This window comes from Microcoleus sp. B7-D4 (genome assembly GCF_036705125.1).
GTDB lineage: Bacteria > Cyanobacteriota > Cyanobacteriia > Cyanobacteriales > Microcoleaceae > Microcoleus.
In genome coordinates this window covers 1-57,671 of sequence record NZ_JAUBTT010000034.1, presented here as the reverse complement: position 1 = coordinate 57,671, position 57,671 = coordinate 1, and the positions used below count along the sequence as shown (strand labels likewise).

Annotated in this window: 52 protein-coding genes and 1 tRNA gene (1 of these 53 running past the window's edge); 35 read left to right on the top strand and 18 right to left on the bottom strand. The window is 46.3% G+C overall.

Going from position 1 to position 57,671, the window contains the following annotated elements; all coding sequences use genetic code 11:
- On the top strand, nt 1-650 hold the 3' portion of the coding sequence (locus tag QUB12_RS15625; RefSeq protein WP_333307481.1) for a photosystem II S4 domain protein. It extends 130 nt beyond the left edge of the window; 650 of the gene's 780 nt are visible here — the last part of the coding sequence; the start codon falls outside the window, past its left edge; the stop codon is at nt 648-650.
- A gap of 345 nt (nt 651-995) precedes the next feature.
- Here QUB12_RS15625 and QUB12_RS15620 read toward each other — a convergent pair whose 3' ends face one another.
- The 3 genes from QUB12_RS15620 to QUB12_RS15610 all read right to left on the bottom strand — a co-directional run bounded on the left by QUB12_RS15620 (nt 996) and on the right by QUB12_RS15610 (nt 7,530).
- Complete coding sequence (locus QUB12_RS15620) at nt 996-2,450, bottom strand: hypothetical protein (RefSeq protein WP_333307478.1); 1,455 nt, start codon at nt 2,448-2,450, stop codon at nt 996-998.
- A gap of 90 nt (nt 2,451-2,540) precedes the next feature.
- Nucleotides 2,541-6,206, bottom strand: coding sequence for a tetratricopeptide repeat protein (locus QUB12_RS15615; RefSeq protein WP_333141075.1), 3,666 nt, complete (start codon nt 6,204-6,206; stop codon nt 2,541-2,543).
- 535 nt (nt 6,207-6,741) lie between these two features.
- Nucleotides 6,742-7,530, bottom strand: coding sequence for an SDR family oxidoreductase (locus QUB12_RS15610; protein ID WP_333307474.1), 789 nt, complete (start codon nt 7,528-7,530; stop codon nt 6,742-6,744).
- A gap of 97 nt (nt 7,531-7,627) precedes the next feature.
- Here QUB12_RS15610 and QUB12_RS15605 point away from each other — a divergent pair, with 97 nt between their 5' ends.
- A complete protein-coding gene (locus tag QUB12_RS15605; RefSeq protein WP_333307470.1) occupies nt 7,628-8,968 on the top strand; it encodes a hypothetical protein in 1,341 nt (446 codons plus the stop codon).
- A 79-nt stretch (nt 8,969-9,047) separates the two neighbouring features.
- On the opposite strand, the gene QUB12_RS15600 is transcribed toward QUB12_RS15605, so the two are convergent.
- From QUB12_RS15600 to QUB12_RS15590, 3 genes are all read right to left on the bottom strand, one after another.
- A complete protein-coding gene (locus QUB12_RS15600) occupies nt 9,048-9,284 on the bottom strand; it encodes a 2Fe-2S iron-sulfur cluster binding domain-containing protein (protein ID WP_333307467.1) in 237 nt (78 codons plus the stop codon).
- 75 nt (nt 9,285-9,359) lie between these two features.
- A complete protein-coding gene (cobQ, locus tag QUB12_RS15595; protein ID WP_333141065.1) occupies nt 9,360-10,826 on the bottom strand; it encodes a cobyric acid synthase CobQ in 1,467 nt (488 codons plus the stop codon).
- 316 nt (nt 10,827-11,142) lie between these two features.
- A complete protein-coding gene (locus tag QUB12_RS15590; RefSeq protein WP_333307464.1) occupies nt 11,143-12,825 on the bottom strand; it encodes a Ycf66 family protein in 1,683 nt (560 codons plus the stop codon).
- An 18-nt stretch (nt 12,826-12,843) separates the two neighbouring features.
- Between QUB12_RS15590 and QUB12_RS15585 the strand changes: the two genes are divergently transcribed.
- The 3 genes from QUB12_RS15585 (at nt 12,844) to QUB12_RS15575 (ending at nt 14,194) form a co-directional block, all read left to right on the top strand.
- Nucleotides 12,844-13,149 (top strand): hypothetical protein, encoded by a 306-nt coding sequence (locus QUB12_RS15585; RefSeq protein ID WP_333141061.1) that lies wholly within the window; start codon nt 12,844-12,846, stop codon nt 13,147-13,149.
- 47 nt (nt 13,150-13,196) lie between these two features.
- A complete protein-coding gene (locus tag QUB12_RS15580) occupies nt 13,197-13,379 on the top strand; it encodes a hypothetical protein (RefSeq protein ID WP_333103867.1) in 183 nt (60 codons plus the stop codon).
- A gap of 374 nt (nt 13,380-13,753) precedes the next feature.
- On the top strand, nt 13,754-14,194 hold the full coding sequence (locus QUB12_RS15575) for a DUF6918 family protein (RefSeq protein ID WP_333141058.1): 441 nt from the start codon (nt 13,754-13,756) through the stop codon (nt 14,192-14,194).
- A 120-nt stretch (nt 14,195-14,314) separates the two neighbouring features.
- Here the strand turns inward: QUB12_RS15575 and QUB12_RS15570 are convergent, their stop codons facing one another.
- The 3 genes from QUB12_RS15570 to QUB12_RS15560 all read right to left on the bottom strand — a co-directional run bounded on the left by QUB12_RS15570 (nt 14,315) and on the right by QUB12_RS15560 (nt 18,884).
- Complete coding sequence (locus tag QUB12_RS15570; RefSeq protein ID WP_333141056.1) at nt 14,315-15,814, bottom strand: HoxN/HupN/NixA family nickel/cobalt transporter; 1,500 nt, start codon at nt 15,812-15,814, stop codon at nt 14,315-14,317.
- 263 nt (nt 15,815-16,077) lie between these two features.
- Nucleotides 16,078-17,478: a hypothetical protein gene (locus QUB12_RS15565; RefSeq protein WP_333307462.1), complete on the bottom strand. Its 1,401-nt coding sequence runs from the start codon at nt 17,476-17,478 to the stop codon at nt 16,078-16,080.
- Nucleotides 17,479-17,669: 191 nt separating this feature from the next.
- Complete coding sequence (locus QUB12_RS15560) at nt 17,670-18,884, bottom strand: DUF4331 domain-containing protein (RefSeq protein ID WP_333141052.1); 1,215 nt, start codon at nt 18,882-18,884, stop codon at nt 17,670-17,672.
- Nucleotides 18,885-19,858: 974 nt separating this feature from the next.
- Here QUB12_RS15560 and QUB12_RS15555 point away from each other — a divergent pair.
- The 4 genes from QUB12_RS15555 to QUB12_RS15540 all read left to right on the top strand — a co-directional run bounded on the left by QUB12_RS15555 (nt 19,859) and on the right by QUB12_RS15540 (nt 23,084).
- A complete protein-coding gene (locus tag QUB12_RS15555) occupies nt 19,859-20,425 on the top strand; it encodes a sigma-70 family RNA polymerase sigma factor (protein ID WP_333288130.1) in 567 nt (188 codons plus the stop codon).
- A 150-nt stretch (nt 20,426-20,575) separates the two neighbouring features.
- On the top strand, nt 20,576-21,190 hold the full coding sequence (locus tag QUB12_RS15550; protein ID WP_333307458.1) for a cupin domain-containing protein: 615 nt from the start codon (nt 20,576-20,578) through the stop codon (nt 21,188-21,190).
- Between the two features lie 190 nt (nt 21,191-21,380).
- Nucleotides 21,381-21,857, top strand: coding sequence for a DUF732 domain-containing protein (locus tag QUB12_RS15545; RefSeq protein WP_333307456.1), 477 nt, complete (start codon nt 21,381-21,383; stop codon nt 21,855-21,857).
- Between the two features lie 408 nt (nt 21,858-22,265).
- Nucleotides 22,266-23,084, top strand: coding sequence for a hypothetical protein (locus QUB12_RS15540; protein WP_333307453.1), 819 nt, complete (start codon nt 22,266-22,268; stop codon nt 23,082-23,084).
- 92 nt (nt 23,085-23,176) lie between these two features.
- Here the strand turns inward: QUB12_RS15540 and QUB12_RS15535 are convergent, their stop codons facing one another.
- Both QUB12_RS15535 and QUB12_RS15530 read right to left on the bottom strand, forming a co-directional pair.
- Nucleotides 23,177-23,764: an acireductone dioxygenase gene (locus QUB12_RS15535; RefSeq protein ID WP_333141039.1), complete on the bottom strand. Its 588-nt coding sequence runs from the start codon at nt 23,762-23,764 to the stop codon at nt 23,177-23,179.
- A 221-nt stretch (nt 23,765-23,985) separates the two neighbouring features.
- Nucleotides 23,986-25,194, bottom strand: a complete 1,209-nt coding sequence (locus QUB12_RS15530; RefSeq protein WP_333141037.1) for a NupC/NupG family nucleoside CNT transporter — start codon at nt 25,192-25,194, stop codon at nt 23,986-23,988.
- Nucleotides 25,195-25,439: 245 nt separating this feature from the next.
- Between QUB12_RS15530 and der the strand changes: the two genes are divergently transcribed.
- From der to QUB12_RS15490, 8 genes are all read left to right on the top strand, one after another.
- The gene (der, locus tag QUB12_RS15525) at nt 25,440-26,801 is read left to right on the top strand and encodes a ribosome biogenesis GTPase Der (RefSeq protein ID WP_333103879.1); all 1,362 of its coding nucleotides are present in this window, start codon (nt 25,440-25,442) and stop codon (nt 26,799-26,801) included.
- Between the two features lie 366 nt (nt 26,802-27,167).
- A complete protein-coding gene (locus QUB12_RS15520; RefSeq protein WP_333141034.1) occupies nt 27,168-28,163 on the top strand; it encodes an energy-coupling factor transporter transmembrane protein EcfT in 996 nt (331 codons plus the stop codon).
- A 250-nt stretch (nt 28,164-28,413) separates the two neighbouring features.
- Nucleotides 28,414-28,872, top strand: coding sequence for a holo-ACP synthase (acpS, locus tag QUB12_RS15515; protein ID WP_333141032.1), 459 nt, complete (start codon nt 28,414-28,416; stop codon nt 28,870-28,872).
- Between the two features lie 42 nt (nt 28,873-28,914).
- Nucleotides 28,915-29,184, top strand: a complete 270-nt coding sequence (gene pipX, locus QUB12_RS15510) for a transcriptional coactivator PipX (RefSeq protein ID WP_006634205.1) — start codon at nt 28,915-28,917, stop codon at nt 29,182-29,184.
- A gap of 72 nt (nt 29,185-29,256) precedes the next feature.
- A complete protein-coding gene (locus QUB12_RS15505) occupies nt 29,257-29,922 on the top strand; it encodes a YggS family pyridoxal phosphate-dependent enzyme (RefSeq protein WP_333141030.1) in 666 nt (221 codons plus the stop codon).
- 117 nt (nt 29,923-30,039) lie between these two features.
- Entirely contained in the window at nt 30,040-30,657 is a 618-nt protein-coding gene (locus QUB12_RS15500) for a cell division protein SepF (protein WP_333080778.1), read from the top strand.
- A gap of 199 nt (nt 30,658-30,856) precedes the next feature.
- Nucleotides 30,857-31,702 (top strand): pyrroline-5-carboxylate reductase, encoded by an 846-nt coding sequence (gene proC / locus QUB12_RS15495; protein ID WP_333141028.1) that lies wholly within the window; start codon nt 30,857-30,859, stop codon nt 31,700-31,702.
- Between the two features lie 16 nt (nt 31,703-31,718).
- The gene (locus tag QUB12_RS15490; RefSeq protein ID WP_333141026.1) at nt 31,719-32,348 is read left to right on the top strand and encodes a hypothetical protein; all 630 of its coding nucleotides are present in this window, start codon (nt 31,719-31,721) and stop codon (nt 32,346-32,348) included.
- Between the two features lie 372 nt (nt 32,349-32,720).
- Here the strand turns inward: QUB12_RS15490 and plsY are convergent, their stop codons facing one another.
- From plsY to QUB12_RS15470, 4 genes are all read right to left on the bottom strand, one after another.
- Nucleotides 32,721-33,401, bottom strand: a complete 681-nt coding sequence (plsY, locus tag QUB12_RS15485) for a glycerol-3-phosphate 1-O-acyltransferase PlsY (protein ID WP_333141024.1) — start codon at nt 33,399-33,401, stop codon at nt 32,721-32,723.
- 167 nt (nt 33,402-33,568) lie between these two features.
- Nucleotides 33,569-34,900 carry a DUF3086 domain-containing protein gene (locus QUB12_RS15480; RefSeq protein WP_333307450.1) on the bottom strand — a complete coding sequence of 444 codons (1,332 nt, stop codon included), beginning with the start codon at nt 34,898-34,900 and terminating at the stop codon, nt 33,569-33,571.
- Between the two features lie 59 nt (nt 34,901-34,959).
- Nucleotides 34,960-35,352 carry a DUF3119 family protein gene (locus tag QUB12_RS15475; RefSeq protein ID WP_333307447.1) on the bottom strand — a complete coding sequence of 131 codons (393 nt, stop codon included), beginning with the start codon at nt 35,350-35,352 and terminating at the stop codon, nt 34,960-34,962.
- A gap of 63 nt (nt 35,353-35,415) precedes the next feature.
- Nucleotides 35,416-36,210 (bottom strand): MlaE family lipid ABC transporter permease subunit, encoded by a 795-nt coding sequence (locus tag QUB12_RS15470; RefSeq protein WP_333141018.1) that lies wholly within the window; start codon nt 36,208-36,210, stop codon nt 35,416-35,418.
- A 186-nt stretch (nt 36,211-36,396) separates the two neighbouring features.
- Between QUB12_RS15470 and QUB12_RS15465 the strand changes: the two genes are divergently transcribed.
- From QUB12_RS15465 to QUB12_RS15380, 18 genes are all read left to right on the top strand, one after another.
- Nucleotides 36,397-36,684 (top strand): hypothetical protein, encoded by a 288-nt coding sequence (locus tag QUB12_RS15465; RefSeq protein WP_333141016.1) that lies wholly within the window; start codon nt 36,397-36,399, stop codon nt 36,682-36,684.
- Nucleotides 36,685-36,938: 254 nt separating this feature from the next.
- On the top strand, nt 36,939-37,382 hold the full coding sequence (locus QUB12_RS15460; protein WP_333141014.1) for an Hsp20/alpha crystallin family protein: 444 nt from the start codon (nt 36,939-36,941) through the stop codon (nt 37,380-37,382).
- A gap of 325 nt (nt 37,383-37,707) precedes the next feature.
- Nucleotides 37,708-38,070 carry a hypothetical protein gene (locus QUB12_RS15455; protein ID WP_333288112.1) on the top strand — a complete coding sequence of 121 codons (363 nt, stop codon included), beginning with the start codon at nt 37,708-37,710 and terminating at the stop codon, nt 38,068-38,070.
- A gap of 1 nt (nt 38,071) precedes the next feature.
- Nucleotides 38,072-38,455: a hypothetical protein gene (locus tag QUB12_RS15450; RefSeq protein WP_333307444.1), complete on the top strand. Its 384-nt coding sequence runs from the start codon at nt 38,072-38,074 to the stop codon at nt 38,453-38,455.
- Nucleotides 38,456-38,583: 128 nt separating this feature from the next.
- Complete coding sequence (locus QUB12_RS15445; RefSeq protein ID WP_333103896.1) at nt 38,584-38,946, top strand: hypothetical protein; 363 nt, start codon at nt 38,584-38,586, stop codon at nt 38,944-38,946.
- 1 nt (nt 38,947) lies between these two features.
- Nucleotides 38,948-39,331 (top strand): hypothetical protein, encoded by a 384-nt coding sequence (locus QUB12_RS15440; protein ID WP_333141006.1) that lies wholly within the window; start codon nt 38,948-38,950, stop codon nt 39,329-39,331.
- A gap of 128 nt (nt 39,332-39,459) precedes the next feature.
- Nucleotides 39,460-39,822, top strand: a complete 363-nt coding sequence (locus QUB12_RS15435) for a hypothetical protein (RefSeq protein WP_333141004.1) — start codon at nt 39,460-39,462, stop codon at nt 39,820-39,822.
- On the top strand, nt 39,815-40,210 hold the full coding sequence (locus QUB12_RS15430; RefSeq protein WP_333307441.1) for a hypothetical protein: 396 nt from the start codon (nt 39,815-39,817) through the stop codon (nt 40,208-40,210). The genes QUB12_RS15435 and QUB12_RS15430 overlap by 8 nt, the downstream gene beginning before the upstream one ends.
- Nucleotides 40,211-40,557: 347 nt before the next feature.
- Nucleotides 40,558-40,959, top strand: a complete 402-nt coding sequence (locus tag QUB12_RS15425; RefSeq protein WP_006634220.1) for a fasciclin domain-containing protein — start codon at nt 40,558-40,560, stop codon at nt 40,957-40,959.
- A 331-nt stretch (nt 40,960-41,290) separates the two neighbouring features.
- Nucleotides 41,291-46,393 carry a PAS domain S-box protein gene (locus QUB12_RS15420; protein WP_333307438.1) on the top strand — a complete coding sequence of 1,701 codons (5,103 nt, stop codon included), beginning with the start codon at nt 41,291-41,293 and terminating at the stop codon, nt 46,391-46,393.
- A gap of 308 nt (nt 46,394-46,701) precedes the next feature.
- Nucleotides 46,702-46,929, top strand: a complete 228-nt coding sequence (locus QUB12_RS15415; RefSeq protein ID WP_015178453.1) for a hypothetical protein — start codon at nt 46,702-46,704, stop codon at nt 46,927-46,929.
- Nucleotides 46,930-47,246: 317 nt separating this feature from the next.
- Nucleotides 47,247-48,332 (top strand): amino acid ABC transporter substrate-binding protein, encoded by a 1,086-nt coding sequence (locus QUB12_RS15410; protein ID WP_333058036.1) that lies wholly within the window; start codon nt 47,247-47,249, stop codon nt 48,330-48,332.
- 297 nt (nt 48,333-48,629) lie between these two features.
- Nucleotides 48,630-49,844, top strand: coding sequence for an ABC transporter permease subunit (locus QUB12_RS15405; RefSeq protein ID WP_333307435.1), 1,215 nt, complete (start codon nt 48,630-48,632; stop codon nt 49,842-49,844).
- Nucleotides 49,845-50,019: 175 nt separating this feature from the next.
- Complete coding sequence (locus QUB12_RS15400; protein ID WP_333058038.1) at nt 50,020-50,541, top strand: DUF29 family protein; 522 nt, start codon at nt 50,020-50,022, stop codon at nt 50,539-50,541.
- A gap of 133 nt (nt 50,542-50,674) precedes the next feature.
- Nucleotides 50,675-51,871, top strand: coding sequence for an amino acid ABC transporter permease (locus QUB12_RS15395; protein WP_333058039.1), 1,197 nt, complete (start codon nt 50,675-50,677; stop codon nt 51,869-51,871).
- A gap of 161 nt (nt 51,872-52,032) precedes the next feature.
- Nucleotides 52,033-52,785 carry an amino acid ABC transporter ATP-binding protein gene (locus QUB12_RS15390; protein WP_333058040.1) on the top strand — a complete coding sequence of 251 codons (753 nt, stop codon included), beginning with the start codon at nt 52,033-52,035 and terminating at the stop codon, nt 52,783-52,785.
- 116 nt (nt 52,786-52,901) lie between these two features.
- Nucleotides 52,902-54,974, top strand: coding sequence for an excinuclease ABC subunit UvrC (gene uvrC, locus QUB12_RS15385; protein WP_333307432.1), 2,073 nt, complete (start codon nt 52,902-52,904; stop codon nt 54,972-54,974).
- Nucleotides 54,975-55,125: 151 nt separating this feature from the next.
- Nucleotides 55,126-55,196, top strand: a tRNA-Gly gene (locus QUB12_RS15380).
- Between the two features lie 231 nt (nt 55,197-55,427).
- Here QUB12_RS15380 and QUB12_RS15375 read toward each other — a convergent pair.
- The 3 genes from QUB12_RS15375 to QUB12_RS15365 all read right to left on the bottom strand — a co-directional run.
- Nucleotides 55,428-55,697: a flagellar alpha dynein gene (locus tag QUB12_RS15375; protein WP_333307429.1), complete on the bottom strand. Its 270-nt coding sequence runs from the start codon at nt 55,695-55,697 to the stop codon at nt 55,428-55,430.
- A 32-nt stretch (nt 55,698-55,729) separates the two neighbouring features.
- Complete coding sequence (locus QUB12_RS15370) at nt 55,730-56,050, bottom strand: hypothetical protein (protein WP_333305144.1); 321 nt, start codon at nt 56,048-56,050, stop codon at nt 55,730-55,732.
- 139 nt (nt 56,051-56,189) lie between these two features.
- Nucleotides 56,190-57,671 (bottom strand): DUF5906 domain-containing protein (locus QUB12_RS15365; protein WP_333307426.1); only part of this gene is annotated, 1,482 nt, incomplete at its 5' end.

Genomic DNA, 57,671 nt, shown 5'->3' with positions numbered 1-57,671 from the left:
TGGCGGACACTCTGACGGTATTTAAGCGCTTAACTGATGTGGAATTAGTGGCTTGGGGCGGCTACCCGCAAGCTGAAAGACAAAGAATTGCGATCGCGCGATCGGATATCCCGATCGACTCTGCTAGCGTTAGCATTGCTGCGGTAGAAATCGCTGGTAATTTCTTGTTCGATACAGCTTCTCACCGCGACTTTTTGGGGGCGATGTTGGGTACGGGAATTGTCCGCGAGAAAACGGGCGATGTGATTGTTTTGGGTGAACGCGGCGCCCAAGCGATTGTCATGCCCGAGATGGTAGAGTATTTGGAGATGAGTTTGCAGCAAGTGCGATCGGTTCCTGTGCAAACGCGGCGCATTGAGTTGAGCGAACTCAAAATTAGAGAACCCAAAAAGAAAGAAATGACAACTGTTGAAGCATCCATGAGATTGGATGCTGTCGCCTCGGCTGGATTCGCAATGTCTCGCAGCAAAATGGCCGATTTAATTGGCAGCGGTGACGTGCGAGTTAACTGGAAAGACGTTACTCAAGCTAGTTATAATGTCAAGTCGGGAGATTTAATTGCTGTTACGGGCAAGGGAAGATTGGAAATTGGGGAAGTTGCTGTTACTAAGAAGGAACGCTATCGAGTCCAGTTAACTCGATATTTGTAATTTATGGGCGGCATCTTCGGCTTGTGGAACAGGCAAGATGCCTGTTCTTAAGAATGCTGAGGCGAAGATGCCCAACCCCTACTCCCCCCAAAAAATTGACTCTTTGTGGAACAGGCATCTTGCCTGTTCTTAAGAATGCTGCAACATATAAGTTATACCACCCAAAAACCCCGAAAAACCCGGTTTCTTTGGTTTTATGCGTAATATCATGTCCGGTCAATTAACCATGATTCCTGTAGGGGCGGGTTCACCAAGATATTGAATAGAAACGGGAAAATCTGTAAACCCGCCCCGGCCTTTAATCGCGGTCAATCGATCGGACATGATATAAGTCATAAATCCAAATTATCGGGGAAAAGTTTTCCTTACCAAAACGGCGATACCCAGCATTAATAAGCCAAATAGTAAGCCAAACAGCAGACTCAAGATAATTGTCGCAGCAAAGGGATGCAGCGGTAGAGAAAGATCGGGTTGCCATTTAATCGGTGTATCCTTGATTAGAGGATAGGCGGCGGAAAAGATTTGTCCGCCGCCGATCGCAGTTCCGACAAAAAAGATGATATTCTCAAGCTGGCGATCGCGCTTTTTCTCCCCGTCTTCCTGTTCCCTGTCCAATTCTACTTGTTCAATTTCCACCATCCCGCGCACAGTGGATATCGACTGCTGGAACAACTCTTGACTAGCAATCAGGTAGTTTAAATCGATTTCAATTTGCCGCTGATACTTATCCTCAGCTAAATCTAGAAACTTCTGCAAGAAATCCAGATTGTCGCCGGGGATGCACAAACTTTTAATTTTTGTCAAGGCATTACCATAATTTTCAGCATTAGTGTCAATAGTATTTTTGTCTTCTTTCAAATACCGCACTTGCTGAGCACAATCAAACATTTTTGTGCGGACTTCAGCCAGAAATTGCTTTAACTTCTGCAACTTAACTTGTCTATCTTGTTCGCTTTCTATTTGACTGAATTCGGGAAGCTTCTTTTCTAACTCGCTGACTATTTGCTGTGCTTGGCGATACTTTTTCCTAGCTTCGCCATACACAAATACAATTTTAGCGCGAGAACACAGCAGATTCATCAAGTTAGAATTAAACGCCAGCGTTACGAATTTCAAAGTTTGGGGATTCTCTTGCAACCATACTAGAAAGTGACATCGCTGACGCGCATCATCTTGGCGGCTATCATACTCAAAAATCGGACTGCCGAATAACTTTCCTTCGGCGCGAAACTCTACTAATGGTTGCTCTTTATCTTGTACAAAAGCTTTAACCGATTCGTCAGCTAGTTTGCGGTAAGTATCATAAACTGCTGGTTCGGCGTATAATAATAAGGTTTGTCCCAGAGAGGGTTTAATTGCATTTGGCAACAAGCAACCTTGGGGATTTAATCGAGTTAAGTCCGCTACTTTCATTGTGACATTTTTATAGTAAAATGTCAAGTCTGCGGTGTAAGTGTCGTGAATTCGTAGGGCATAGATAGAACCATCAAGTTTCTGGTTATCTGGCTGAGTTATTTGCTGAAAATTAAGAGTTTTTCCATCGGGCTTTAGTAATTTGCCGTTATTCTGATTTTCCTGTTTATCGTCTGGTTCGTACTGTCCGTTTTTGTAGCAAGTTAGCTTGTCTCTGAGGGATTTTAGTTCGTTGATGTTAAATTCTTTGCCGACATTATCTGCTAGATTTTCCCACAAGGATTGAGCATTTCGGGCTACTTGTCCGTAGCCTGCGTCGCTATCATCCCGCAGGTGGAAAGGATAGAGGGTAATGCTGGAATTTTTAATTTGCCATTCTTGGCTCATAATCAAGTTTTTGAGATGTTTTCGAGTATTTCTATCAGATATTTGGGGCGGGCAAGATGCCCAGCCCACAAGATTTTTAGGGTTTGTCTTCTAGGAAGGTGTTTCTGGATTATTTGTTGGCGGTGTAGGCGGTGCAGATGACACAGACAAACCCAATCGAATCTTATTTTCCTTGAGCGTTTCGTAAAACTCCCTCACAATTTCCTCCGGTGCATCGCTATCAGTCCCACCCGCACCCGCGTGATAAATTTCGTTCTCTAAATTCTCTTCAATTTGAGGCCTGCTTTCGCACCAATCCTTGATTGTTTGAGCGATAATATTCACATTATCTGTCACAGAATCATCAAGCGCTGATAAGTGATCGACAAATAGCTTCGGATCGGATATTTTCAATAACTTACTAAAAGCCGCCACAATTTCTTCGGGTGTGGCCTCATCGGGAAGTGACATTACTAATCTCCTTAAATTACTCTTTTGAGTTGATAGCGGTAAAGTTTCGGTTTCGCCAATTAAGGTAAATGCAGCCCAAGCTATGGGACTCGGAAATCGCTCTTTTGTGGTTAGCATAGCACACCGCAAGGCGGCTGCTCGATTGTCGCCCCGTGCTAAATTTTGGTAGAATTCAGTCATTAGTAATTTGGCTGAATTCGCTCCCATATTCCACAGGGAAACGATGATGCTGGGGACTCCGGCGACGATGAAGCAGCGCGACAATCCGATGACTCCATCTCCCGTGATTGTACCGCGCCCGGTGCTGCACGCGCTTAAAACAACCAGTTCGGAATCGAGTCTTAATTGCAGGATTTCTGCGGCTATAAGTGCGCCGTCGTCGGTGTCTGCTGATGGTGCTAAAATAATCGCGCCGGGAATGCCGGAACCTTGGAAATCGTCGAGGAGTCCGTGGGCGGATAAATGGACGATGCGCGTGTTTAGCATCTTGTCTAAAATGGCGATTTTTGTGGCATTTTCTCCGCTAATTGCTTGGGTTCCTAAAGTTGCGGCGATGGCTTCGGCGGCTTCTTTTGCCCTGGACAGTTGTTTGAGTTCGTAGGGCTTTTCTTTGAATTTGGCGGCGATAGTTGGATCGCCGACAATTAGGGCGGCTTGTTTCAATCCTCGCACTCGGTTTTGATGTTCGCGGGTGATTTCTAATACTTGGATGGATGGGCTGGTGAGGATGGTATGATTTTCGATTAGGTAGCGGTTGTTGCTATCTTGCAAGGCGGCGAAAGGAACTAAAAATAAGTCGTAGTGGGGGACGAAGATGATGGGGGAATTAACATCGGTGGGTAGCAAGTCGATGATGGGTTCGATCAGGATTTGATGGAGGAGTTGCAATAGGGGAAAGCCGCCTGTTTCGTCTCGATTGTACTGGGATTCTAGCTGAATTTTTTTGCCTGCGTCGTCGGTTTCATCGGTGCCGATGGAGACGCGGGTTTGGAGGATGATTTGTTTGAGGGTTTGGTTTTGTTGGTTGAGGGGTTCGAGGCTGGCGGCGCGATGGGTGATGTTGCCGTTTGGTTGGATTACCCAGATGTAAATTTCTGGATTGACAATCGAATATTCAACTATTGTAGAGTTTCTGTCGCGGGCGATTTGTTGGATTTTGGGGATGGATAACCCCCCCAACCCCCCCTTGCTAAGGGGGGGCTTTGAGAGGTTTGCTTCTTCCTCAAATCTTGATAACCCCCCCAACCCCCCCTTGCTAAGGGGGGGCTTATGAGGGAGGAATTGAGATAACTCTTCTTCCCCCCCTTGATCAGGGGGGGACTGAGGGGGGGTTGTTAATAAGGTTTGCTGCAATAACTCGACGAAGGCACGGGTACGACCCATTTCAGATATTTCTAAGGCTTCATCAAATCTAGTTTGGGCAACTAGGACTTGTTGCAGCAGGCGATAGGCAGATATTTGGGTTTCAAAGATTGAGACTTTGTGATCATTACTTACTAATTCAGAACGCAGAGTTTCATGAATTGCGATTGAGGCGCGAAGTGCTGTTTCAGCTTCAGCAAGTTGGTGAGTTTTTAGGAAAGTATTTCCCAAATTGTTGAGAGAGATTGACTCTCCCACGCGAGCTCCGATTTTCTGTACAATCTTTAATTGCTGTTGGTAAAATTCGATCGCCATCTGGTATTCCCCTAGGGAATCGTAAGCTAAGCCCAAACTGCCGAGGGAAGTAGCTTCTCCTTGGCGATTTCCGATTTCCCGGTCAATCTCTAAAGACTGTTCGTGAAATGCGATCGCCCTGTGGTATTGCCCTAGGGAATAGTAAGCATTGCCCAAATTGCCGAGGGAAATAGCTTCTCCTTGGCGATATCCGATTTCCCGTGAAATCTCTAATAACTGTTCGTGAAATGCGATCGCCTTCTGGTATTGCCCTAGGGAATAGTAAGCTGAGCCCAAACTGCCGAGGGAATTAGCTTCTCCTTGGCGATCACCTATTTCCCGTGAAATCTCTAAATGCTGTTCGTGAAATGCGATCGCCCTGTCGAATTGTCCTAGGGAATAGTAAGCTGAGCCCAAATTGCCGAGGGAAATAGCTTCTCCTTGGCGATCACCTATTTCCCGTTTAATCTCTAAAGACTGTTCGTGAAATGCGATCGCCTTCTGGTATTGCCCTAGGAAATTGTAAGCTAAGCCCAAATTGCCGAGGCAATTAGCTTCTCCTTGGCGATCTCCGATTTCCCGTGAAATCTCTAAAGACTGTTCGTGAAATGCGATCGCCCTCTGGTATTGCCCTAGGGATTTGTAAGCTGGGCCCAAATTGCCGAGGGAAATAGCTTCTCCTTGGCGATCTCCGATTTCCCGTTTAATCTCTAAAGACTGTTCGTGAAATGCGATCGCCCTGTGGAATTGCCCTAGGGAATAGTAAGCATTGCCCAAATTGCCGAGGGAATTAGTTTCTCCTTGGCGATATCCGATTTCCCGTGAAATCTCTAAAGACTGTTCCTGAAATGCGATCGCCCTGTGGTATTGCCCTAGGGAATCGTAAGCATTGCCCAAATTGCCGAGGGAAATAGCTTCTCCTTGGCGAGCTCCGATTTCCCGTGAAATCTCTAAAGACTGTTCCTGAAATGCGATCGCCCTGTGGAATTGCCCTAGGGAATTGTAAGCATTGCCCAAATTGCCGAGGGAATTAGCTTCTCCTTGGCGATCACCTATTTCCCGTTCAATCTCTAAAGACTGTTGGTGAAATTCGATCGCCCTGTGGAATTGCCCTAGGGAATTGTAAGCATTGCCCAAACCGCCGAGGGAAATAGCTTCTCCTTGGCGATCACCTATTTCCCGTGAAATCTCTAAATACTGTTTGTAAAATGCGATCGCCTTCTGGTATTGCCCTAGGGAATAGTAAGCAGTGCCCAAATTGCCTAGGGAATTAGCTTCTCCTTGGCGATATTCGATTTCCCGATAGATAGTTAATGCCTGTTCCCAAGACTGCAAAGCTTCTCGAAATTGACTGATGTTAAACTGCTGAATTCCTTGTTCTAACAGTCTGTCTGCTTCCGCTTTTCGGGTGACTGCCACTGAGGTATTGTCATTCATCCCAAGCAGTATCCCGGCACAATCCATCAACCAATTAGCATTATTTAGTTCGCCCAATTCTCTAAGACGCTCGGCCTCTTCTAGCATTACCGCCACCAAGCCATTATCCAGCAATTCCGGGTGAGTTTTCAATATCTCTGCTTCTTCGCCGCTGGCACAGGTTAGCAGTTGATTTATCAGGTTGAGATAGGCTTGTTCGCGTTCTGAACTCATGGCGATTTAGGATTTTGGATTGTGCGATCCATTAATTTATGATCGGTTAAACACATCTGTTTGGGGCGGGCGATGCCCAGTTTTTTGTAAGGGTTCTCGCATTTGGGCGACAATATTGGCAACACCACGAGGATTTATTCTTTATTCGTCGGGCCGATGGTTTGTCCGGGAGGTCGTTTGTTTGTCCGGGGGGTCGTTTGTTTGTCCACGGGCTCGTTTGTTTGTCCGCGAGTCCGCCAGGGGTTGAAACCCCTGTCTCATAGCTAAAGTCGGTTGAAACCGACTGAAGAATGGTGAAAAATACTCGATTATGGTGACAAATACTTGATTGTTTATTTAATGTGCTTTTCAGTCCTCTTTTAGAGGACTTTCGCTCTCTCGACGGGGGTTTCAACCCCCGGCGGACTTGTGGGGTAGCGTCGGGGATTTTGGTAGCCCGAATGTGCGATCGACTTTTGGGAAAATTTGGGTTAGGGGCGATCGAATGTTTATCCTTGGGTGGGGGCGGGTTTATTTATATTGTCAACGATCGCGATTATTCCTCTTTCGCCCGAAACACCTTTTCTACCGACTTCACCAAAAGTTCTCGCGGCATCAATCGAGGCAGATTGGCGATGATTTGATTGGGAATTCCCCCTGTCACAACATTAGACTCATTTTTCTCTAAAGCTTTCAAAGCATCTCGCACGACTTCCGCTGCAGGAACGAGTTTTTGCCCGCTGCTGGATGCCATAGCTTTCGGGAATTCAGCTACTGCGAAAAAGTCCGATTCTGTCGGCCCTGGACAAAGGCACAAAACGCCAATTCCTAAATCTTTGTTCTCAGCCCAAAGCGCCTCACTGAAACTCAAAACAAAGGCTTTAGTCGCTGCATACATTGACAAGTACGGCATCGGTTGAAAAGCTGCGATGGAGGCAACATTGATAATACTTCCTGATTTTCGCTGCCGCATTCCCTGCAAAAATAAGTGCGAGAGTTCAACTAATGCTACAATATTTAGTTGCACCATTGTTAGTTGTTTCGCAAGCGGGCGATCGGCAAAAGCACCGTAATCGCCAAAACCCGCATTATTCACCAACAAATCAACCGTCCAACCTTTTTTAACAACCGCGTCAAATACAGCAGTTGTGGCTCCTGGTGCCGTCAAATCTTGAACGATAATTTCGACCAAAATATTGAATTCCTGTTGCAGTTGAGCAGCTAGCTGTTGCAATTTGTCTTCGGAACGAGCTACCAATATTAGATTGTGCTGGCGTTTGGCTAATTCGGCGGCAAAGGCTGCACCAATTCCGCCAGAAGCACCAGTGATTAAAGCAGTGGGCATGAACTTAATTCGGATTATGTGATATAAAATTTATATATTTTAACAATTATTTTGACGGGGAACCTGTAAAATAATTAAAAGGGAATAGGTGAGTTTTATGGCGCGTCTTACCGATCGAGCTTTTGAAATTTTGCGGGCAGAAGTTGACAAGTGCGCGGCGGCTGATAGTCTAGCCGGTGATGTCTACCGACGGATGGTAATCAAGCGGTTGGAGAAGTTACGATCGCAAAACGGCACTTTCGCCTCAAGAGATGAAATCCGCGATACCTTCAAAGACGAATTTCCCAACTTCAGCGAACAAGCTCTCAAAGCTGCCGTCAAAGCCAACCGCCCGCCCGGATTGTTCGGTAAAATCATCTTTGCTGGCAGTTTGCTGGGAAGTGCAGCAGGGATAATTTGGCTGCTAAATCTACCTTTTCCGATGATTCGCTGGCCCGTGGCCAAAACAATGCCGATATTGTTGCTGCCGAGTTTTATGAGTATGGATCACAATTACCGGCAGGCGATCGCCCTTGTGGAACAATCCGATCAACTGGTGAATAAAGCCACTGCTGTCGCTGATTTTGACTTGGGCGAAATTAAAGCAAAAGAGGCTCAAAAACACCTCGACGCCTTACCAGTTTGGTTTTTAGGTTATTATCCACAAACCTACTGCAATTTTTTCGGCTGCCGTTGGCGGTTTACAGTCGATGAATTTCAAGCCGCCCGCAAAAATGTCGGGCGCATGGAGGCTCAGATTTTCCAGCAAAAAAATGCTTTTACTCAGTTAAATCAAGTCGAACAAAATCTCAACGCGGCGAAACTGCAGTATCAGCAAGCCAAAACTGCTGCGGATAGACAAAAAGCGACGGTAAATTGGCAAAGTGCGATCGACCAACTCAATCAAATTCCCGCCGACACCCTCGCGGGAGAAACGGCTCAGCAGAAACTCCAAGCAGCAGAGAGAGATTTTAAAGCAATGGGCGGTGTAGCCACCGGATCGGTGCGTGCCGACAACTTAATCGAAGCAGCAAAAGAATTTGCATTAACTGCCGCTGTAGCATCCCAGAAACCGCCTCATTCAGCAGAAACTTGGCAAAAAATCGCATATTTATGGCAACAAGCTATTGAGAGGTTGAGCCTAATTGCCTTTGATAATCCGGGCTATCTTCATGCTCAAACAAAACTAGCTGAATATCAAAATAATTTAGGTACTGCCAAGATTAGACTGAAAGATGAACAAGAATCAGTGGAAGCTTTTAATCAGGCTAAAAGCTTGTTTGCTAAATTCCAAACTAACCTAAATTCTATCCGTCAAAATCCCGGTTACGGTCTCGGTTACTTGCAGGAAATTATCAACAAATTAGAATCTGTAAAACCGGGAACAACTGTTTATTCAGAATCTCAAAAATGGCTGCAATCTGCTCGCAAGAAACAGCAAGAATGGCAAAAAAATTAGTCAGTTGTCAGTTGTCAGTTGTCAGTTGTCAGTCAACAGTTAACAGTCAACCGTCAACAGTCAACTGACAACTGACCAATTACCAAGTCGGGTCAACATACAGATTAATTGTCACTTGCTTTTTTCCGTAAGGGATGCCGGAAATACAAGCACAAATCGTATCTCCGCCATCAATTTCTACTTCGCAAGCGTGACAAGAACCCATGAGACAGCCAGTAGGAATAGAAACCCCTGCACGTTTGGCTACATCTAGCAAAAGCTCTCCTGGTTCAGCTTCAACTGTCACGTTATCTGGTAAAAAACAAACTTTTGGCATGGAATATGAACCTCAACTCTAATAAACAATAATCAACTGTCAACTGTCAACTGTCAACTGTCAACAGTTAACTAATTAACCTAAAATATGCTTTATATCTAAATGCTTTTCCACTGTATCTGCTAGAGAGTCTAACAGAGTTTCGCGGTGTTCTCGGTAATTAGGAATACCTGTAGGCAATGCGCGGAGTCCCCGCTGCTGCCGCAAGTGATTTAACCAAGCTCGCCGCCAAGCCCCGTTGTCAAAGATGCCGTGCAGGTATGTACCCCAAATTGATTGAGAAGTATTGACAATGCCTAAACTAGCATCGTCAAATAGCGGTTGAGTCAAATCTGACTCTAGGATTTGCGTTTTTCCTTGATGAATTTCGTAACCGGAAACTGGCAAACCCGGTTGAGGATAGTTAGATGTTACGATTCGTTGGCGCGCAATTTTGTTCGGTGCCATCGCAGTTTTCAAAGGCAGTAATCCCAATCCTGGAAATTCTCCCTTTTCTCCCTCAATGCCTTCTTTATCGGTGATACTTTCTCCCAGCATCTGAAAGCCGCCGCAAACTCCCATGACTGTACCGCCAGCTACTAAATAATTTTGAAGAGCTTTTGCCATACCTGTTTGGCGCAGCACCTGTAAATCGGAAATTGTAGTTTTAGAGCCTGGTAAAATCACGGCGTCTGGATGGCCTAAATGGTCTTTTGGGCTGACATATTTGACTGTGACGGTAGTTTCCGACTCCAGGGGGTCAAAGTCTGTAAAATTGGAAATTCGGGGCAGGCGGATGACCGAAATATTTATGTCGGTTTGAGAATTAGGAGAACGCCGATCGAGCAAATCGAGAGAATCTTCTGAGGGAAACACTTCGTCTATCCAAGGAATCACCCCAACTACCGGGATTCCCGTCCTTTCTTCTAGCCAAGTCAGGCCCGGATCTAATATCGATTTTTGCCCTCGGAACTTATTAATAATGAATCCTTTAATTAAAGCTCGTTCGTCTGGATCGAGCAATTCCAAAGTACCGATAATGTGAGCAAAAGCACCGCCGCGATCGATATCAACTACTAGCAAAGTTCGAGCTTTTAAATATTTAGCTACCCGCATATTTGTTAAATCGCGGTGTTTGAGATTAATCTCAGCAGGGCTACCGGCTCCCTCACACACAATCATGTCAAATTCTTGCTTGAGAAATTCTAAAGATTCCCGAATAGCTTGCCAGCCGATATCGAAATACTGCTCGTAATATTGAGATGCTCGCACATTGGCGATCGCCCGGCCCTTGACAATCAATTGAGAAGTCATGTCTCCTTGTGGCTTGAGCAAAATCGGATTCATTTCTACCCAAGGTGCGACGCCCGCAGCCCAAGCTTGCACTGCTTGAGCGTAACCAATCTCTCCGCCGGCGGCTGTGACATAGGAATTCAGTGCCATATTCTGACCTTTAAACGGAGTTACCCGCCAGCCTCGCCGCTTAAAGATTCTACACAAAGCTGCAACGAGTAATGATTTCCCTGCGTGAGATGTTGTTCCCACGACCATAATTGCTTTCATAATATTAAGGGAGAAGGAAGAGGGAAGAGGGAAGTTCGGCAACGGATTCTGTAACGGATGTAACGGATGTAACGGATGTAACGGATGTCAGTCCGATGTCCGTCGGAAGAAGGAAGAGGGAAGAAGGCAGAAGGCAGAAGGCAGAGGGCAGAAGGCAAAGGGAAGAGGGAAGAAGGCAGAAGAAAAAAGTAAGAAGTAAGAAGTAAGAAGTAAGAAGAAAAAAGTAAGAAGTAAGAAGTAAGAAGTAAGAAGTAAGAAGGCAGAAGGCAGAAGGCAGAATCAACAAAATTCTGGTTTCTACCTTTTGCTTTCTGCCTTAAGATGACGGCTTATCTTCGCCGGATACATTCTCAGACTTGGATTCATCGGCCGCACGAGCAGCTTCTACTAGCTCCGAAGGGGGGGGATTCGGGCGAATCAATTCCGGTTGTTCTCCCTCAGAAGATGGTGTTTTATCTGTGGAAGGGGGGGGATTCGGGCGAATCAATTCCGGTTGTTCTCCCTCAGAAGATGGTGTTTTATCTGTGGATTCGATCGAGATCACTGATACTGAAACCGTTTCCACCTGCACGCTCAACCCAGGTTCTCCCGGTACTTCTATCTCTACAGGCTCTGCCATTTCCACCACTGTCATTTCCAGAGATACAGCAGGGGCTTCTGCTTCCGGTACGCCTGCTGCTTCCGGTTCACCAACTGCAGCCAGCGGTGTCTGGGTTTCCACAGATAAAGCAGGGGCTTCTGCTTCTGGTACGCCTGCTGCTGCTTCCGGTTCACCAATAGCAGCCAGCGGTGTCTGGATTTGGGCGGACGATCGATCTTCGATCGTCCCGTCCACTATTTTGTCAGAACTCGCGGTTTCTGTGGCCATCAACGCGGCCATTGCTTCAACATTGGTGGGAAAAGGCACTCCAAGGCTGGTTTCCACAACAGTGTTGCTGGTTTCGGCTGCCACCTCCGCAGCCGCCTGGGCTAATTCGGATTCGAGAATTTGGTCGATACCTGGTGCAGGAGTTGCCGTTATTTGAGATTCAGGTACGATCGATTCTGGAGTCGCTGAAGGTTTTGGCGTCTGGGGAGTTGCATCAGACTTGTTTTTACCCGCACCGAGTCCCAACATACCGCCGAGACTATTTTTGATATTGTCAAACAGACTACCGAAACCGCCGGCTTTTTTAGCTGGTTTAGGAGGAGTAGGAGGAGTTGGGGCCGCCGTTGGGGCCGCCGCCGCTGCCGCTGCCGCCTGCGACTCTTTAACGGCTGTCCTCCATTCTGTTTCCTCGTCAAAATCATCGACTTCTGGCTGCTGTTGAGGCTCTGGCTGAGCCTCTACTGGCTCCACACTTGGTGCAACGGCTATTTCTGAAATTTCTAGAGGTAGAGGTAGAGGAGTGAAGTTGCTGGCTAATTCTGCTGGAGGTTGTGAAGTCTCAGCAGCAGGAGTTTCGACTGAAAACACTGGTATTTCTGCAATTGCAGGTGTTTTCGAGTCGGGAATTTTCAAGTCAGGGGCGATCGCACTTTCAGCAATACTTTCAGCTATGGGGGTAATCGCCGGCTGTTCCTCTAGCTTTACCTCGCCCTTATCCAGAGTGGGTGCTGGAACCACATCAGTTTTCGGTTTGGGCGATCGAACAAACTTAGGTTTTTTCGCTGCTGCGGGTTCTTTTTTCTTGGCAAACAAGCCAGCAAACGGCACGCCTCCTGCAGCCAAATTCGCCGACTGAGGAATCGGCGTTTGCTCAGCAATCGGCGTCACCTGCCGGCGCAAAGTCAGAGTTTCCCAGGCAAACCAGCCCAACATCGCCACGCCCGCCATTTGACCAAGCAGGAGAGCACCAGTAATTCGTCCCGCACAAGCCCATAAAATTAACGCATAAAAAAGCCCTACCCCGCTCCAGGTAAAATCACTTTTGCGGTGTACTTCTGGAAAAAAGAAGGCCGCCATGTAAATACTGAAGCTGCCTAGACCGACCGCTAACGCCAGAAAGTATGCAAGCATATTGTCGGTACCTCCGCTGTGTCAAATAACTTCTACGCGCTAATTCTACCTTTGAGAGAGACTCAACGGCTTCTTTCTCTAGGACAATTCTTGATTTGTAGGGAAGTTTGGCAAGGAAGCAGTGTAAGGAATTTAACACGTTCAACGGATGTTGACGCCAGAAGTGCGAGTCAAGATTTCCCACTCTCCCCCACATCCCTAATGCCCATTACCCCCTATGCCCACACCCCCTATCCCCATCACCCCCTTCTCAGTGGTGATAGATGTCACTTAACTATGCCCGTGCGATCGCACCAAGCGACTGAAGATGTTTATATGTTGTAGGTGTAAGAGGAATTATGCCCTAGGGCATAGGTATGGGAGACAAGGCCATGTTTGAAAAACTATTATTAGCCGCCGGCTTAACCTTATCGCTTCAAATATTTCCCGGACTAAGCACTTCCGCGAAATTACCGAAAAATTTGGTAGTGCGATCGAGCGATCGCCCGGCTCAAACCGTGAAACTTCCCCTCGTTTCAGTACCTGCAGGCGTCAAGCCGAACGTCCAATCGTAATGATACCTGCAAGATACGTGCAAGTGCGATCGAACTTAGGCAGAGCCTTTCTAATCTTTTTTTCGAGCTGTCCTCTTTTCTATGTGGCTGTTCACAACTCATCAGTTTGTAGTCAGGGCTTTAGTCCTCATTAATCTCACCTAATAAGGACTAAAGCCCTTACTACAAACCCTAGGTCAATAATGACTAGCAGATTGAACCTTAATTCCTATAACATACTACTAGACAAATCTCAACATCAGCTTGTCAAGTAAAGACTTTCCAACCTTAAAAAACTTGTGTAATCCTGAGTAAAGGATCAAAATAGATATATAATCCCCTGATGGCTCTCCAAGCTAATAAGCACATTGACTATTAAATCAAGGAAAGCGAAAATGGGACTTAGCGATATTCTCTTGAATGAAAACAACAGAGAAAGTTTTGTTGATGACTGTGTAAAGCTGATAGACAAACAAGTTGCAGCAGCGCCGGGATTGGGTGGTATGGCTCTTAAAGCTGCCTACTCTACTGTCAAGGGGATACGGGCTGACTATTGCGCCCAAGTCGTCGATCAACTTCTGCCAGAAATCTCGATCGCACTCGATCCGATGTGGGCTGAAGCAGTAAACAATGGCAACCCAGTCGAATATCTAGCCCAAAGAAAAGCTGAAGTAGCAGACGAATTGCTCCAGATCAGCGACAAAAAAGCCGAGAACAGCACAAGAGCGGTTGTTAGAGGCGCTTATGCCAAACTCCGCCCCTCAGCTAAGACTTACGTGGAAAAGGGAGTACCGGATTTAGCCGAAATTATTAATAAATATAATAGTGCGGCCTGATAACTGAGCAACGGCTAAAAAACAGAATACCCAGATACCCGCCTTCTTCCAGAAATCGGGTATCTAAAATCAGACTTATTCGTAAGTTTGTAGTTAGGAGGGAGAGTCCTAATTTTATGCTTATCCATTGCCAATTACCCATTGACTCGCCCCCAATATTTTCAACATCGCCTGTCCGGTAATCCCCAACCCCAAAAACATTACAAACATCGCGCTAATCGCAGGCAGAAATTTGACTGCTGTTATCTGTTTAGGCAGTTTATCAAAATTCCGTTTGGCATAAACTAAGATTAATCCGATCGCACTCAGCACTAAAGCCAATCCCAAACTAAACGCTACCACTAACGTCATTCCCAAACCAACATTGCCCAAAGCCGACGCGCTCAACAGCATCACCAAAGCGGAAGGACAAGGCAACAAACCGCCGGAAATCCCCAAGGCTAATAAGCTTTTCCAAGTAATCGCAGAACCGTCAGCACCGGGAGGCAAGTGCGAGTGAATCCGGCCGTCTCCGTGATGGTGGTAGTGGTGAGATATATCGGGTTTTACAGGCTTAAATTCTCGCTCCCAACTTCCTCTAATCAAAAGATTTACTGGTTCTTCACATTCCGCAGTAAAGACTTTACTCCTTAAAAACCAGTTTTTATTAAAAAATTTAGTTTTAATTTTTTTGAGAACTTCAGTCCCCACTACCAACCTCGTCTTAATTTTTGATAAGAGTAAGTTAAACCCGATAAAGGCTACTAATAAACCAGAGATTAAACTCAGCCAAGGATCTAATTTTTCTGGGTCAATTAAGTTAGAAGCAAACAAAGTAATTCCGCCCACCGCAAACACGCCGGCAGTGTGAGTAATTGTAGTCGTCGCTGCTAGAAATAAAGCGTGTAGCGGAGTAGCCCGCGAACCAACTAAATAAGCGCCGACTATGGTTTTTCCGTGTCCGGGCGACATCGCGTGCACGCATCCCCAAGCAAATGCTCCCGCTACTGCTAGCAGCAAACTCCAACCTGAATCCCAGATAGATTCCTTTCCTGCTAACAAAAAGTCCCGGTTTTGCGGCGTAAACACAAAGCTTTTTACAGCACCCCCTTGCACAATCGTAGCTTGACAGCTAGCTGTCGGAACTCCGGGCAAAAATAGATTGTAATTAATCCGAAAATTAGGTTTGGAGATGGAAATTGCATCAGGTAAACCGGGGGTTTTATCTTGAGAAGGTGCGGGCCAGGTGTAGTCTAAAATTAAGGTGCTGTGGGTATTGGGCTGCTGGATAACACTGGTGCTTTTAGCTGCTATTTCTAGCGGGTTTACTGCTACGGAGCCTTGAATATTGCTACTGTTGGCGATGCGGATTTGTTGGCTAAAAAAATTTTCTAGCTGTGTTTGGTGGCTGCGAACTTCAGCAGGTTGTAGCTGGCTGTCTCGATTGTCGTCGGCGAAGTTTGTTAAGCCTGTTGGGAAAGTTAATGTTATTTCGGCTTGCAAATCGTTGACTACTATTTCTGCTACGGATAAGTCTGACCAGTGTGAGTAAACTGGTCTGTTTGAGGTTGTTAGTAACAAGGAAAGTGTCAGAGAAAATAGGATAAATAATTGGAAAATTCGGTTCAGCTTGTACTGCATAAATCCCTGTTTTTTTAGTGATTTTCGGATGAATTATTTGTGTTTGTTGTGATTTTTCCAGCGCGCTTACCCGCAAGGCCGCCGGGGATTGAAATCCCCGTCTCATAGCGAAAGTCGGTTAAAACCGACTGAATAGCTAATCAAATTTAACAATTGTGCATTTCAGTCCTATGCAAGAGGACTTAAGCTTTTAGGCAGGGGTTGAAACCCCTGGCGGATTGAGGGAATGGCGAACTTGGCCGAATGGCTGCTATTAGCTAATCTCAAAATTCATAACTTCCCAAACCCAATGCTTGGCGAGCTCGATCGTCAAAAGTCGGGTCAATTTCCTTGGACTTTTGAAAATAAGCGCGAGATTCAGCATCCTTACCTAAAGTACGGGCGATCGCACCAGCCCGGTAAAACATCCCCGCATCGCGAATCCCCGATCGCACTATTTCGGCCATCACTCGATCGGCCTTTTGCCATTCCCCAGAGGCCGAAAGCGCCCAGGCTAAAGTATCCAGCGTGACAGCATCCCGGCGAATTTTCACCTCCTCCTGCATTAACGCCAGCGCTTCCGCGACATCCTGCGATCGACCTTTTTCCAGCAGCAAACTTGCTAAATCCCTGCGGTGGCCAAAACCGCCAGAAACCTGTTCCTGTCGCAGCCCTGCTTCTGCTTTGTCGCGAAGTCGCCGGGATTCGATCGCATCTCCCTGCAAATCCTTCACCCTCGCCATACCGCGATCGACAATGCGATCGAACAAAGTCGCAACCCCGCCAGAATACGCAGAAACCTTGCTGTAATAGCCTTCGGCTTCCCGATAATTGCCCTGCCGCGTCTCCAAGTCCGCCAAATAAATCAGCGCCAGCGGGTATCGCGGCACCAACCGCAGCGCCTCCAAAAACAGCGCTTTCGCCTGCACAAACTGCCCGCGACGCGCGTAAAATCGACCCAAGAGCGATCGGGCCCGCGCCGAACCAGCAACCTCTCCCGGTTCCTCCGCCGCCATTGCTTGCCGGTAATCCTGCAAAACCTCAGCATCTCGGCCCTGAGACTCTCTCACTAAAGCTCTCAAAGTGAGAGAACCCAAGTTAGGAATCCGGTTAACTAAGGCTTCTGCGGCTACATTTGCCTCGCTCACTTTTCCCATCGCTAAGTGAGATGTAACTGAAAGGGCGATCGCATCTTCATTGTCAGAACCCGCCTGTTTAGCAAAGCGCAAAGCAGTAGCAAAATCGTGTCTCGCCTCGGCAATTCGAGCTAAAACTAACAGCGCACCTTGGTTGTCAAAAGGCAAATCGGCGATCGACCTTTGAGCCGCTTGTTCTGCCAATAAAAACCAACCTCCCTCCCCAGTAGCGCGAGCCATTTTTAAATAAGATCCCGCCAGTGACGCCCGGTTCAAACCGCTGCGGGAATCAACGGCCAACCGCTGCTGGTAAAAAGCAATCTCTTGTTGAATTGCTTCCTTTTGATTGGGATTATTTCTCAAACTTTCCGAAAAATGATAGCGGTAATTAGTATCGAGATTTTCGGGGCTTTTGTTAGAAAAAGTTGCTGAAATAAAACGCAAGTTAGGAGGTAAATTCACTACTACCATCCCAACTAAAGGAACCACTCCCAGCAGCCACCACGAGAAAATATCCGATTTTATTTCCGGTTTAATTTTAGTTTTCATACATCCGCGTTCATCTGCGTTAATCCGCCTTCATCTGCGGTCAAAAAAAGCCTTTTCTATTGTGGTAAGGTGCGTCGCCATCTATAATCTGCAAGTTTCATTAAAAATCTCATAGCGACGCACCCTACATTCATAGAGCTGACTACCATCAACTGTCAACTGTCAACTGTCAACTGTCAACTGTCAACTGACTAATTAGGCAAAGCCAAATAAGGAAAAGTCGGTTCTAAAGGTTTGTGTCCCTGAGCCGGATTTCCCGGACTTCCGTTATATGAAACGTTATCACCAACCGGAGAACCTACCAAAGCTCCCAGAGTGATATCAATAACGTCATCCATCAGCATACGACCTCCGATCAAGCTTCCTTGAGCATTGGTAGCGCTAGCGTAGCCGCTGGTTTTTGTGGTATCGATCCGCATGACATCGGGTAAGAAAGCTCCGGCGATCGCATTTGGATCGACATTATCCCGACCGTCCAAAAGATCCACAGCATTCAGAGTAGCAACAGCTTCCTGCCGCACCGGAGCAGCAGCAGCGCTCAAATCCGATCTGGGAGGAATATTATTGAATGCTTCCAGATAAGCGGGAGTAACTATCAAACCCTCATTAATTGCAGGTCTTGCTAAACGCTCGAATTGTTTAAAACCGCCAGCTCCATCCCGGATCGAAACTGTTGACCAAACATCAAAAGTATTTGCCCCTGTTCCTGCTTGCAAAAACGCTTTCGGAACGCGCACAGCAATTGTATTGACGTTGTAACCTTTAGTAAAGTCGATCGCTTGACTCGGTTCTTTAAAAGCAGTGCGCGGCCCCGTTCCCAAAGCTGCGGCGCGAACTCTAAAAAATTGTTCCACATCAAAGAAAAATGGGTCTTCGCGTAAACCCGCAAATACAGTCAAGTTAGAACCGCCCACAGGTACTGTATTCAAAACAGCATTAGAATTCAGCGGAGTTGTAGCAATTAGCCCGCCGTTAACAGTAGTCTTAGCAACAGTCTCCGAGCCACCGCGAACAACAGTTACAGCTACCGCTTGCATACCTCTATTGTTAGGCGGACTGAAGGCAAACCGCAAGATAATATCCGAACGTCCAGTAGGTGTAGAATTCACGTCACCTACCTGGGTGATGTGAAATTGGTAGAGGGCTGTAGTGCTGAAATAATATTGATAACGGGCGACAGACCTGGGATTTGAATTCATCGTAAATACTAAATCCCCGTCCGCAGCACCGGAGTTTTGGTCTTTTTCGCGATATACGTACAGGTCAGTTAAATTTACAGCGCGACCTTTGATATCTACTTCGCCGTCGTCGTGGTCAGAAGCGACAATTATCCCTGGAGTTAATAGAGCAATTAGAGCTACTTCAATAGCTAGTATGGTTCGGCGAATTTTTTTTGTGAGCTTCACAGTTAGCACCTTTATTTCAATGTAATTTTTGCACAAATCAATGGTAAATAACCGGCCTTATACCAATTTTTTATGAGGACCCGTAGAATCTGATCCCCCCTAGCCAAGAGGGCGGGCACGGGGAGTAGGGGTCGCACCGCCCCTACAAGGGGGGGACAAGATTATTCTCAAAGTCAACCCCTACTCCCCAACAATCAGGGGGATTTAGGGGGATCGAGATATGTGAAACTTCACATTAAATTGGTATTAGCGGGTTGGACTTTTGTAGCAACAGGTTGCAATCTGCCAACCTGTCGGGCTTTGGCGCTGTTGCTGAGCCTTCTCCTATTGGTGGTATACGAAGGTTTGGCAATTTTGGATCTGTGCTGCCAGACTAATTTCTGTAAAAAAGTGGGTAATTGAGGATTTACTCGTTCCCGGACTATGCTTGGGAAGACCTGCTCCCAGACACGGCTTCCCTCGATAGAGCGGAGCCAGAGCCTCGCTTAGAGGGGTTTCCAGGCTCTTATTGGGAGCGATCGAACAAAGCTTGGGAACGAGTGAATGGCGCTGTTTTGACCGAAAGCATCCAGGATACCCGCCACGTGATTCATTCCTTCGCAGACTCAGAACCCAGAAATAAAAAACCTGTATCCGATGAAACTTGCCCCCGAATTTATCCGGGGGGTCAATGCTTCAATTCTTTAATCGAAAATCGAAAATCGAAAATCGAAAATCGATAGACTCTTCACGCTCAGGGATTTTTTTGTTCTGCATAAAGCGGATTGCTAAGTCTCAACCAAATAATTAATTAGGTGGTAAAATCCAATATGACTTGGGATTTTTACAATTCAAAGCACGACAAAATTAGCCTGAAAAGGCATACTCCAGTTTGTACCCCAACTTCAAACTTACAATTATGTTCTGTAGTGATATACGCCGAATTTTTAATTTTGGATCTGTGCAGTCAAAACAAAAATTTTCGGTACACTGAGATGACAGGCCAGAAGTCAGGCGATGAATCGCTGCTTTTAGTGCAGATTGCCCAGAAAGACCAAACGGCATTAGCTAAACTTTACGATCGCTACGGTCGCCCAAGTTACGCTCTCGCTTACAAAATCCTGGGTTCGGTAGAAGAAGCTGAAGAAGTGGTACTCGATGTTTTTTCCCAAATTTGGCAAAAAGCAGCAACTTACGATCCTTCTCGCAGTCGAGCAGATACCTGGTTGTTCATGCTTACCCGCAGTCGTTCCCTCGATCGGCTGCGAGCTGTGCAGCGAACAGTCCGGGCTGCTGAAGCTTGTCTGGAAGAGGCTAAAGTACCCATCTCTAGCGTTGCAGAACCGATGGAAGATGCCATGTTTAAAGAACGCAGGGAACAAGTCAAAGCGGCCTTAGAAAAGCTGCCAAAGGAACAGCAACAGGCGATCGAACTCGCTTACTACCAAGGGCTGACTTGCGCGGCGATCGCAGCTAAAACTGGTATCCCGACAGGTACAATCAAAACCCGAATTCGGTTGGGTCTTTCCAAATTGCGTCAAGCTTTGAGCGAAGAATTTTAGATAGTCAAAAAACAAAATTTAAGTTGTTTAACATTAATCTAAAATTGTGGCATCTCCAATCATCCATCTTGAGTGCGAGGGCTGCAGACCAATTTCAAGTTTAAAATTAACCTAGGCTGAATTACAATTAATGGCGGAAAACAGATGGAAATGATGCCAGACGAGGAGTATACAATCCTTGCAGCCCTTCAAGCTCTCGATACCCTCGACGAGTCAGAACGTGGCGCATTTGCAGAGAAATTGAAAGAGTCCCCAGAACTTACAAGTGAATTAGCTGCTTTGGAATCCACAATTGCCGCGATCGCCTACACAGCCCCCCCAGTTCCTGTCGCCCCCGACCTCAAAAACCGCCTGTTCCAGCGTATAGCCCAACTGCCGCCCACCCTGGCCGAATCAGGCAATATAAAGCCAATTGTTACTTCCCCAACCGAGAACAATACTCCATCTTTAATAGTGCGATCGCACGATGTCAAATGGAAATCTTATGGAGTTCCGGGAGTCTCGTTCGGCAAGCTTTACATTGACAAAAAAAAGCGCGAAATTACCTGCTTGATGCGCCTAGAACCTGGAGTAACATTTCCCATGCACCGACACGCTGCCTCGGAGGAAGTGCTTGTATTAGAAGGAGACTTAATTGTAGAAGGGGAAATTTGCCATCAAGGCGACTACATTCGATCGGTTCCCGATTCCACACATTCGCCCCTCACACAAGGGGGATGTTTGCTGTTAATGAAAACTTCCCTAGACAACGAAATGTTCGTCTGATATTATTTTTGTTGAATTGCCGACAGCTTGGAGGGCGGATTTATGTAGATTTTTAGTTAGAAGTATAGATGGTTGGTGAAACCCGCCCCTACAATTATTTCGGTTAATTTACCGGACACGCTCTAACTCAAAAACACCACATTGCTCCGCATTCGGCGGTTAAGAATCCCAAATATATCACGTAATTCCCATGCTAAATTACTCGCGTTTAACTGCTGTTCTGTCCGCCGTTATTATTATACAATTTGTACCCAGCAACCAAAGCGCGAGCGCCCAAGAACGCGAAGGATGTTTTCTTGTCAATTCAGTAGGAGAAGTAATTAACTTAAATTTGTTGTGTTCGCCCCAAGAATCCGACATTAAGCTGACAGGAAACGATGGGAAATTTCTCGAAGACTATCAACGCTTAGCAAAAAGCTACTCTCCCGAAGCAACGGACAATTTACTGCAAGCAATCCGAAGGGCCCCTGGTCAAAAAATTGCGGCCGCTAAAAGAATGTGTGCGGAAGCAAAATCGGGACTTTCTCTGCCGGAAGTTAAATTAAGAGCGATCGGGCAAGCTGTCAGTATCGAAAATCCAACTGCCAAAGAAAGTTTTCTCGCCGATACGGATATTATTACCACCCTTGCCGCCAATCATTATTGCCCGGAATTAGCCAGTAAGTAATATCATGAAATCTGTAGGGACACGGTAAGGCATATTAGTGTCAACTTAAGCTTTTAGTCCGCCATTCCTCCCGTTCACCCGGCATTCCGCCAGGGAATGAATTCCCTGTCTCATAGCGAAAGTCCTCTTAAGAGGACTGAAGAACTCATTAGTCCTCATAGCGAGGAATTTAGCTTTGAGGCAGGGGTTTCAACAAGAGCCGGACTATGGGTTTAACGTTAAGTTCGCCTTGGGTAAGGCAGCATCTCTGTTTTGATTTTACAGGAGTGCAAGGGGGACGATCGCACTTCTAAAAAACCCTTTTTCCAAAACAGAGATTCTCCCACGGTAATACGGCGTCTTTACTGGCAGTTACAATATTAATTGTCATTTTGTCGCGCAACGATCCATGAAATTACCGGACATGAGATGAAACATTTAAAATCAAGTTCCGCCGACTTGCGGGATTTATTCAAAGACAGCATTACAGTTAAATACCTCGCGGAACCGCTGAAAGCTGTCCCCGCTTGCGAAGATGCCGCCAAATTGCGATCGTGGATGGAGGCCCGCGATTTTGACGTGCTCGGTATCGAAGAAAACGGCACGGTTTGCGGCTATGTAGAACGATCGCACTTAAAGACAGGCAAGTGCAGCGACTACCAGCAAATTTTTCACCCCTCCCAATTAATTGCCGCCGCCACTCCTTTGATGGAATTGCTGCCGCTGCTGCGAGAAAAACCGAGATTATTTGTATTGGAAAGCAACAGGATCAACGGGATTGTTACCTGCGGCGATTTACAAAAAGCACCAGTGCGGATGCTGCTGTTTGGATTGGTGACGCTTCTGGAAATGAATTTATTGCGGATAGTGCGGATTTACTTTCCCCAAGATTCTTGGCAGAAATTGCTTAAGGGCGATCGCATTTTAGCCGCAAAACACCTTTGGGAATTGGGGCGATCCAGAAATGAAGCAATTGACTTAATCGATTACCTGCAATTCTGCGACAAGCGAGATTTAATCCTGAGTTCGGCTGAAATAGTCGATCGGCTGGGGCTCAAATCCAAACGCTACGGGGAGCGTTTTTTAAAGTCAGCAGAGGCATTGAGAAACAAATTAGCTCACGCTCAAGATTTAATCAACGGTTCTTCTTGGCCGGAAGTAATTTTTTTAGCTCAGGAAATAGAAGCGCTTTTGCAGCGATGCGAAGAAATTGAAATGGCCGCACCTAATGAAGTAGAGAGCATTTAATCCTCGTCTTTTATAGAGAGACTTTGTTTGTAGTGTCGCCATTTCAATCGCCTATTTTGATAGAGGAAGGTGCGCCGAAGCGCACCATACATTTAGTTTTTAATTTTTAGTTTCCTGTTGGTATACTTAGGAACCCAGCCTTGAGCACTCGTGTAATACTGCAAGGCTTTCAAGTACAGCGACGGAGTGAGATAAAACCAATGTTCGGTATTAGCCGGCACTTTAATGTATTCTTCAGCTTGCAGCATTAATTGTACCTGAGAGCCGTTAGAATACACAAACCCAAAAACGCATTCCCCAGCTAAAATGTGAAGAACTTCTGCATCTGTGTGGGTATGAGTGCGATCGCTTTGAGTCATCAGTGCGTAAATCTGCTGCGAACCTGGATGCAGCACTTTTAAGTCGCACCACCGATATCCGCTGGCGCGCTTAAACTGTTCAAACTCACTATTATATGCTGCGAGAATCTGCTGTTTTTCTGTAACATTGAGAATGTCTTGAACGAGCAGTTCTTGAAACGCCGGATTTTCGTTAGTGGGCAGGGAATCGATCTCAATATTTAAAACTGCCAGTTGACTCGCGATCGCCCGGATATCCGTATATGTTCTACCGTCTTCTAGTTGCAGAACAGCCATATTACCACCTAATGTGTTGAGCTTTGAGGGAAATTTAGTTTCCATTTTTAAGCTGCTGTTTTAAGCTTTCGTCAAAAACTAAACTCCTGCTTGTTTTCAATAATAGCCGATCGCTAAAATTCCATGTCCTGCCTCGCCAATGATCAAAGTAATACCACCCATCAAATAATTTGGTGGGTTTTTTAACTTTTATTTAATAAGATTTACTGGAGTTAATGTAAGGTGCGCCATAAGCACCGCACAGCTTAACTAAAAACTCAAAACTTTCAAATCAGCATCCCCGCGATACAAGCAGTCATAAAACAAGCCACAGAGCCAGCAATCATCGCCCTCACGCCCAACCTCGCCAAATCGCCTTGCCGCTGCGGGGCCATCGCGCCAATTCCCCCAATCTGAATCCCGATCGAACCAATGTTAGAAAACCCGCACAAAGCATAAGTCGAGATAATTTGCGATCGTTCAGAAATCGCCTGTTGTTTCACCAATTCCATCAAATCTAAATAAGCAATAAACTCATTCAAAATCGTTTTTTTTCCCAAAACAATCCCCACCTCTGCACAATCAGCCCAAGGCACCCCCATCAGCCAAGCAACCGGAGCCATCAAATAAGCAAAAATTAATTCTAGCGACAACTGAGGCAAACTAATTAGCCCTCCAAACCACCCCAAAAGCGCATTAAAAAAAGCCAACAAACCCAAAAAAGCAATCAGCATCGCGGCCACATTCGCCGCCAACTTCAACCCGTCGCTAGCACCCGAAGCCGCCGCATCCACCGCATTAGCATAAACCTGTTCCACCTTCACCTCCACCTCCCCAGCAGTCAGCGACTTTTCAGTTTCTGGGTACAGCAATTTAGAAATAGCCAAAGCTGCTGGTGCAGACATCACCGACGCCGCAATTAAATGTTGAGCCGGTACTCCAAAAGAAATATAAGCTGCCATGACTCCGCCGGCAATTGTGGCAAATCCTCCCGTCATGACAGCATGGAGTTCCGAGAGCGTCATCGCCGCCAAATAAGGTTTAATTAACAAAGGAGCTTCCGTTTGCCCGATAAAGATATTCGCAGCACAAGAAAGCGTTTCGGCGCCAGAAGTTTTCATGGTTTTAATCATCAACCATGCCACTGCTTGCACAACTCGCTGTAAAATGCCGTAGTGATAAAGTAGGGTGATAAACGAAGAGAAAAAAATGATAGTTGGCAGCACTTTAAAAGCGATAAAGTGTTCTGCAAAATTATCTCCAAAGATAAACTTTGCCCCCGCATCCGAAAAATTGAGAAACTGCGTCACCATATCTCCCAAAAATTTAAATACAGCCAAACCCGGAGCAGTTTTGAGAATCAAAATAGCAAAAATTAGCTGTAAAGCAATTCCCCACAATACGGGCGGCCACTTGACAGCGCGCCGATCGACTGAAAAGACGTAGGACAAACCGACAAAAACAGCTAACCCGAATACAGAAATAAGTCGTTCCATTTAGCAATTTTTAGAGAAGGTGCAGCAAGCTTTTATCGTTACCAGGCTCTGGTAATCCAGATTAACAGTCCGAGCCTTCTTTATCTCGTTTCCAGAGGTCGCCATGAATTCGCGGCGCGGGCCACACAGCCCCGGAGGGCCTATAATACACGATGCAGCCCGATCGCATACAATCTGGGCCAGTTTCGCTTACAATAAAAGGCTAAACCTCAAAATTACGGCGCAGCCTTATTGCTGCTACTTTTATGTCTCTACCTATAGTTGCTATTATTGGACGCCCCAATGTAGGCAAATCGACGCTCGTCAACCGTTTAGCCAACACCCAAGACGCGATCGTCCACGACGAACCGGGAATCACGCGCGATCGCACTTACAGACCAGCATACTGGGGCGATCGGGAATATCAAGTCGTAGACACCGGCGGGCTAGTATTCGACGACGAGACAGAATTTCTGCCTTTAATTCGCGAACAAGCAATGGCGGCCCTCGCAGAAGCCAGCGCAGCCATTTTCGTAGTTGACGGAAAAACAGGGCTCACCGGCGGCGACGAATCGATCGCATCTTGGCTGAGACTGCAAAAAGTCCCAGTCATTCTCGCAGTCAACAAATGCGAATCCGAAAATACAGGACTCACCCAAGCTGCAGACTTTTGGCAATTGGGGCTCGGAGAACCTTTCCCAGTTTCCGGCATTCACGGCAACGGCACCGGCGAATTGCTTGACAAATTAATAACTTATCTTCCCACGGAAGTATTACCAGAAGTTGAGGAAATTAAAGTAGCAATTATCGGTCGTCCCAACGTCGGCAAATCGAGTTTGTTAAACGCATTTCTAGGAGAAAATCGCGCTATAGTCAGCCCGATTTCCGGGACAACCCGCGACGCGATCGACACCTTAGTAGAACGCAACGGTAAAACCTACCGCCTGATCGACACAGCCGGAATTCGCAAAAAGAAAAACGTCGAATACGGCGCAGAATTTTTCGGGATCAACCGCGCTTTCAAAGCCATCCGCCGCGCCAACGTCATACTGTTAGTAATTGACGCAATTGACGGCGTTACAGATCAAGACCAAAAATTAGCCGATCGCATCAGCCAAGAAGGTCGAGCCTGCATCATAGTCGTCAACAAATGGGATGCCGTAGAAAAAGACTCCGACACAATCTACGAGTACGAAAGAGAAGTCAGAACCCGACTTTATTTCCTCGACTGGGCAGAAATGATTTTTGTTAGCGCCATGAGTGGACAGCGTGTTGAAAAAATCATTGAATTAGTAGACAAAGCCTCCGACGAACACAAGCGCCGCGTCACTACCGCCGTCATTAACGAAGTCATAGAAGAAGCCACAACCTGGCACTCAGCCCCAGTTACCCGCCAAGGAAAACAAGGCAAAATCTATTACGGTACTCAAGTGCGATCGCAGCCACCGACAATCGCCCTATTTGTCAACGATCCCAAACGCTTCACAGAAAATTACCGCCGCTACATGGAAAGCCAATTCCGCAAACACCTCGGCTTTACCGGTACACCAATGCGGCTACTTTGGAGAGGCAAAAAAGTTCGTGCCACCGAAATGAGCACAACAAATAGAGCACTGCGCGTCAAGTAATTTTCGATTTTCGATTCAATAAAAAAGGCTCTTCCGTACTTAGTGTGCCAAACTATTAGTTTAAGTAGTTAAAACCCAAGCTATGTATGAATCGAAGGAAAAAATGGCTCCAAATTAACTAAAGTAAGACCGGAAATCCTGGTTGTGTAAAAATTTAAGCCATTAATTTCAGATAAATTAGTACACTAAGTACGGAAGACCCATAAAAAACGCAATTTAACGATCAAAGCAAATTGCGTTTTTTTCTATTCTATTCTCTTTCTTCTCTTGTCTTGCTTCGCGTCCTTCGCGTCTTCGCGGTTCAATAAATTAGTATTATTAATAATCGACAATCTAAAATCTAAAATCTAAAATCTAAAATCCCAAATGGACTTACTTAGATCGCTCCCCATAGGACTTTACCTAGAACAACCCGTAACCTGGCTTCACCGGCTAGACTCCCGCGTAAAACTAGCCTGGTTGATGACATTTCTGATTGCGCCCATACTCGCCAATCCCATCTGGCGGCTGATGCTAGTAGGAATGTTAATCGTACTGACACTAACAGCAGCCATTCCCCTGCGCGTGTGGAAACAGCAAATGGGACTGCTGCTGCTATTCTGCCTATTAATATTTTGCCTCAGCGCGATCGCCCCCGACGGACTCCCCGCAGAACACCAGCCCCGCATCCCCGCCGACGAATTAACCTTTTCCCAACAGCCCGCAACTCTTCCACCCCCGCCCCAACCAAAACCCTGGTATAAACCTTTTAACTTAGGCTCAAACTCCCCAATCCCCAATCCCAAAGCCCAAAGCCCAAATCAACTCCCCCAACCCACAAACTACCGCTACGTTTTATTAAAACAAGGCCCGATTAAAATCACCCGCAAATCCCTAGATTTAGCTATCAACGTCAGCACCCTATTTTTCACAGTAATTTACAGCACCAACCTCTACCTTCTCACCACAGCCAGCGAAGAAATTACCGCCGCCCTTGAAAACTTAATGCAGCCCTTGCGTCGCTTGAACTGGCCTATTACCGAAATAGCCTTAACATTAACTTTATCTTTGCGATTTATTCCCCTAGTATTGGAAGAAATACAAAATTTAGTGCGATCGGTCAGAACCAGAGCGATAAACTGGAAAAAACTCGGATTTCGCAGCGCCGCTCAAGTGTGGTTGATGATAGCGGAGCGGCTGTTAGAAAACTTGCTCCTGCGAGCTGAACAAATAGCCAGCGCCATGAAAGTTCGCGGCTTCACCAGTCCCGATCGACACCGTGTAGAATGGCACCAGTTGCAATTGAAAATCCGAGACTGGATCGCCCTCGGCTGCTTGCTCATCCTCTGGAGCGCCCGCTTTGTTTGGGGTTGGGACAGTTAAGATTTTAGATTTTAGATTTTAGATTTTAGATTGATTGATTGATTGATTAGATTTGAGATTGAAGAATTGGGAAGGACTGATTCGAGTTTCAGATATCGGGGCTCTTCACGAGGGATTGACCCTACAAGAGAATGAAACAGCCCTGGATTCGAGCGGGGTTTGGAGCACGGGCCTAGATTTGAGTAAGTTTTGTCTGGTACGCGACAGTCCTGCTAAAGTAATGGAGGCAAATATTTAGAGAACCCAGACCTTGAACATCTATCTTGGGACAGATATCGTATATGTTCCGCGCATTCAAGCCGCATTAGACCGGTTTGGCGATCGCTTTCTCGAAAAAGTTTACACACCCGCCGAACAAAGGGATTGCGGGCAACTAAATTCTCAACACAGCAGCATTAAAGGTAAAATGAATCGAGTTTCCTGCAACCAGCTAGCGGGTCGCTGGGCAGCAAAAGAAGCCGTTGTCAAAGCTCTAGGCACGGGATGGCGGGGAATACGGTATGCAGATGTGGAAATTCGGCGCTCCGAAAACGGTGCTCCCAATGTGCAACTGCACGGAACCGCAGCAGCACAAGCCTCTGTTTGGGGAAATTGCCAGTGGCAATTAAGCCTCAGCCACGACGGAGACTATTGCACGGCTACGGCGATCGCCCTTTGTACCCCGCTCTCAAACAACGCCGTCGGGCGATCGAACGAAACTAAAATCTAAAATCGAAATCTTTAATCTAAAATTGATAGATTGTGAGTGTGAATGACTACCGAAACTTACCTGAATCATCCAAACTTTGGCCTCCTCTTCAGGGTATCCCAGGTTGAAGACAGCCAAGAATTATTTACCACCCTATACGCCCAACGCCTGTTTTTTTTGGTGACAAACGGCCCTGGGGGGCTGAGATTTGAACCAATCAGTCGCTCCGACGCTCGCCTCATGGTCGAAATTCGCCTGCGAACCCTGCGTCGCAGCGGTCAATATCAGGAGTACGACCAATTGCAGACCATTCACCAGCGCACATTTCAATAACGAAAATCAGTAATTTTGTAATTGGTAACTGTCTAAATTTTCCTTCCCTCCCGTCAAGAGCGTTGAGCACCCATGACCATAGCCTCTCGAATTAACAGCATTCGCCAACACTTGCCGGAATCAGTGCGGTTAATTGCCGTTACCAAACAGGTACCGACTGATGCTATCCGCGAAGCATACGACGCCGGTATCCGGGATTTTGGCGAGAGTAAGGTTCAAGAGACTGCCGAAAAACAAAGCCAACTGCAAGATTTACCGGATATCAACTGGCACTTGATCGGGCACTTGCAAGCCAACAAAGCCGCCAAGGCCCTAGAGCATTTCCAGTGGATTCACTCTCTCGACAATTTAAAGCTTGCTCAGCGACTTTCGCGCTTGGCGGGCGAACAGTCCTGCTCTCCCCAAGTCTGCCTGCAAGTCAAAATGTTGCCCGACCCGGACAAATACGGCTGGAGCGTTCCAGAACTGCTGGCCGACCTTCCAGAACTCAACAAATGTCAGCATATCAAAATTCAAGGTTTGATGACAATTCCTCCGCTGGGATTAGATGACTCGCAAATCCTAGAATTATTTAACAGCACTCGCGAACTTGCACAGAAAATCCAGCAGCAAAATTTGCCCTGCATTCAAATGCAGCAGCTCTCGATGGGGATGTCGGGAGATTATCATTTGGCAATTCAAGCAGGTGCTACTATGGTACGGCTAGGACAAACCTTATTTGGCTCTAGGAGGGGATAAATAATTGAAATCTTCTGATAAAGACAATTTGGGTTAAATATAGAATAGTCAGCCACCCGCGACTAACGCGCAACGCGAGTATAGTCGGGGCAGCAAAGTCGTGAAGGAGCGTGAATCATGAATATTTTTTCTAAACTGCGAGATTTTGTAGGCATCAACAATGAGCCTGAGTACGATGACGTGTACGACGAAACGGAAGGGGAGCGGTATCAGAACTTTTACCAAGCGCCTGAACCCAACCCCGCTGCCGTCGCAGCAGCCGAAGAAGAACGTCGTCAAAATCGTAGAATGCGAGAGCGGTCAGTAGTAGGATCGACAGGTATGGATGTCGTTGCACCAACCGGGGGAGTAGGGTCAGTAATGAATAACGTGATTGGAATGCCTGGAGCTATGAACGGGATTTCGGAAGTAGTAGTAATGGAGCCGCGCACTTTTGAAGAGATGCCGGCAGCAATTCGAGCCCTTAAGGAACGCAAGTCTGTGGTTTTGAACCTGACGGTGATGGACCCAGACCAAGCGCAAAGAGCTGTGGACTTTGTGGCGGGCGGTACTTATGCCCTTGACGGTCATCAAGAGCGAATTGGCGAAAGTATTTTCTTGTTTACGCCTAGCTGCGTGCAGGTGAGAACTCAGTCTGGTGTGGTTCACGAAGTGCCTCCTGCTCAAGGACGCCCTCGTGCTGCTGCTCCTGCACCGACAGTCTGGCCGGCAGAACAAGCTCCAGTAGCTCAGTAGTCAGTAGTTAGTAGTCAGTTGACAGTGGTGAGTAGTCAGTAGTCAGTAGTCAGTAGTCAATAGTTAACAACTAATAACTGTGGAATAAACACTGCGGATTAATAACATTAGCTAACAACTAAGTAACCAATGACAACTGACAACTGACAACTGACAACTGATAACTCAAAAGTGACAACTGACAACTGACAACTGACTAATGACTAACATAAAATTTGGTACGATCGGCGGCGGGGTAATGGGAGAAGCTCTCTTATCCCGCTTAATAGCACAAAAAGTTTATTTGCCTTCAGAAATATTGGTGAGCGAGCCTGGGGTAAAGCGCCGCGAGTTTTTGGCTAACAAATACGGGATTGGAACAACAGCCAGCAATCTAGAAGTTGCTGCGGCTACAGAAGTGCTGTTTTTGGCGATTAAACCGCAAGTTTTTGATACGGTAGCTTTGGAGTTGGCGGTGGCGGCCGATCGCAAACAAGGAAATAATGGAGAAACGGCTAATTCCCAGCCAGAAGCGCTGGTAGTGTCGATTTTGGCAGGAGTGCCACTCAGCAAGCTCGAACCAGCTTTTCCGGGGCGGGGAGTGCTGCGGGTGATGCCGAATACTCCGGCAACGGTAGGGGCGGGAATGAGCGCGATCGCTCCGGGAAAACTCGTGCAACCGGCTGATTTAGAATTGGTAAAGCGCATCTTTCAGGCCGTGGGAGAAGTGGTAGAAGTACCTGAGAGTATGCTCGATGCGGTGACTGGGCTTTCGGGTTCCGGGCCTGGTTATGTAGCAATTTTGATAGAGGCCTTGACAGATGGCGGAGTTTGTGCAGGACTGCCACGGGCGATCGCCTCTCAATTAGCTTTACAAACAGTATTTGGTACAGCGAAGCTAATGCAAGAAACGGGAATGCACCCGGCACAATTGAAAGATCAAGTTACGAGTCCCGGCGGTACAACTATTGCGGGAATTGCTAAATTAGAGAGTAACGGCTTTCGTTCTGCCCTAATCGAAGCAGTGAAAGCAGCTTGTTTGCGTTCTCAAGAATTAGGTAAATAAAAACAGAGAATTTAAGATGGCTTATAGCGACTTCAAGCTGAAGGAACTTGTCAAGCAATTTGACTTAACTCTTAACGAAAATCAAGATTTGTTTGCCGATATATCAGAAGTAGAATCTAGCGAAATCCTGAAAGTAGCGTTGAAAGAAAACGCAGCATTAGCAGTAGATATAAATACGGAAAAAGCTCGATCCGAACTGATTATTGCACCAATTTTACTTGAAGTTAGGCGGCAGTTAAATTATCAGATTGGTTTATTTTCAGGTTCCGAGTTTAATGTAGCTCCTGAAAAAGGATTAAATGGAACCTGTGATTTTTTAATGAGTTTGTCAGCGGAACGGCTGTTTATCAGCGCCCCTGTGATTACCCTTGTTGAAGCTAAAAAAGAAGATATTAAGGCTGGTTTCGGGCAGTGTGCAGCGGAGATGTTAGCGGCTCAGTTATTTAATGAGGAAGAAGGAAATCAGATTCCCATCATTTATGGAGCCGTGACATCGGGTACTGTGTGGAGATTTTTGAAGTTAGAGGGCAATATTGTTTCTATTGATGCGATCGAGTATTATCTGAGCGATGTCGGAAAAATTTTAGGGATTTTATTAAGCGCTATACCCAAATCCCCGACTTCGCCGAATTTGTCTGGGTTCTAAAAAGGCGATCGCATTTTACATTCACAGGAGTTATATCATGTCCGGTCGATTACCCTGATTCCTGTAGGGGCGGGTTCACCAATAATATTTGCCAAAAACGGACAATCTCACAAACCCGCCCCGGCAATTGTATTATGGGCGATCGATCGGACATAATATTACGCATCAATACCAAAAAAACCGGGTTTTTCCTCAGTGTTAAAGGCTAAAATGCACTATTTCCGTAAAAAACCAGGTTTCTGTATCTAGGACTAATTCAGCAACGGAGGACACGGCAATGCCGTTTCCCTACCGCAAAATAATCAATCTTCCAGGCTTGGATGTAACCATCACCCGATTAATTGTAGTGCCGTGTCCTGACTGTGGGTAATATCAATCGCTAGCTGCTGTTTCCAATTTCTGCCCAATTCTCGGTTCCGTACCATTCAACAGACGCTGAATATTGCTCCGGTGCCGTACAATTACAAACACACCGCCCGCAATTCCAAACAATACATAAGCCAGCGGCTGATGTAAAGCAAACATCAATCCAGCAACGCTAATTGCCCCTATAATCGAACTTAAAGAAACAATTCGCGACACCGCAAATACTATCCCGAAAATTCCGAAAGTTCCCAAACCAACTGGCCAGTACAAACCCAGCAAAACTCCCAAACTCGTAGCCACAGATTTACCGCCGGTAAACCCCAGCCAGATTGATTTGCTGTGGCCCAAAACAGCAGAGAAACCGGCCAAAGTTGCCATCCAAGGGAGGAGAGTTGCAGTATTTTCTAAACCTGCCGCGGTTGCTAGCTGGCTGGTAAAAGTGAGAGAGTAAATGTAGCGGATTAGGACGATCGCACTTACCCCCTTCAACACATCAACCAACAAAACCCCCAACCCCGGCCACTTCCCCAAAGTCCTCAGTACGTTAGTCGCACCAGTCGAACCCGAACCAACCTCTCGAATATCAATTCCTAGCATCCATTTCCCCAAGGCGTACCCCGTAGGAATCGAACCCAGCAGATAAGCTGCTATTAGCAATGCGCCATTTAAAATTATCCAGCTAGCCATTTTTTAATTTGATATTTCGTGTACAGCAGAAGGAAGAAGGCAGAAGGAAGAAGGAAGAAGGAAGAAGAAGGAACAACCAATTCCGGTCAATTTCCCTCTGAGTTTCTTCAGTCCGCGCAGGCGGACGAAAGTTTGTATAGCAGCGAATTATATTCGCCCGGACTTGCTCAAAAATCCTTAGCAGTCGTCAAAGTTTGCGGATCGGCAGCAAAGGCCAGCCATAACGGAAATTGCAGGATTGACAAACTAATTAAATCCTCAGTTTCATCAATGACAATTAGTGGCAATTTACCATCTTTCACCAGTCGATCGGCTTTTTGAGCCAAAGCCTCCGCAGACTCAAACATAATAATCCCCCTTTCCGGGCCAAAATCGCTGCGAGTAATGCCCAAACAGTCCTGCAAACCCCGGCGCCACTCTCCCAAACGTTCGGGACTGTTGGCGAGCACCAAAGTCCGCACCCGTCCGCCGTAGACGCTTCTGAGTACAGAAATAATTGTCGAAGTAATCAAGATATTTTGCAAGCGCGAACCCATAGTCCGCAAAGCACCCCTTCCTCCTTGAGTGAAAAACCAGTTAGAAACTCGTTCTGCGTGGATGGGTTCAAAAGTGCGGCGGAGTTGCCAAGGCGGGCCGTAGTAGTCGGGGACAGTACGGTATTGATCGAGGGTGCGGCGAATTTGTTTGGCTTGTTCTTGAAATCCCTGTTCGGCAAATTTGGGATTTACCGGTGCTGAGGATTGAGACTCCTCAGCAGCAGTTCGCTGTGGTGTCTCTTGCACTGGCGGTGTCAAATCTAAGAGTTCTGCGGTGGCGGCCAAATCCTGCAAACTCCCTACTAAATAGTCTTTGAAACCCTGAACTCGAATTGCTAAATCTTGGGAAACGCCGGCAAAAGTGGTTCGCATTTCCTTCTGAATTCGATCGCGCCGGCGTTCTAGTTTTTCTACTTCGATTTGTAGCGCTTGTTTGCGCTGATCTAGTTGAATCAAGCCGTCTTGTACCAAACGCCCGATCGATGCTTGAGCCTGGCCCAACGCTTCTATAGCATTGGCTTTGTCGGCTTCCAATGCGGCAATTTTTTCAGTCAAAGCTTGTTCTTGCTGCTGCAATTCTTGGACTCTCTCTGCCAACTGTTCGGTAACATTTTCTGGGATGTGCGTTACCGTTTCTGGGATTGCTGTTGGCTGGGAGTCTGTGGGAGGATCGATTTGAGCGATCGGACTTTCTGATTCGGCCTCGTCGGTGTTGGATCCAATTTGGGCGAGTGCGCCTGCTTCGTCCACGAATTGGGCGATTTCGGCATCTTCCTCGTCCAGCGGCGGGTCTGTTTCTGCCGGGAGTTGGGCGGGCAGTTCATTTTCGTCGATCCACAAATCTCGTGTTTGAGATAGAAGTTGGTACTCTGTCTCATTCACGGGTAAATCGACTTCGCCGTCACCGCTTGGGGCGGCTGGTTGTGGTTGCGGTTCTTGGGTTGGAGATTCGTCTGAATTCATGGGAAATTTTGTTCGGCGTGGGGCACGGAAAAGTTAAAAATTAAAAATTAACAACTTTTTTAGTCTTGACGGGGACAGCGCTGTTCTAAGCAGGTCTGTAGCATTTTACGATCGAATAGAACCGGCAGAAAGTGAATGCTGTTAATTTCTTTGAAATAGAACAAAATCGGCACCGCAGGCCAAAATATCCGCCAATTTTGCCATTCTCGGTAAGGAAAGCGGCGGATTAAGTTGGACGATCGATAAATATCCAAATCTGTTGGGGTAAATTGCAGCCGGATGGTGGCGGCTTGGTACATCAGAAACAAGCCGAACAGCGAAAGTGGCAAACTTGCCCACTTCTGCACGAACAGCAGCGCTAGGCCCGCCAGTACCAGGACTAGGGGAATGGCATAACTCGGGGCGAGTTCGATCGTACTTGTCGGCGCAGTCGAAGAAGCAGTTGTAGTCACGGGTTTAAATCAAGGGTAGTAAACGAATGTTGCCAATTATTCATATTTTATCCGTTTCCTAGCTTACAGGCCTTTGAGTACGCTAGAGCCCGTCCCCTGAAACATCAGCCAAGTCAGGAAAAAGTTCACAATAAAAATAGCCAGTAAAGCCGTCACCACCGCCGTAGTAGTCGATTGGCCGACGCCTTTTGCCCCGCCGGTGGTGGTCAAACCCCAGCTAGTGCCGATTACAGCAATCAAACCACCGAATACAAAAGCCTTAATTGCCGCGCTGCAAATATCCCACAGACTCAGGAAATTGCGGACTGATTCTAAAAACACGCTTTGAGAGATGCCGTACATCGTCGTAGCAATCAGCAGTCCGCCCGCGACGCCGGTGACGAGACACATGATAGTTAAAATTGGCAGCATCAAGCAGCAAGCAAGGACGCGGGGAATTACTAAATAGTCGATCGGGTCTGTTCTGAGCATCAGCAGGGCATCTATCTGTTCTGTTACCTGCATCGTGCCGATTTCCGCTGCAAAAGCCGAACCTACCCGTCCCGTCACGATTACGGCTGTTAAGACGGGGCCGAGTTCGCGCGTCAAAGACAAAGCCAAAACGCCACCGACGACATTGCCTGCACCGAGGTTAATAAACTCCCTCGCTACCTGAATAGTAAATACCATGCCGACAAAACCCGCAGTCAGCAAAGCAATCAGCAGAGATTCCGGGCCGACTGCTGCCATTTGGTCGAGGGTGTTGCGGCGGTGAATTTTGCCCCTCAGCAAGTGCAGCATGACTTGGCCGCCCAATAAAGCTGCTGCCAGCAACCGCTGACTCCACAAACTGAGGCTGGAAGATGTAGTGGTGCTCAAGGGGATTTCGAGTATAGAACAACTGCCAAAAATGAAATTTATCTACAAATCTTAAACAAGTTTTTTCTCTAACATTTAAGATTTCTGACAGAACCGGCCACTGAGGGCGATCGCTGCCTATCGTAGAAAAGGACAAGTTTTGTTTGCTTGTACCTTTCGGCAGTTTAGCTGAATTTACTGACTCTTATGAGCATTTTTCCCAATTTTCTTCGCTCTGTACTGCTGACGGGCCTGTTGAGCTTTGTCGCCCCCGTATTGTTAATCGGCGCAGGATTGACTAGCTTTTCGCTGATTGGCTTCGTGCCTGCTCTCCAAGGAGTTGGTCGTTCTGGAGAAGAGCTGATTTTGCAGTTCTTAGCTACTTTCGGCAGCGGCTGTCCCCTCCAGGGTTTTTTCGTTATCGGTCTAACTTTTGGTTTGGTGGGTGCTTTGTTTGATACCTACGCTTCTTATCAGCATTCGCGGTGGAGTTAATCGAACCTTCGATTTTAGATTTTAGATGGGAATTCCTCGCTCGAATCTAAAATCTAAAATTGCTGGGTTCCGGTTGGATCGGATACCCGCCCCTTTTGATGATTTTACAATATCGATCGCGAATGTTCGGAAATGCGATCGGCCTTTTTGCGGAAAACCGACTCCCCCAGTTTCGGGAGCTGGAATATATTAAATACAAGTTGAGTCAAGTGTTTCTCAACCCCTAAAAACTTCAGATAGTCGAGGTATTAGTTATGGCACTTATTCGTTGGGAACCTTTGCGGGAAATGGACTCCTTGCAGCGAGAAATGAATCGGTTGTTTGATAGCTTGACTCCGGCAACCGATCGCGCATCTAACGGTGTTGCTTTTGTACCCCCCGCCGAACTCGATGAAACTCCCGAAGCAATCCACCTTAAATTAGAAGTTCCAGGCATGGAAGCTAAGGATTTGGACGTACAAGTAACCGCCGAAGCTGTTGCTATCAGTGGCGAACGCCGTCTGGAAACTAAGAGTGAAGATAAAGGCATGACTCGCTCTGAGTTCCGCTACGGTTCGTTTCGCCGGGTGATTCCCCTACCCGCACGGGTTCAAAATGACAGCGTACAAGCTGAGTACAAAAATGGAGTTTTGCACCTGAATTTGCCCAAAGCGGAAGCGGAAAAGAACCGCGTGGTTAAAGTTCAAATCGGTGGCTAATAATTGTTTCCTACTTTAGTTAGTTAATTAGTAGGGGGGCGCAAGGCACCCCCTATTTGTTTTGGGAATTGATTATTGGTCATTGGGAATTGATAATTGGGCCGAAAAGCATTGGGCATTGCGAGTTTGAGGAATGATCTTTCCTTCTTCCTTCTTCCGACTTCCCTCGGACTGACATCCGTTACATCCGTTACATCCGTTACATAATCCGTTGCCGAACTTCTTCCTTCTTCCTTCTTCCTTCTTCCGTTACATCCTCAGAAAGCGAATCCGTTGCCGAACTTCCTTGTTCCCATTCTTCAACCGTGCTAAACTCAAAAAGGCAATGGTTGGTGAGGAGACTTGCGTGCCGAGTCAGGGAGTTGGAGGAAATGGAATTGCATCTGAGTTTGGAGACTTAACCGGGATGACTCGCGAAGAAGTCGATGATTTTTTGCGCGGATTGGGTGCTAAGGTAAAAATTTCTTCAGGAAATTATGTTGAATACAAATTTTCTGACAGGTCAAAAGTCATCATCCGCACTAATAGTGAAGTTGTTCGCCTGCGGGCACCGCGATATGGCTCAGATGGTAGAAGAATAAACTGGGGTTTGCGTCTTGACAAAGATGGTAGCGTACTCCAAACACGCGATGAATTTGGCAATCAGATTCCTGATACGCACATTACTGGAGAAAAAGTGAGTAATTAATATGCCTGATGACTACAACTTGCTTAATTTAGGTGGACTTACATCCCTCGTGAAAAATGTCAATGTGTCTTTGTGGGGGAATGAAGTATTACTGGAATGTATCTACGATCCTACAGGCGCTCAATTGCCTTACTCTTTAGTTTTTCAAGACTGCCGAGAAATTATGTGGGAGGTGCATGATGAAGAGGAAGTAAAAGAACCATTAGCTGATTTGATTGGTTTTCATTTGGGTGAAAACGCGCACCGGAAAGCAGCTTTGATTCATACTGATATTTTTGAAATTTCTATTTTGTACGGCAGTTTTAGCATTCACAAGGGAGAAAACCTAAATGCTGAAGATTTAGAGACAGAGGTTTTGGTATCACCAGCGCAAGCAGTCGTTTAGTAATTTCGATTGTAGCTGTGAGATTTTAGATAAAAGACTGGGAAATGAGTTGATAAACAGAGGTTTTGGTATCACAAGCGTATTGCGTAGCTACTTGCAAAAGGTAATGTGCTAAACTCGAAAAGGCAATGGTTGGTGAGGAGACTTGCGTGCCGAGTCAGGGAGTTGGAGGAAATGGAATTGCATCTGAGTTTGGAGACTTAACCGGGATGACTCGCCAAGAAGTCGATGACTTTTTGCGCGGACTGGGTGCAGAAATCAGAACTACTGACGGGGGTTATCTTGAATACGAATTTGCCGATCGTTCGCGAGTCAATATCCGTCCTGATGGTGAAGTTGTACGCACCCCAGCTCCCAGATACGGTTCAGATGGCCGAAAAATAAACAAAGGTTTGCGTCTTGACAAAGATGGCAGCTTGGTCAAAACACGCGATGAATTTGGCAATAAGATTCCTGGGACGCACAATACTGGAGAAAAAGTGAGTAATTAATATGCCCGATGACTACAACTTGCTTAATTTAGGTGGACTTACATCCCTCATCACAAATGTCAATGTGTCTTTGTGGGGAAATGAAATTTTATTTGAATGTATTTACGATCCGACAGGCGATCGATTGCCTTATAGCATAGTATTTCATGACTGCCGAGACATCAGTTGGGAGGTGTTCCATCCTGAAGATGTCAAAGATCCTGAAGCTGATTTGATTGGTTTTCATTTAGGTGAAGACGCGCACCGGAAAGCAGCTTTAATTCATACTGATATTTTTGAAATTTCTATTTTGTACGGCAGTTTTAGCATTCACAAGGGAGAAAACCTAAATGCTGAAGATTTAGAGACAGAGGTTTTGGTATCACCAGCGCAAGCAGTCGTTTAGTAATTTCGATTGTAGCTGTGAGATTTTAGATAAAAGACTGGGAAATGAGTTGATAAACAGAGGTTTTGGTATCACAAGCGTATTGCGTAGCTACTTGCAAAAGGTAATGTGCTAAACTAGAAAAGGCAATGGTTGGTGAGGAGACTTGTGTGCCGGGTCAGGGAGTTGGAGGAAATGGAATTGCATCTGAGTTTGGAGACTTAACCGGAATGAATCGCCAAGAAGTCGATGACTTTTTGCGCGGACTGGGTGCAGAAATCAGAACTACTAGAGAGGGTTATGTTGCATATAAATTTTTTGATAAGTCAACAGTAATGATCCGTCCTAACGGTGAAGTGATTAGAACGGCTGCACCGAAATATGGATCAGATGGAAGAAATATCAACAAAGGTTTGCGTCTCGATAGAGATGGTAAATTATTGCGGACGAGAGACGAATTTGGTAATTTAATTCCAGGTACTCACAATACGGGAGAAAAATTAAATGAGTGATTGGAAGGATGACTATAACTTGCTTGGATTGGGTGGTTTTACATCTTTAATCACAAAAGTCAACCTATCTTTATGGGGAAACGAAGTATTAATTGAATGCGTCTACAATCCAGAAGAAAGATTGCCTTATATGCTGGCCTTCAAAGACTGTCGCGATATCAGTTGGACTGTACACGATGAAGAGGCAGTTAGCGAACTGGAAGCTGAATTCTTCGGAATTTCTTTGGGCGAGCCGGAACACCGCAAGCCTGCGGTGATTACTACAGACATTTTTGAAATTTCAATTTTGTACGGCAGTTTTAGCATTCACAAGGGAGAAAACCTCAATGCTCAAGTAGCAGATTTAGAAACCGAGGTTTTGGTATCACAATCGCCAGCAGTCTTGTAGCACTTGAAAAGCACCGCGCCGTTAAATTGCCAAGCGGTTAGTAATATTATATCTGGGAAAATAACTATTACAGGACTTACGCACTCCGACTCCTAGAAACTGGGTTTTTTACCTAATCGGCGGGTTTTAACGAAGTATTTTCGTAAAAAACTGGGTTTCTGGGCCCCCATGCGTAAGTCCTATATTATTAGGTTTGTAGTGAGGACTTCAGTCCTCATCAAAAATCTGAGGATTGAAGTCCTCACTACAAAAGAATTACCAATTTTTCAAAAAAGACACTAGGTATTGTTGCCCGCCTCAGTTTACGATACTTAATAGAACTTTTTTCCCAGATGAGGTAAAACACAATGCCTGATATTGTTGATATTGCCGTAGGTGCGGGTTCGTTCCAAACCCTCGTAACAGCCGTGCAAGTAGCTAATTTAGTAGATGCCCTCAAAAGTCCGGGCCCTTTTACTGTCTTTGCACCCACTGACGATGCTTTTGCGAAATTGCCGCCGGGAACTATCACAACCCTAGTGCAGAACGTTCCCCAACTGACTAGGATTTTGATGTTTCATGTCGTCTCCGGCAAGTTTATGAAGGCGGATTTGGCAAAACTCGGTTTTGTTACTTCCTTGGAAGGTTCGCCGATTAAAATTGATTGTTCTGACGGTTTTGAGGTGAAAAATGCTACAGTTGTCGCTGCGGATATCGAAGCTGATAACGGCGTCATCCATGTGATCGATAATGTGATTTTAATGGGGTAGTTTCACCGTCCATTGATTTTCGATTTTCGATTTTTGATTGACTCAACACATGAATTTGAGGGTTTGAACTTTGATCTAAAATTTTTTGAGTTCGATCAAGGAAGTCGGAGCTTGCATCTGTTTTTGGGTGTGAGCTTAAGTGTCGCAGCGGGAGCGAGAGCTTGCATTGAGCAATGTCTCTTTGCTCCCGATCGCACGCTTTTTTATCGGTTGAAGGTAATTTAAATATAAAACCGTTGTCTTTTCGGCGGATATATTTTAAGATGATTGTTTACAAAAATTTGAAAATCAATAATTATTATAATATAAGCAAACCAGCGTGGTGAGCACTATGCAAATCCTAGCCGCCAGCCTCAAAGCAAAAGTCCGCCAGCGTACCTTGGAACTGCAAGTTCTCAACGAACTTACTGCAAAAGTTCAAGCCGCTCTCAGTGCTGATGAAATTTGGTCTGCGTGTCTGGCACATCTCGATCGCCTCATTCCCACAGAGACGATCGCAATTTTGACGCTACCGGACGATCGACTATACCTGCAACACTTACAGCCCTTAACTGCTGGCGCCAAAGCCGAAATTGAAGGGCGCTTGCAAGCTGCTGGCGCTGAATGGCTCGCCGGCAATCGGGAGTGGGCGCACAACATCGCTCCGCCACCAATTGCTGAGTTTCAGTCGGTCTTGATGGCACCAGCCAACCCAGATGAAAGTGAAGAATTGTTGGGAGTATTTTTCATTGGTGCAGAGCAGCCAACTGCTTTTAATTTGGAACACCTTTGTTTGCTCCACACGGTCGCTCAAATTTGTGCAAAACAGTTAAATATTCTAGCAACTAAAACGACCAGTGTCAAGGCTCAACTTCAAAATAATTTTGCTCTGGATTCGGCAAGTCAAGAACTATTGTTGCGGGCTGTAATGGACGAGGCTCCGGACAGAGTTTTTGCGAAAGATAGAAACTTTAGATACATTTTTGTCAATCAAAGTTTTGCTGAATATGTGGGCAAAAATGTTGCGGAAATTATCGGCAAAGATGATATTGAATTAGGGTTTTGTGCCGAATTAGTATTTGGCGATCGCAACGGCAAAATTAGGGGCATCCGCGAGGAAGATCGAGCTGTGCTGGCTGGGGAGAGGGTTCGCAATCCCTACCAGGCGATCGTCTTTGAAGGTGGCAAACAGCACATCTTTGACACGCAAAAAGTGCCACTGTGCGATGCAGAGGGTAATATATTTGGGGTTTTGGGTTTTTCTAGAGAGATTGGTCAATTGCAGGCCACAGATGAAGCCAGGAATCAAAGCCAAGCCCAACTGCAAAAAATTACTGCTAGCGTACCCGGTACGGTATATCAAATTGACTTGCATCCAGACGGCTCAATGGTCTTCTCGTTTGTGAGCGCGGGCTGCCGAGAATTGTATGAAATAGAACCAGAGGCTGCTCAGCAGAATTTTAATGTAATTGTTGACATGATTCATCCCGAAGATCGAGATGATTTTCTCAACTCGGTGACGCTTTCTGCTGAAAATTTGCAGCCTTGGCGCTGGGAAGGAAGAATTGTCACTCCGTCAGGAAAACTTAAATGGGTGCAAGGAGCTTCCCAGCCCGAATTTCAAGCATCGGGGGAGATAGTTTACTACGGCTTGTTCACAGATATTAGCGCCCGGAAACAAGCTGAACGGAAGCTGCAACTTTATCAACAAATCTTTTTGAAATCCAACGATGCGATCGCGATCTTAGACGCCCAAGGCTATTACTTAGAAACAAATCAAGCTCACACGGCTTTGCTGGGCCACAGTTCGTCTAAATTGTGGGGAAAAACCCCGGCAACTCACATGGGAGAACAGGGATTTGCCTCGGTAATGCAAAGCTTGGCAGAAACTAGGAGTTACCGAGGCGAAATGACCTTTATTAAGGCTGTGCAAGAAGGAACAGTTGAGGTCGAGGTTTCGGCTTTTGCGGTTTTAAATGATGCTGGGGATGTAGTTTGTTATGTAAGTGTCAAAAGAGACATCAGCGAACGCAAGCGAGCTGAGGAAAAACTAAAACTTTACCGAGAAATATTTTTAAACTCCAACGATGCGATCGTCATTATCGATGCTGACGGGTTTTTCGTCGAACAAAATCTTGCTCACCAAACACTTCTAGGATACACAGACGCGGAATTAGAAGCAGAAGCTTCGCCGCTGGTTGCGGGGGAGCGCTTTTTGGCAATTGCCCAAAGTTTAGCAAAAACAGGAAGTTTTCGGGGCGAAATTACTAACTCCACTAAAGGCGGCCAGACGCTGGCGATCGACGTTGCGGCATACTCTGTGATTAACAACGCCGACGATGTAATTTGTCATGTCTGCGTCAAGCGCGACATTACCGAACGCAAAAAAGGAGAAGAAGAACGGCAAAAATTTGTGTCGCTGATTGAAAACAGCAGCGATTTTATCGGTATGGCTACCCTGAAAGGCCAAACGCTGTTTGTCAACGAAGCCGGACGAAAACTGGTGGGTGTAGAGAATCTTTTGGGAGTGCTTTATACGGAGATATGGGATTATATTGGGCCCTATTTTCAACAGAAATTCAGTCAAGAGATTTTACCAACAATTATCAGTCATGGCCAGTGGCAAGGCGAAGGTCAAATGCAGCACTTGGCCACCGGACAACCCATTGATGTTGTGATGAATGCTTTTCTGGTCAAGCACCCTCAAACCACCGAACCGCTGTGCTTTGCTGCGGTAATTCGCGATGTCACCGAACGCAAGCAAGCTGAGAGAAGGCTGCGCGAACAAGCAGAACAAGAACGGCTGGTTTCGGCGATCGCCCAGCGAGTCCGGCAGTCTCTCAACCTCACTCAAACTCTGAGCACTGCTGTACAAGAAGTGCGGCAGTTGCTGGCAACTGACCGCACGATAATTTATCGTTTTGATTCCGAGGAAACAGCGGTTGTTGTTGTGGAATCTGTAGGGGATGATTGGATGCCCCTGCTGGGCAGAAAAGTTCAAAGAACATCCTTTGGGGAAAATTTTGTATGGCTGTACAGTCCAGGAACAATTCAAGCAATGGCAGATATTTATACGGCCAATTTGAGCGAGGAACACCGAGATTTACTCGCTAGTTTGCAGGTAAGGGCTAATTTAGTTGTACCAATTTTTATAGGCGATGAAAGTCAGGGTTTGGCAGCAGAATATTCGCCTGAAACTCGAAGTGAACTGCCGGGAAGGAGTTTGGAAACGAGTCAAAATCGGTTGTGGGGATTGCTGATTGCCCATCAGTGCAGCGCTCCGCGGGTTTGGACTGATTCTGAGATGGATTTGCTGGGAAGGTTGAGCGTGCAGTTGGCGATCGCCATTCAGCAATCTACTCTTTTTGAACAAGCGCAGCAGGCACGAGAAGCAGCCCTAGAAGCGTCTCGAATGAAGTCGCTATTTTTAGCAAATATGAGTCACGAAATCCGTACTCCGATGAATGGAGTGATGGGGATGACAGATTTGCTGCTGAAAACGAATCTTACTCCCGAACAGCTTGACTTTGTACAGACGCTGAAACTCAGCGGTCAAAATTTACTCTCCATCATTAACGATATTCTGGATCTCTCCAAACTGGAAGCCGGAGAAATGCGCTTAGAAATACTAGAATTTAACCTCAGTATCTGTATGAATGAAGTGCTGGATTTGTTGGCAACTCCCGCACAAGAAAAAGGTATAGAAGTGGTGGCACTGATTGACAGTGACGTGCCGGTGCAAATTAAAGGTGATGCAGCGCGGTTGCGGCAAATACTCACTAATTTGATCAACAATGCTATTAAGTTTACAGAAGCAGGAGAAGTGGTAATTGAGGTTGCTAATGCTAGTAATCCTGAGTTATTGGCAGCCACCGATAATCAGAGAATTTTAGAGAATATCGAGCCGTTGAAAATAGAAAACAGTGACTTTATGCTCCTGCTGTTTAAAGTAACAGATACAGGAATTGGGATTGCTCCCGAAGACAAAAAAAAGCTGTTTCAATCTTTTACTCAAGTTGATGCCTCTACGACAAGAAAATACGGTGGCACAGGTTTGGGGCTGGCTATTTCTAAGCAGTTGGTGGAATTAATGGGTGGGCAAATCGGTGTGGAAAGTACCCCTGGCAAAGGCTCGACTTTTTGGTTTACTGTGCCGACAGTTACGGAAAATTTAACTGCTGTCGGGACAGCGTGCGAAGTGAATTTTGAAACGGTGCTGGCGGGGCGAAAAATGTTAGTTGCCAGCGACAAGCCGACTGTGCGAAAAGTGCTAGTGAGAATGGCTGTTTTGTGGGGAATGGAAGTTGAGGAGGTGGAAAACGGTTGGATGACGATCGCATCTCTGTACAAAGCTGTTAGCGTTAATTCCCCTTACGATATCGTTTTGGTTGATATTCAGTTGCCGGAAATGGTGGCCGGAAGTCTCGAACGCTTGAGGATTTCTGAGCCGGCAATGCAGCAGACGCATTGGGTGGTGCTGACTTCAATGACTCAGCTTGCAGAGGCGAAACGCTTGGTAGATAGCGGTTTTAGCGGGTATTTAACTAAACCTGTGAAAGCTCACCGACTATTTGATTGCTTGGCGAATGCGATCGCCCCGATGACGCTGATTGATGAGTCGCAGGCAAATTCAACGTCGAATCGAGCCTCAGCTATTGACAACCGGGAGTTAGCAAGTTTAAAGATTTTGTTAGTTGAAGATACTCCAATCAATCAAAAAGTTGGTCTCAATCAACTTAGAGTTTTGGGATGCACTGCGGATGTCGCGAATAACGGCGCAGAGGCGCTATCTATGGTTGCTCAGAAAAAGTATGACATTGTGTTGATGGACTGTCAGATGCCGGTTTTGGACGGTTACGAAGCAACGCTGGAATTGCGCCGCCGGGAAGCGGCAGATGCTGCTGGGAAGATGGAACCACATCAAAAGACGGTGGTGATTGCGATGACGGCGAATGCTTTGAAGGGCGATCGGGAAAAGTGTCTGGCGGCGGGCATGGACGATTATATTAGCAAACCTATTGCGATCGAAAAGTTAAAATCGGTACTAGCAAATTGGTCGGTCAAACTAAAAATTGGAAATCCCAAGTTTAAGGCCGAGGAACTTCAAAACTCTGAACCAGATATCGAATCGGTAGTCGATATGGCACGTTTGCACGAAATTTCGGGGGCTGATGTAGAGTTTGAGCGGGAAATACTGCAAACTTTTGTGGTGGATACTGCTAGTTATTTAGAAGCTGCTAAGGGGGCGATCGCCTTGGGAGATATGGAGACACTCGCCCGCCACGCTCATCAAATTAAAGGTGTCAGCGCTACGGCGGCGGTGCGGTTAATGCCCGATATGGCAGATCGGCTTCAAAGTCTGGCTGAATCTAATGATTTGGAGGGGGCTACAAAAATCATTGCTGAATTAGAAATAATTCTGGCGAGGGTTCAAAAGTTTGTGGCTACCGAGTAGTCAATTTTATTGTGCACCGGGCCCGTGGAGCCCGATCGCGGATATTGGCAGCCCCGCGAGCGAGCGCGTGTAAAGATTGTTAATCTTTTATCAAGATGTTTATCTCAATGTGAAGGAATTGGGAACTCTTATAACATCTTGTGTGTTGTAACTTGCGACACTACTGTCTTAAGTTATTGTGGTCAAATATAAAATAATCATTAAGCCGATGGCTCAGAGGGTGCTTTTCGTCTATCGGCTTGAGACACCAAGACCAGCTTTTCGCTATCCCCGCCCATTAAGTGCGTATTTACGCTCAACGAGGTTTTATGACTCCAGTCATGTTACGCCAACTCTGGTCATTAATTGAGACCACCCAAGCTACTCTGTTAGTCAATTTAGACGATGCCACCCTGGTACAGTGGCTGCTGAAGCAGTTAAAGACAAACTCTGCGCTCAATGGCAAAGAAGCAGATTTGTTGGACGAATACATCCAGTCTCGGCTTTCCCTAATCCGCGATTTAGCTGAGCAGCGGCTGGCACCAGAGCTACTGTGAGCGGATTCAATCAAAATCGGATAAATATTCCAGGGAAGGGCGACGATCGCTCGCGCTGGGCAGAAATAGCAGAAAAGAAACCGGGTTTCAGGGATAAATCTGAGGTTTGACGACCATACCTCCAGCCAGAAACCGGGTTTCTAACTTTGGGTTCCCAGCTTGCTCAAAAAAAACAGGCGGGTAGTCGGGGCAGTTGTCGCTGTGCAGCAACGGATGCAGAACGGCTAATTTGAAACCGGAAGCTGTGTAGATCGCCGATCGCCACAGTTCTGACAGCTACAAGGTAGGATTGTCAGGAAAGCGTTCTATTAAAATCTATGCGTAAATGGGGATTTCTGCTACTAGCAAGTGTGTTGTTTGTGGCACCGTTGGCATCTTGTAGGGATCGATCGGCACAAACCGGACAAACAACAGCAACAACTGCAGCAGGCGGCAACTCGCAACAAGGTTCCAGCCGGATAGATACAATTATCAGCCGGGGCAAACTGATTTGTGGCATCAGTGGCGAACTGCCGGGTTTTAGCTTTGTAGACGAAAAAGGCAAATATTCGGGACTGGATGTGGATGTGTGCAGGGCTGTGGCGGCGGCAATATTTGACGATCCCGAAAAAGTCGAGTACCGAAAGCTCAATGCTAAAGATAGATTTACAGTTTTGCAGGCGGGAGAAATCGACATTCTCAGCCGAAATACCACCTACACCGCGAGTCGCGACAGCACTACCGGACTGGAATTTGCCCCGGTGATCTTTTATGACTCTCAAAGCATCATGGTCAAAAAAGACAGCGGCATCAAAAGTTTAAAAGATTTTGCGGGCAAATCTATCTGCGTGCAGACAGGTACGAGCACCGAACAAAATTTGTCCGACCAAATGCGAAAATTAGGAATTAAATACACTCCTGTGGTGTTTGAAGATGTGAATGCTACCTTTGCTACCTATCAAGAAGGTCGCTGTCAAGGTGTTACTGCCGATCGATCGCAACTTGTTTCTAAGCGGACAACTCTGCCGAATTCCGAGAATAATGTTGTTTTGCCGATCGTGATGTCAAAAGAACCATTAGCCCCAGCGGTGAAAAGCGGCGATCCTAAATGGGCTGATGCGGTGAGATGGATCGTTTTCGCGGCGATTGAAGCTGAAGATTTGGGAATTAATTCAGGAAATGTAGACCAAATTGTGGCAAGCACTACAGACCCGAACATCAAACGTTTGCTAGGAACAGAAGGAGATTTAGGTAAAGGTTTCGGACTCCCGAACGACTACGCCGTCCGCGTTGTGAAGAAAGTGGGGAATTACGGGGAAATGTACGATCGCAACCTCGGCCCCAAAAGTACACTCAAGTTAGAACGGGGTCAAAACAGACTCTGGAAAGATGGCGGTTTGCTTTACTCGCCGCCATTCCGCTAGTAAAGCTATGTAGGGTGCGTGACGGTAAAAATCCCCATCGCCAATCAAGTAACTATCAAGTCACGCACCAAAGCTATGTAGAGTGCGTGACTTGAAAAATCCCGCTCGCCAATCGAGTAACTATCAAGTCATATCAAATCCGGTAGCATCGGAATAATTCATCTCTGCATTCTCTCCCTCTGCGTTCTCTGCGCCCTCTGCGGTTAAATCATTCCGATGCAACCGGAAACGATATCACGCACCAAAGCTCAATCTCGCCTGGATTTGCCAGCAGATTTATCAAATATAATTTAAATTATGAACCCAGAACCTCAACCGGGCAAAGCCCAGAAATTTCCCTATTTTAAAGATATATCAAAACTCCTGCGGGACGATCGCTTCTGGAAAATTGCCGTACAGGCGATCGCCCTAATTTTAGTAATAGTTGTGATCGCGATTCTCGCGGACAATCTGGGCGCCAATTACTCGCAACTGGGGATTGCATTTGGATTTGACTTTCTCAATTCCCAAGCATCTTTTGACATCGGCGAAAGCGTGATTCCCTACAGTCCCGAAAATACTTACAGACAAGCTTATTTTGTCGGTTTAATCAACTCGCTGCGGGTGATGGGTCTCGGCATTATTTTCGCAACAGTTGCGGGTTTGACGGTAGGAATTGCGCGCATTTCCGACAATTGGCTGCTGCGGAGTTTGGCTGGTTTGTACGTAGAAATTTTGCGAAATACGCCGTTATTGCTGCAATTATTTTTCTGGTATTTTGCCGTTTTCATTTCCCTGCCAAAACTCGAAGACAATCAGCAGATGAGGGGGCCGATTTACTTGACAAATCGCGGCATTGCTGTACCAACAGCGGTGGCTTTGCCGGGTTTTGAGATTTGGTTGATTTTGCTAACTGTCGGAGTTTTGGCTGCCGCTGGGCTGTGGATGTGGCGGGCGCGGGTGATGTTGGAAGAAGCTAAGCCGGGAAGACAGTTGTTTTGGGCTCTAGGTGCGATCGGGCTAAGTGCAATCTTAGCTTGGATTATCACCAAAAATCTGCCTTTTCGTCTAGATGTTCCGCGCCTGACACCAACATTGCAACTCGAAGGAGGATTAAAATTCACTCCAGAATTTGCTGCCTTGGTGACAGGACTCAGCTTGTATACTGGCAGTTACATTGCAGAAATTGTGCGGGCCGGAATTCAGTCAGTATCGAAAGGCCAGTGGGAAGCGGGAAAGTCTTTGGGGCTGAAGTCTGGAACAATGATGCGGATGGTAATTTTACCGCAAGCTTTGCGGGTGATTGTGCCGCCTTTAACCAGTCAGTATCTGAATTTAGCTAAGAATTCGAGTTTAGCGGTTGCGGTTGCTTATCCCGACGTTTATTTTGTGGTGGGATCTCCGACGTTGAATCAGACCGGTCGGGCGATCGAAGCAATGTTAATTATCATGGTAACATATCTAACAATTAGTTTGATAGTTTCTCTGTTCATGAATTGGTACAATAAAACTGTACAAATCAAGGAAAGGTAAATAGTTGAAATTTAATCTATTTTAATTGGAATCAAAGGAGAGCGCGTTAAATGGCGTACAGTGACTTTAGCTGAGACCGAGTAACGAAAACTTGTGAATTGACGACTAAACAATAATAAAAATAACCAACAACAACTATCTTTTTTTTGCTAGTATCAAACTTGAGGAACATCAAATGACACAAGAATTAATTGCTCTTAGAAAAAGCATAGTGGAAGGAAGGTATACGGATGCTTTGGCAATAGTCGATGAGTTAGATGGAATGAGCAAACAGGCAATTTTGCGACAAATCCAATCTTTTTTAAATGTTTTGCTGATTCACTTGATTAAAAATCAAGTTGAACAGCGATTAACTGGTTCTTGGGCTAGTTCGATTCGCAATTCAATCAGAGAAATTAAGAAGGCAAATATTAAAGATAATAAAACATCTTATTACATCAATTCTGATGAATGGGAGAGTTTTATAGAGGAGGAGGTGATTGAGGATGCGATTGCAGAGGCGGCGGAGGAAGTATTGAATGGTATTTATAGTCAATTTCAACTTGCAGAGATGATGGATAGAAACCTGATTATTCAGACTGCTGTGAGGTTATTGAACTTGACTTATATCCATTCCGCCAAAGATTTACCCGCAGTGTTAGCCCAGCATTTAAGTCAGTTACCAGGTGGAGAAGATTGGATAAATCGGCGAAAATAAGTAGGATTTTTTTTAGCCTTGGCGATTGGAAATCGCGTCTACACAAACAAAACCCCTGGCGATTGGAAATCGCGTCTACACAAACAAAACCCGCCTACGCGGGTTAATAAAATATAGGATTGAAAACCGCTAGATGGAAACTCTCCCCATATTACCGCCCCCAGCCACCGAATCGCCTACCCCTTGGAATTGGGCGCGCAAAAATTTATTTAGTACCTGGTACAACAGCATTCTGACAGTAGTTTGCCTAATTATCGCCTTCCAAACTATTAAAGGAATTATCGTTTGGGCAACAACAAAAGCTCAATGGCGCGTATTAGAAGCCAACTTGCCACTATTTTTCGCAGGAAGATTTCCCCGCGAATCGTACTGGCGGCTGTGGATAGTAACGGCCATAATTGCCTTGTTGGGAGGATTAACTTGGGGAAACATTCAGCGGCAAGAACGTCTTTGGAATCCGCCTTTACTAATTATACTTGGTGCTGCAGTTGTGGGTGCTGTCATTTCGCCGATCGACCTAACCTCTCGTTTTTACCTGCTAGCCAATATTATTGTAGCGGCTGCTAGCTATTGGACGGGGAGACAAATTAACCCTAAAATAATGAGTTGGATACCTGCAATGTGGGCTCTTTCCTTCCCCATAATTTTGTGGCTAATTAAAGGCGGGTTGGGTTTGACAGAAGTGTCAACAAATGATTGGGGCGGTTTAGTGCTGACGCTCTTTTTAGCAGTTATTAGTATTGTGCTTTCCTTTCCTTTGGGAGTATTGCTAGCACTCGGCAGACAAAGTTCTTTGCCCGTTGTGAGACTGTTATCAACATTATATATTGAAATTATTCGCGGTTTACCCTTAATTGGCATTTTGTTTTTAGGTCAAGTGATGCTGCAACTCTTCTTGCCGCCCGAATATCCGAAATTAGATAGAGTAATTAGAGCCATTGCTGGATTAACCTTATTTAGTGCGGCATACTTGGCGGAAAACGTGCGCGGTGGCTTGCAGGCCGTGCCCAGGGGACAAATAGAAGCAGCTAGGTCGATCGGACTCAATACACCCCTACTCACAATTCTCATTGTACTGCCTCAAGCACTGCGAATAGTCATTCCGGCGATCGGCGGTCAATTCATCGGATTATTTATGGATACTTCCCTGCTATCTCTATTCGGAATGTTAGAATTAATCGGAATATCCCGCGCAGTTTTAGCAAATCCATCCTATATCGGCAGATACGCCGAAGTTTACATATTCGTCGGCATCATTTATTGGATATTTTGCTACTCAATCTCCCTAGCAAGCCGCAAAATAGAACGAACTTTAGAAAAAAGTCATTAGTCCGCAGTCTGTAGGGGCGGGTTCACCAACAAAATATAACTCCCAACCCAAATATATATAAACCCGCCCCCTCCCAACCCAAATATATATAAACCCCCCTCCGCTGAAGTAGTCAACAGTCATCAGGCAATAATTATCCGTCATTATTTAAAGGACAAACTATGCAAACTAAACCCACAACCCCAGAACAGGTAATCGTAGCAGAAAACGTCCACAAATGGTACGGACAATTTCACGTACTGCGAGGCGTCAGCATGACCGTAAACCGAGGTGAAGTGGTTGTGGTGATGGGGCCATCTGGTTCGGGAAAATCGACGTTTATTCGCACATTCAACGCCTTAGAAGAATACCAACAAGGTAAAATTACGATCGACGGAATCGAACTTTCCCACGACTTACGCAACATCGAGACAATCCGCCGCGAAGTAGGAATGGTGTTTCAGCAATTCAACCTATTTCCCCACTTATCAGTCTTGGAAAATGTCATGCTAGCGCCAGTATGGGTGCGCCGCTGGCCAAAGAAAAAAGCCGAAGAAGTGGCAATGCAACTCTTAGAAAGAGTGGGCATTTTGGAACAAGCAAAAAAATATCCCGGACAGTTGTCTGGAGGACAGCAGCAGCGGGTCGCTATTGCACGTTCTCTAGCAATGCAGCCTAAAATCATGCTGTTTGATGAACCGACATCAGCATTAGACCCGGAGATGGTGCGGGAAGTTTTAGATGTAATGCGAAATTTGGCTCAAACAGGAATTACAATGGTGGTGGTGACTCACGAAGTTGGGTTTGCGCGCGAAGTTGCCGATCGCATTGTATTGATGGATGGCGGTGTTTTAGTGGAAGAAGCCCAACCAGAAGAGTTTTTTCAGAACCCGAAGGAAGAACGCACCCGCAAGTTTTTATCTCAGATACTGTAACAGATTTTCAAGTGTAGTCGGTGGGTTTGGCGACGGTCGCAGCCGTCAAAATAGACATAATTAAGGTAAAATAAAAGAGTGTACAATCAGTCTCTATTTTGCTGAGATAGCTTGCAATGCCATCCACAAAAACTCTGCCGTTAGTTAAAGACTCGGAACGCCTAGAAAGTCGCCTCAAAGAAATCCCGGCGGTTCCTGGTGTATATTTAATGCGAGACGAGAGCGATCGCATCCTTTACATCGGCAAATCCAAAAAACTCCGAAACCGCGTCCGTTCCTACTTCCGCGAAAGCCAAAATCTCAGTCCCCGCATCGCGATGATGGTGCAGCAAGTGCGCGAAATAGAATTCATCGCCACCGATACAGAAGCGGAAGCTTTAGCATTAGAAGCAAACCTCGTAAAACAGCACCAACCTTACTTTAATGTACTCCTCAAAGATGATAAAAAATATCCTTATTTGTGCATCACTTGGTCGGAGGAATACCCGCGCATTTTTATCACCCGCAAACGCCGCGCCGGTAGTGCAAAAGACCGCTACTACGGCCCCTACGTCGATACAGGGGCACTGAGGAGTACGCTGCATTTAATTAAGCGAATTTTCCCCCTGCGGCAGCGCCCTCAACCGCTATTTAAAGACCGTCCTTGTTTGAACTACGACATCGGGCGCTGCGTTGGCGTTTGTCAAGGGTTAACTTCGCCTGAAGAATACCGGAAAATAATCCAAAAAGTAGCGATGATTTTCCAGGGAAGAACTCAGGAATTGCTCGACTTGTTAGCGCCGCAAATGGAACAAGCTGCCGAAGATTTAAACTTTGAAACGGCGGCGCGCATTCGCGATCAAATTAAAGGTTTGCAGTCTTTGAGTGCGGGTCAAAAAGTGTCTTTGCCCGACGATACGGTTTCCAGAGATGCGATCGCACTTGCGGCAGACACCCAGCACGCTTGCGTCCAATTGTTCCAAATTCGTGCAGGTCAATTGGTCGGAAGATTGGGATTTATGGCGGAAATACCCTCCCAACCCAGGGCGGGCACGGGGGCACCGCCCCTACAAGCGGGGGGGCAAGAGTTATCTCAATCTCTTGTAAAAGATGGGCAAGAGTTATCTGAACTTTCTCTTTCCTCCCCCCCTTGGCAAGGGGGGGAACGAGGGGGGGTAGAGGCCGGAGCGATTTTGCAGCGGGTGTTGGAAGAACACTATCAAAATGTTGAATCCGTAGAAATTCCCAGCGAAATTTCTGTGCAGTACGAATTGCCAGAAGGAGAAATATTAGCAGATTGGTTGAGCAATCGTAAGGGGCGAAAAGTTACGATTTTGACGCCGCAGCGGCAAACTAAGGCTGAGTTGATTGAGATGGTGGAACGCAATGCTGAGTATGAATTGGCGAGAATGCAAAGATTGAGCGATCGCAATTCTCAAGCAATGGAAGATTTAGCAGAAATTCTCGATTTGCCAGAAGTTCCTCGCCGCATTGAAGGTTACGATATTTCTCACATTCAAGGTTCTGACGCCGTAGCTTCCCGCGTCGTATTTATTGACGGTTTGCCGGCCAATCAACACTACCGCCATTACAAAATTAAAAATCCTGAAATTAAATCGGGTCATTCTGATGATTTTGCTAGTTTAGCAGAAGTTATCGGTCGCCGATTCCGAGGATTGAAGGAAGAAGAAAGAGGAAAGATGGAAGAGGGATTTAGCGAGTTAGAAGAACCGGAAGAACTCAGCAATTTATCATCGGTTTCTCATACTATTTCCGACAAACCCGACTTAATTATGATAGATGGCGGCAAAGGTCAACTGTCAGCAGTTGTGGCTGTTTTGCGGGAGATGAATTTGCTAGAAGAGTTGCGCGTTGTCAGTTTGGCAAAGCAGCGAGAGGAGATATTTTTGCCGGGGGAATCTTTGCCACTTCCAACTAATTCTGAGCAGCCTGGGGTACAATTATTGCGCCGGGTGCGAGATGAAGCGCACAGGTTTGCTGTGAGTTTTCACCGGGATCGCAGAAGCGAGAGAATGAAGCGATCGCGCCTTGATGAAATTCCCGGATTGGGACACCACCGACAAAAACAATTGTTGGCACATTTTCGGTCGATCGACTATCTCCGTTTAGCGACTCCCGAACAGTTGGCAGAAGTTTCTGGGATTGGCCCGCGTCTGGCGCAGCAAATTTACGATTATTTCCATCCGTAAAGCCTTACGCAGCATTGGAGAGAGGGATTTTCGGGGTGAGGGGGCGATCGGGCCGCAAGTCCCGATTCAGCCTGTGTGGGGGAGGTATTCAAAAATTTTGCACAGGCCTATTGCAATCCCCAGAGACTTGTGGTATGTTTAGTTTCTGTGCGCGGGCATAGTTTAGTGGTAAAACTTTAGCCTTCCAAGCTAATTATGCGGGTTCGATTCCCGCTGCCCGCTTGCGCCTATAAAAACCTCAAACTAACGAGAAATCAACGGTTTGAGGTTTTTTATTGCTCAGAATACGACTAAGTTAGGGGTCTATTTGACTAGAAATTGACTACGATTTGACTAGAAAACGACCAAACTGAGTATCGTTTGAATAGAAATTGAATAGAAATATTCACTTTCTATTCAACCTCTCCCCAATTGCTACTACCCGCAGTCGGCAAGTCAAGACGCCCTGACTACTCATCCGCCCAACAATCCTAAAATTACCTCCACGTCTTCCCGTTCGGCCCTCGTCTTTTTGCGCTGCGCTCTTAACTGATTGAGTAAGTCGGCCGGCTCTGGAAATTCTGCGACGGTCGGAGCCAAGTTTTTATTTGTTTCCCGATCGCGCCGCGCTTCCTTGAGCTCTTGCTCCAACATCTGCACCTTCAGTCCTAAATCGCCGTTGCTCTCGTGTAACTGATTCAGTTCTTTATCCCATTCTGCAAGCTGCTTGTTGGCCGCTTTCAATTCCTGCCTGAGTGATTCATCGTTGCCGTCACTCAGGCACTCAATTTTCCCAGCCGTTCCTCAATGGCGGCCATCCGTTCCATCACCGGGTCAAGGCGATCGGCTACAACCTTGTCTACAGTGTCTACAATTTTTGTAGACACGACGCTATCATTGCTTCGTGTAGACAAATCTGTAGACGATGTAGACACTATCGGTGTAGACAAAGTAGACAGCGCTGTAGACGTGCTTGAGACTTCCTTGAGAATGCGTTGTGCAGCTTGACTAAGTGACTCACCGTCTAGCTTCTGAGCTTCTATCCAGTTCAGGAAGTGACCGGATGCTCTGAATGATACGACTTGACTTTGACTCATTGTAGACACCTGTATACAGTATTTGTCTACACTAACTGATAGGCGTCTACAGTGTCAACATTTTGTCTACAAAACTTGTAGACACGAAAATCCCCCAATTAAGGGGGATGGGATTCAGTCGTTAGTTGTCAGGCAGTGGCTAAATTTTTCCTTGGAGACGGATGAGTTCAGCAATTCGATCGCGGACTAACTCGTCTTCTCCCTCCAGCCAGTCAGCGATAGTAGCAATGCTGTATTTCCGTCCCGGAGTGTTCCATCCGAACATTTGAGTAAGCAGGGCTTGTAAATGTTCAGAACGGTACTCTGGCCACCAGATTAGTGCAATGTCTCGCATTTTTTCTGCGTCCTCTAGGGTGATAGCTTCGGGTACTGATGCCACTGCCGGCTCTGACTCCGGTTTTAATGGGGGCTGAGCTTGCGGAGATTGAGTGAGTATTTTTACCAGTTTCTCGCGCTCGCTGTCGGTAAGTTGAGAGAGTAAATCGCAAACCTGACTAAAAGGTGAGGAAATTGTGGAGCCATTGGAGCCAGCGCTCTGTGTAAGGGTTTTTGGGTAGCCAACTGTGGAGCCAGTATTTTTTGGCTCCACAGTTGGCTCCACAGTATCCCTTGCTCTGTCTACTGGCTCCAATGGCTCCACAGTTTTTGTGGAAGTTTGCACAAATCCAATTCCAAGCAGATATCTTTGGTTCCTCCGCTCCATGTCATCTCGTTCACAATAGCGACACACTTGAAGTTTAGGAAAAATCTCGCTAAGCCTTGAGGACAACTGGTTTATAGCTTTCACCGGAGCGTCATACTTGTTGGAAAGTTCATTCCAAATCAGCTTCTCTTTGGTGCCGCTAGTCTCTCGCTCTAGAATCCCTGCATCCTCATACCAAGCTTGCAATTGCTCCCACAAATCTTTAACCCAGACGCGACCGCCAGACTGAACCTCTAAACCAACCTCGCGGGCAAACTGCCACAAGTGTCGGCTTTCCTCCTGTGCTTCCCGCATCGCCTCACGAGTGGCCTTGTAGTCAATGCCCTCTTTCAGTAGCAGTGGCAACCGCTCCAATATCTTATTGAGCATCGCCGGTGCAATCCGTTCAAGGATAAAGTTCTCGTTATCCTTAAAGCGCGGGTCAGCCTCTAATTCACCCTGAGACGGGTCAGCGTTACGCTTGTAAGTTTTCTTGAAACTCAGGACGCCGTAGCGGTCATCAATTGCAGCTGTCCCCCCAGTGATAGAGGGTAGTTTGTTGCAGTTGGCAAAAAAGGTAGCAACAGGCTTGTATTCGTAGCTGTCCTTACCTTTAGGTTCAATGTCGATCGGGTCGCCAGTGATGAACTGTTTGAGACTCTGAATATTGTCTAGGTCTACTTTTGCAGTGTTCTCAGAAGCCCAATTACAGAGCCCCCCTAGCAGACCGGACAGATTGAACTTGCGGCCATTGTCATAGGATTTGAAGTCTGACAACGACTTGTTAGTCATTCCCCTCCCCAAAACAGCGGCCAACACAGCTCGCAATGTATCTTTGCCATTAGACCCCTCGCCGTGGCATAGCAAACCTTTAACGCCCCGTCCCGTCAGCTTGGAGCGAACAAGCTTCAAATTCAACGCAGCAGCAGCAGTCCGCAA

Bases quoted from the DNA above. Each gene is read 5' to 3' on its own strand.
- QUB12_RS15620 (WP_333307478.1), bottom strand. From the start codon at position 2,450: ATGAGCCAAGAATGGCAAATTAAAAATTCCAGCATTACCCTCTATCCT.
- QUB12_RS15615 (WP_333141075.1), bottom strand. From the start codon at position 6,206: ATGAGTTCAGAACGCGAACAAGCCTATCTCAACCTGATAAATCAACTG.
- QUB12_RS15610 (WP_333307474.1), bottom strand. From the start codon at position 7,530: ATGCCCACTGCTTTAATCACTGGTGCTTCTGGCGGAATTGGTGCAGCC.
- QUB12_RS15605 (WP_333307470.1), top strand. From the start codon at position 7,628: ATGGCGCGTCTTACCGATCGAGCTTTTGAAATTTTGCGGGCAGAAGTT.
- QUB12_RS15600 (WP_333307467.1), bottom strand. From the start codon at position 9,284: ATGCCAAAAGTTTGTTTTTTACCAGATAACGTGACAGTTGAAGCTGAA.
- cobQ (WP_333141065.1), bottom strand. From the start codon at position 10,826: ATGAAAGCAATTATGGTCGTGGGAACAACATCTCACGCAGGGAAATCA.
- QUB12_RS15590 (WP_333307464.1), bottom strand. From the start codon at position 12,825: ATGCTTGCATACTTTCTGGCGTTAGCGGTCGGTCTAGGCAGCTTCAGT.
- QUB12_RS15580 (WP_333103867.1), top strand. From the start codon at position 13,197: ATGTTTGAAAAACTATTATTAGCCGCCGGCTTAACCTTATCGCTTCAA.
- QUB12_RS15575 (WP_333141058.1), top strand. From the start codon at position 13,754: ATGGGACTTAGCGATATTCTCTTGAATGAAAACAACAGAGAAAGTTTT.
- QUB12_RS15570 (WP_333141056.1), bottom strand. From the start codon at position 15,814: ATGCAGTACAAGCTGAACCGAATTTTCCAATTATTTATCCTATTTTCT.
- QUB12_RS15565 (WP_333307462.1), bottom strand. From the start codon at position 17,478: ATGAAAACTAAAATTAAACCGGAAATAAAATCGGATATTTTCTCGTGG.
- QUB12_RS15555 (WP_333288130.1), top strand. From the start codon at position 19,859: ATGACAGGCCAGAAGTCAGGCGATGAATCGCTGCTTTTAGTGCAGATT.
- QUB12_RS15550 (WP_333307458.1), top strand. From the start codon at position 20,576: ATGATGCCAGACGAGGAGTATACAATCCTTGCAGCCCTTCAAGCTCTC.
- QUB12_RS15545 (WP_333307456.1), top strand. From the start codon at position 21,381: ATGCTAAATTACTCGCGTTTAACTGCTGTTCTGTCCGCCGTTATTATT.
- QUB12_RS15540 (WP_333307453.1), top strand. From the start codon at position 22,266: ATGAAACATTTAAAATCAAGTTCCGCCGACTTGCGGGATTTATTCAAA.
- QUB12_RS15535 (WP_333141039.1), bottom strand. From the start codon at position 23,764: ATGGAAACTAAATTTCCCTCAAAGCTCAACACATTAGGTGGTAATATG.
- QUB12_RS15530 (WP_333141037.1), bottom strand. From the start codon at position 25,194: ATGGAACGACTTATTTCTGTATTCGGGTTAGCTGTTTTTGTCGGTTTG.
- der (WP_333103879.1), top strand. From the start codon at position 25,440: ATGTCTCTACCTATAGTTGCTATTATTGGACGCCCCAATGTAGGCAAA.
- QUB12_RS15520 (WP_333141034.1), top strand. From the start codon at position 27,168: ATGGACTTACTTAGATCGCTCCCCATAGGACTTTACCTAGAACAACCC.
- pipX (WP_006634205.1), top strand. From the start codon at position 28,915: ATGACTACCGAAACTTACCTGAATCATCCAAACTTTGGCCTCCTCTTC.
- QUB12_RS15505 (WP_333141030.1), top strand. From the start codon at position 29,257: ATGACCATAGCCTCTCGAATTAACAGCATTCGCCAACACTTGCCGGAA.
- QUB12_RS15500 (WP_333080778.1), top strand. From the start codon at position 30,040: ATGAATATTTTTTCTAAACTGCGAGATTTTGTAGGCATCAACAATGAG.
- proC (WP_333141028.1), top strand. From the start codon at position 30,857: ATGACTAACATAAAATTTGGTACGATCGGCGGCGGGGTAATGGGAGAA.
- QUB12_RS15490 (WP_333141026.1), top strand. From the start codon at position 31,719: ATGGCTTATAGCGACTTCAAGCTGAAGGAACTTGTCAAGCAATTTGAC.
- plsY (WP_333141024.1), bottom strand. From the start codon at position 33,401: ATGGCTAGCTGGATAATTTTAAATGGCGCATTGCTAATAGCAGCTTAT.
- QUB12_RS15480 (WP_333307450.1), bottom strand. From the start codon at position 34,900: ATGAATTCAGACGAATCTCCAACCCAAGAACCGCAACCACAACCAGCC.
- QUB12_RS15465 (WP_333141016.1), top strand. From the start codon at position 36,397: ATGAGCATTTTTCCCAATTTTCTTCGCTCTGTACTGCTGACGGGCCTG.
- QUB12_RS15460 (WP_333141014.1), top strand. From the start codon at position 36,939: ATGGCACTTATTCGTTGGGAACCTTTGCGGGAAATGGACTCCTTGCAG.
- QUB12_RS15455 (WP_333288112.1), top strand. From the start codon at position 37,708: ATGGTTGGTGAGGAGACTTGCGTGCCGAGTCAGGGAGTTGGAGGAAAT.
- QUB12_RS15450 (WP_333307444.1), top strand. From the start codon at position 38,072: ATGCCTGATGACTACAACTTGCTTAATTTAGGTGGACTTACATCCCTC.
- QUB12_RS15445 (WP_333103896.1), top strand. From the start codon at position 38,584: ATGGTTGGTGAGGAGACTTGCGTGCCGAGTCAGGGAGTTGGAGGAAAT.
- QUB12_RS15440 (WP_333141006.1), top strand. From the start codon at position 38,948: ATGCCCGATGACTACAACTTGCTTAATTTAGGTGGACTTACATCCCTC.
- QUB12_RS15435 (WP_333141004.1), top strand. From the start codon at position 39,460: ATGGTTGGTGAGGAGACTTGTGTGCCGGGTCAGGGAGTTGGAGGAAAT.
- QUB12_RS15430 (WP_333307441.1), top strand. From the start codon at position 39,815: ATGAGTGATTGGAAGGATGACTATAACTTGCTTGGATTGGGTGGTTTT.
- QUB12_RS15425 (WP_006634220.1), top strand. From the start codon at position 40,558: ATGCCTGATATTGTTGATATTGCCGTAGGTGCGGGTTCGTTCCAAACC.
- QUB12_RS15420 (WP_333307438.1), top strand. From the start codon at position 41,291: ATGCAAATCCTAGCCGCCAGCCTCAAAGCAAAAGTCCGCCAGCGTACC.
- QUB12_RS15415 (WP_015178453.1), top strand. From the start codon at position 46,702: ATGACTCCAGTCATGTTACGCCAACTCTGGTCATTAATTGAGACCACC.
- QUB12_RS15410 (WP_333058036.1), top strand. From the start codon at position 47,247: ATGCGTAAATGGGGATTTCTGCTACTAGCAAGTGTGTTGTTTGTGGCA.
- QUB12_RS15405 (WP_333307435.1), top strand. From the start codon at position 48,630: ATGAACCCAGAACCTCAACCGGGCAAAGCCCAGAAATTTCCCTATTTT.
- QUB12_RS15400 (WP_333058038.1), top strand. From the start codon at position 50,020: ATGACACAAGAATTAATTGCTCTTAGAAAAAGCATAGTGGAAGGAAGG.
- QUB12_RS15395 (WP_333058039.1), top strand. From the start codon at position 50,675: ATGGAAACTCTCCCCATATTACCGCCCCCAGCCACCGAATCGCCTACC.
- QUB12_RS15390 (WP_333058040.1), top strand. From the start codon at position 52,033: ATGCAAACTAAACCCACAACCCCAGAACAGGTAATCGTAGCAGAAAAC.
- uvrC (WP_333307432.1), top strand. From the start codon at position 52,902: ATGCCATCCACAAAAACTCTGCCGTTAGTTAAAGACTCGGAACGCCTA.
- QUB12_RS15370 (WP_333305144.1), bottom strand. From the start codon at position 56,050: ATGAGTCAAAGTCAAGTCGTATCATTCAGAGCATCCGGTCACTTCCTG.